The 57,671-nt window shown below is 47.2% G+C and carries 52 protein-coding genes (1 of these 52 running past the window's edge); 32 read left to right on the plus strand and 20 right to left on the minus strand.

From position 1 onward, the window contains the following. Positions 1-239: 239 nt before the first annotated feature. From rfaE2 to LG219_RS14095, 7 genes are all read left to right on the plus strand, one after another. Entirely contained in the window at positions 240-746 is a 507-nt protein-coding gene (rfaE2, locus tag LG219_RS14065) for a D-glycero-beta-D-manno-heptose 1-phosphate adenylyltransferase (protein WP_226765134.1), read from the plus strand. Beyond that, the gene (locus LG219_RS14070; RefSeq protein WP_226765086.1) at positions 743-2,047 is read left to right on the plus strand and encodes a mechanosensitive ion channel family protein; all 1,305 of its coding nucleotides are present in this window, start codon (positions 743-745) and stop codon (positions 2,045-2,047) included. The genes rfaE2 and LG219_RS14070 overlap by 4 nt, the downstream gene beginning before the upstream one ends. Positions 2,048-2,129: 82 nt before the next feature. Beyond that, positions 2,130-3,314: a DesA family fatty acid desaturase gene (locus tag LG219_RS14075; RefSeq protein ID WP_226765087.1), complete on the plus strand. Its 1,185-nt coding sequence runs from the start codon at positions 2,130-2,132 to the stop codon at positions 3,312-3,314. Between the two features lie 83 nt (positions 3,315-3,397). Continuing rightward, entirely contained in the window at positions 3,398-3,748 is a 351-nt protein-coding gene (locus tag LG219_RS14080; protein WP_226765088.1) for a RidA family protein, read from the plus strand. Between the two features lie 371 nt (positions 3,749-4,119). Next, on the plus strand, positions 4,120-4,611 hold the full coding sequence (locus LG219_RS14085; RefSeq protein ID WP_226765089.1) for a methylated-DNA--[protein]-cysteine S-methyltransferase: 492 nt from the start codon (positions 4,120-4,122) through the stop codon (positions 4,609-4,611). Further along, positions 4,601-5,530, plus strand: coding sequence for a site-specific tyrosine recombinase XerD (gene xerD, locus LG219_RS14090; RefSeq protein ID WP_226765090.1), 930 nt, complete (start codon positions 4,601-4,603; stop codon positions 5,528-5,530). The genes LG219_RS14085 and xerD overlap by 11 nt, the downstream gene beginning before the upstream one ends. Before the next feature lie 75 nt (positions 5,531-5,605). After that, a complete protein-coding gene (locus LG219_RS14095) occupies positions 5,606-6,436 on the plus strand; it encodes a mechanosensitive ion channel family protein (protein ID WP_226765091.1) in 831 nt (276 codons plus the stop codon). A gap of 70 nt (positions 6,437-6,506) precedes the next feature. On the opposite strand, the gene clpA is transcribed toward LG219_RS14095, so the two are convergent. After that, positions 6,507-8,771 (minus strand): ATP-dependent Clp protease ATP-binding subunit ClpA, encoded by a 2,265-nt coding sequence (clpA, locus tag LG219_RS14100; protein WP_226765092.1) that lies wholly within the window; start codon positions 8,769-8,771, stop codon positions 6,507-6,509. Further along, positions 8,768-9,079, minus strand: a complete 312-nt coding sequence (clpS, locus tag LG219_RS14105) for an ATP-dependent Clp protease adapter ClpS (protein ID WP_226765093.1) — start codon at positions 9,077-9,079, stop codon at positions 8,768-8,770. Before clpS ends, clpA begins: the two co-directional genes overlap by 4 nt. Before the next feature lie 239 nt (positions 9,080-9,318). On the opposite strand from clpS, the gene LG219_RS14110 reads away from it, so the two are divergent. Beyond that, positions 9,319-9,522 carry a cold-shock protein gene (locus LG219_RS14110; RefSeq protein WP_173533122.1) on the plus strand — a complete coding sequence of 68 codons (204 nt, stop codon included), beginning with the start codon at positions 9,319-9,321 and terminating at the stop codon, positions 9,520-9,522. A 129-nt stretch (positions 9,523-9,651) separates the two neighbouring features. Here the strand turns inward: LG219_RS14110 and icd are convergent, their stop codons facing one another. Further along, positions 9,652-10,875 (minus strand): NADP-dependent isocitrate dehydrogenase, encoded by a 1,224-nt coding sequence (icd, locus tag LG219_RS14115; protein ID WP_226765094.1) that lies wholly within the window; start codon positions 10,873-10,875, stop codon positions 9,652-9,654. Positions 10,876-11,006: 131 nt separating this feature from the next. On the opposite strand from icd, the gene LG219_RS14120 reads away from it, so the two are divergent. Together LG219_RS14120 and LG219_RS14125 are read left to right on the plus strand one after the other, a co-directional pair. After that, positions 11,007-11,630 (plus strand): pseudouridine synthase, encoded by a 624-nt coding sequence (locus tag LG219_RS14120; RefSeq protein ID WP_226765095.1) that lies wholly within the window; start codon positions 11,007-11,009, stop codon positions 11,628-11,630. A gap of 165 nt (positions 11,631-11,795) precedes the next feature. Beyond that, positions 11,796-12,716, plus strand: a complete 921-nt coding sequence (locus LG219_RS14125) for a pseudouridine synthase (RefSeq protein WP_226765096.1) — start codon at positions 11,796-11,798, stop codon at positions 12,714-12,716. A 34-nt stretch (positions 12,717-12,750) separates the two neighbouring features. Here LG219_RS14125 and LG219_RS14130 read toward each other — a convergent pair whose 3' ends face one another. Next, entirely contained in the window at positions 12,751-13,374 is a 624-nt protein-coding gene (locus LG219_RS14130) for a helix-turn-helix transcriptional regulator (protein ID WP_226765097.1), read from the minus strand. A 482-nt stretch (positions 13,375-13,856) separates the two neighbouring features. Here LG219_RS14130 and LG219_RS14135 point away from each other — a divergent pair, with 482 nt between their 5' ends. Both LG219_RS14135 and LG219_RS14140 read left to right on the plus strand, forming a co-directional pair. Then, positions 13,857-15,278, plus strand: coding sequence for a cation:dicarboxylate symporter family transporter (locus LG219_RS14135; RefSeq protein WP_226765098.1), 1,422 nt, complete (start codon positions 13,857-13,859; stop codon positions 15,276-15,278). A 150-nt stretch (positions 15,279-15,428) separates the two neighbouring features. Further along, positions 15,429-16,760: a CoA-disulfide reductase gene (locus LG219_RS14140; RefSeq protein WP_226765099.1), complete on the plus strand. Its 1,332-nt coding sequence runs from the start codon at positions 15,429-15,431 to the stop codon at positions 16,758-16,760. Between the two features lie 116 nt (positions 16,761-16,876). Here LG219_RS14140 and yaaA read toward each other — a convergent pair whose 3' ends face one another. The 6 genes from yaaA to LG219_RS14170 all read right to left on the minus strand — a co-directional run bounded on the left by yaaA (position 16,877) and on the right by LG219_RS14170 (position 23,980). Then, positions 16,877-17,641 carry a peroxide stress protein YaaA gene (gene yaaA / locus LG219_RS14145; RefSeq protein ID WP_226765100.1) on the minus strand — a complete coding sequence of 255 codons (765 nt, stop codon included), beginning with the start codon at positions 17,639-17,641 and terminating at the stop codon, positions 16,877-16,879. A gap of 64 nt (positions 17,642-17,705) precedes the next feature. Further along, the gene (locus LG219_RS14150; protein WP_173533130.1) at positions 17,706-18,335 is read right to left on the minus strand and encodes a response regulator transcription factor; all 630 of its coding nucleotides are present in this window, start codon (positions 18,333-18,335) and stop codon (positions 17,706-17,708) included. Positions 18,336-18,386: 51 nt separating this feature from the next. Beyond that, a complete protein-coding gene (locus LG219_RS15530; RefSeq protein WP_226765101.1) occupies positions 18,387-20,696 on the minus strand; it encodes a PAS domain-containing sensor histidine kinase in 2,310 nt (769 codons plus the stop codon). Beyond that, on the minus strand, positions 20,689-21,684 hold the full coding sequence (locus tag LG219_RS14160) for a 2-hydroxyacid dehydrogenase (protein WP_226765102.1): 996 nt from the start codon (positions 21,682-21,684) through the stop codon (positions 20,689-20,691). The genes LG219_RS15530 and LG219_RS14160 overlap by 8 nt, the downstream gene beginning before the upstream one ends. A gap of 4 nt (positions 21,685-21,688) precedes the next feature. Next, complete coding sequence (locus LG219_RS14165) at positions 21,689-21,946, minus strand: RNA-binding protein (protein ID WP_226765103.1); 258 nt, start codon at positions 21,944-21,946, stop codon at positions 21,689-21,691. A gap of 141 nt (positions 21,947-22,087) precedes the next feature. Further along, complete coding sequence (locus LG219_RS14170) at positions 22,088-23,980, minus strand: lytic transglycosylase domain-containing protein (RefSeq protein ID WP_226765104.1); 1,893 nt, start codon at positions 23,978-23,980, stop codon at positions 22,088-22,090. Between the two features lie 311 nt (positions 23,981-24,291). On the opposite strand from LG219_RS14170, the gene glyQ reads away from it, so the two are divergent. The 6 genes from glyQ (at position 24,292) to LG219_RS14200 (ending at position 30,296) form a co-directional block, all read left to right on the plus strand. Then, a complete protein-coding gene (gene glyQ, locus LG219_RS14175) occupies positions 24,292-25,185 on the plus strand; it encodes a glycine--tRNA ligase subunit alpha (RefSeq protein ID WP_182076293.1) in 894 nt (297 codons plus the stop codon). 16 nt (positions 25,186-25,201) lie between these two features. After that, entirely contained in the window at positions 25,202-25,693 is a 492-nt protein-coding gene (locus LG219_RS14180) for a surface-adhesin E family protein (RefSeq protein ID WP_226765105.1), read from the plus strand. A gap of 49 nt (positions 25,694-25,742) precedes the next feature. Beyond that, complete coding sequence (gene glyS / locus LG219_RS14185) at positions 25,743-27,812, plus strand: glycine--tRNA ligase subunit beta (RefSeq protein ID WP_226765106.1); 2,070 nt, start codon at positions 25,743-25,745, stop codon at positions 27,810-27,812. A gap of 120 nt (positions 27,813-27,932) precedes the next feature. Next, positions 27,933-28,475 carry a D-glycero-beta-D-manno-heptose 1,7-bisphosphate 7-phosphatase gene (gene gmhB, locus LG219_RS14190; RefSeq protein ID WP_226765107.1) on the plus strand — a complete coding sequence of 181 codons (543 nt, stop codon included), beginning with the start codon at positions 27,933-27,935 and terminating at the stop codon, positions 28,473-28,475. A 118-nt stretch (positions 28,476-28,593) separates the two neighbouring features. Further along, on the plus strand, positions 28,594-29,331 hold the full coding sequence (locus tag LG219_RS14195) for a lysophospholipid acyltransferase family protein (RefSeq protein WP_226765108.1): 738 nt from the start codon (positions 28,594-28,596) through the stop codon (positions 29,329-29,331). A 188-nt stretch (positions 29,332-29,519) separates the two neighbouring features. Next, on the plus strand, positions 29,520-30,296 hold the full coding sequence (locus LG219_RS14200) for a M48 family metallopeptidase (protein WP_226765109.1): 777 nt from the start codon (positions 29,520-29,522) through the stop codon (positions 30,294-30,296). Between the two features lie 160 nt (positions 30,297-30,456). Here LG219_RS14200 and LG219_RS14205 read toward each other — a convergent pair whose 3' ends face one another. Next, entirely contained in the window at positions 30,457-30,729 is a 273-nt protein-coding gene (locus LG219_RS14205; RefSeq protein ID WP_226765110.1) for a hypothetical protein, read from the minus strand. 269 nt (positions 30,730-30,998) lie between these two features. On the opposite strand from LG219_RS14205, the gene waaC reads away from it, so the two are divergent. Beyond that, entirely contained in the window at positions 30,999-31,955 is a 957-nt protein-coding gene (gene waaC / locus LG219_RS14210) for a lipopolysaccharide heptosyltransferase I (protein WP_226765111.1), read from the plus strand. 31 nt (positions 31,956-31,986) lie between these two features. On the opposite strand, the gene LG219_RS14215 is transcribed toward waaC, so the two are convergent. The 3 genes from LG219_RS14215 to LG219_RS15535 are packed head-to-tail and all read right to left on the minus strand — an operon-like array spanning position 31,987 to position 35,945. After that, a complete protein-coding gene (locus tag LG219_RS14215; RefSeq protein ID WP_226765112.1) occupies positions 31,987-33,309 on the minus strand; it encodes a deoxyguanosinetriphosphate triphosphohydrolase in 1,323 nt (440 codons plus the stop codon). Next, entirely contained in the window at positions 33,306-34,562 is a 1,257-nt protein-coding gene (locus LG219_RS14220; RefSeq protein ID WP_226765113.1) for a putative bifunctional diguanylate cyclase/phosphodiesterase, read from the minus strand. The genes LG219_RS14215 and LG219_RS14220 overlap by 4 nt, the downstream gene beginning before the upstream one ends. 12 nt (positions 34,563-34,574) lie before the next feature. Beyond that, positions 34,575-35,945, minus strand: coding sequence for a cyclic di-GMP phosphodiesterase (locus tag LG219_RS15535; protein WP_226765114.1), 1,371 nt, complete (start codon positions 35,943-35,945; stop codon positions 34,575-34,577). 221 nt (positions 35,946-36,166) lie between these two features. Between LG219_RS15535 and LG219_RS14230 the strand changes: the two genes are divergently transcribed. From LG219_RS14230 to LG219_RS14250, 5 genes are read left to right on the plus strand one after another with little or no spacing between them, the layout of a single operon-like run. Beyond that, a complete protein-coding gene (locus LG219_RS14230) occupies positions 36,167-37,255 on the plus strand; it encodes an ABC transporter ATP-binding protein (protein ID WP_226765115.1) in 1,089 nt (362 codons plus the stop codon). Between the two features lie 3 nt (positions 37,256-37,258). Further along, positions 37,259-38,188, plus strand: coding sequence for an ABC transporter permease (locus LG219_RS14235; RefSeq protein WP_226765116.1), 930 nt, complete (start codon positions 37,259-37,261; stop codon positions 38,186-38,188). Further along, positions 38,178-38,954, plus strand: a complete 777-nt coding sequence (locus tag LG219_RS14240) for an ABC transporter permease (RefSeq protein ID WP_226765117.1) — start codon at positions 38,178-38,180, stop codon at positions 38,952-38,954. The genes LG219_RS14235 and LG219_RS14240 overlap by 11 nt, the downstream gene beginning before the upstream one ends. 37 nt (positions 38,955-38,991) lie before the next feature. Then, positions 38,992-40,050, plus strand: a complete 1,059-nt coding sequence (locus tag LG219_RS14245; protein ID WP_226765118.1) for an ABC transporter substrate-binding protein — start codon at positions 38,992-38,994, stop codon at positions 40,048-40,050. Between the two features lie 49 nt (positions 40,051-40,099). After that, on the plus strand, positions 40,100-41,203 hold the full coding sequence (locus LG219_RS14250; RefSeq protein WP_226765119.1) for a VanZ family protein: 1,104 nt from the start codon (positions 40,100-40,102) through the stop codon (positions 41,201-41,203). Between the two features lie 6 nt (positions 41,204-41,209). Here the strand turns inward: LG219_RS14250 and LG219_RS14255 are convergent, their stop codons facing one another. Next, entirely contained in the window at positions 41,210-41,800 is a 591-nt protein-coding gene (locus LG219_RS14255) for a 6-pyruvoyl trahydropterin synthase family protein (protein WP_226765120.1), read from the minus strand. 646 nt (positions 41,801-42,446) lie between these two features. On the opposite strand from LG219_RS14255, the gene LG219_RS14270 reads away from it, so the two are divergent. Then, entirely contained in the window at positions 42,447-45,293 is a 2,847-nt protein-coding gene (locus tag LG219_RS14270) for a glycosyl hydrolase family 18 protein (RefSeq protein ID WP_284691699.1), read from the plus strand. Positions 45,294-45,386: 93 nt separating this feature from the next. Here LG219_RS14270 and LG219_RS14275 read toward each other — a convergent pair whose 3' ends face one another. The 5 genes from LG219_RS14275 to phoB all read right to left on the minus strand — a co-directional run bounded on the left by LG219_RS14275 (position 45,387) and on the right by phoB (position 50,908). Beyond that, positions 45,387-46,505: a methyl-accepting chemotaxis protein gene (locus LG219_RS14275; RefSeq protein WP_226765121.1), complete on the minus strand. Its 1,119-nt coding sequence runs from the start codon at positions 46,503-46,505 to the stop codon at positions 45,387-45,389. Positions 46,506-46,827: 322 nt separating this feature from the next. After that, complete coding sequence (locus tag LG219_RS14280) at positions 46,828-47,454, minus strand: nucleotide-binding protein (protein ID WP_226765122.1); 627 nt, start codon at positions 47,452-47,454, stop codon at positions 46,828-46,830. 187 nt (positions 47,455-47,641) lie between these two features. Continuing rightward, a complete protein-coding gene (gene tal / locus LG219_RS14285) occupies positions 47,642-48,721 on the minus strand; it encodes a transaldolase (protein WP_226765123.1) in 1,080 nt (359 codons plus the stop codon). A gap of 130 nt (positions 48,722-48,851) precedes the next feature. Next, positions 48,852-50,138, minus strand: a complete 1,287-nt coding sequence (gene phoR / locus LG219_RS14290; protein ID WP_226765124.1) for a phosphate regulon sensor histidine kinase PhoR — start codon at positions 50,136-50,138, stop codon at positions 48,852-48,854. Between the two features lie 83 nt (positions 50,139-50,221). Then, positions 50,222-50,908, minus strand: a complete 687-nt coding sequence (gene phoB, locus LG219_RS14295) for a phosphate regulon transcriptional regulator PhoB (RefSeq protein WP_226765125.1) — start codon at positions 50,906-50,908, stop codon at positions 50,222-50,224. Between the two features lie 321 nt (positions 50,909-51,229). Between phoB and LG219_RS14300 the strand changes: the two genes are divergently transcribed. The 7 genes from LG219_RS14300 to LG219_RS14330 all read left to right on the plus strand — a co-directional run. Beyond that, entirely contained in the window at positions 51,230-51,598 is a 369-nt protein-coding gene (locus LG219_RS14300) for a gamma-butyrobetaine hydroxylase family protein (protein WP_226765126.1), read from the plus strand. A gap of 109 nt (positions 51,599-51,707) precedes the next feature. Continuing rightward, complete coding sequence (gene ubiE, locus LG219_RS14305) at positions 51,708-52,451, plus strand: bifunctional demethylmenaquinone methyltransferase/2-methoxy-6-polyprenyl-1,4-benzoquinol methylase UbiE (RefSeq protein WP_173533158.1); 744 nt, start codon at positions 51,708-51,710, stop codon at positions 52,449-52,451. An 89-nt stretch (positions 52,452-52,540) separates the two neighbouring features. After that, positions 52,541-53,080 (plus strand): ubiquinone biosynthesis accessory factor UbiJ, encoded by a 540-nt coding sequence (locus tag LG219_RS14310; protein WP_226765127.1) that lies wholly within the window; start codon positions 52,541-52,543, stop codon positions 53,078-53,080. A gap of 57 nt (positions 53,081-53,137) precedes the next feature. Continuing rightward, positions 53,138-54,649: a ubiquinone biosynthesis regulatory protein kinase UbiB gene (ubiB, locus tag LG219_RS14315; RefSeq protein WP_226765128.1), complete on the plus strand. Its 1,512-nt coding sequence runs from the start codon at positions 53,138-53,140 to the stop codon at positions 54,647-54,649. A gap of 89 nt (positions 54,650-54,738) precedes the next feature. Next, positions 54,739-55,344, plus strand: a complete 606-nt coding sequence (locus LG219_RS14320) for a lipid-binding SYLF domain-containing protein (RefSeq protein ID WP_226765129.1) — start codon at positions 54,739-54,741, stop codon at positions 55,342-55,344. Positions 55,345-55,533: 189 nt separating this feature from the next. Beyond that, positions 55,534-56,844, plus strand: coding sequence for a TolC family outer membrane protein (locus LG219_RS14325; protein ID WP_226765130.1), 1,311 nt, complete (start codon positions 55,534-55,536; stop codon positions 56,842-56,844). Between the two features lie 164 nt (positions 56,845-57,008). Further along, on the plus strand, positions 57,009-57,671 hold the beginning of the coding sequence (locus LG219_RS14330) for a type I secretion system permease/ATPase (protein ID WP_226765131.1). It continues 1,512 nt past the right edge of the window; the window shows 663 of its 2,175 coding nt (coding positions 1-663); its start codon is at positions 57,009-57,011; the stop codon falls past the right edge of the window.

Below are 57,671 nucleotides of genomic sequence, written 5' to 3' on the forward strand. Positions count from 1 at the left end.
CGATGATAGTGCGGATTGCCCGTGTGAAAGTAGGTCATTGCCAGACTCCCCATACCAGAAAGCCCGATTCGAAAGAGTCGGGCTTTTTGCTGTTCGCTGCTTGTGTGGAAAATAAATTTGTATTTAATTCGAATTAAATTATGCATCATCAGGTCTTATTGCCTAGTGCGATAACTTTAACTTAGGTTAATATTCAAGCACTTAAGTATTGATCTCTATTTTTGATTAAAGGCACTTTAATGCAAAATTCCTTACCAATTTATCCTATGCCAGAATTTGAAAATAAATGCTGCCCGCCTGAATTATTGGCAGAAAGAATTCAGTTATTGACGCGCCCATTAGTTTTTACTAATGGCTGTTTTGATATTTTACATCGTGGACATGTGACCTATTTGGCTCAGGCTCGTGCTCTGGGATTAAGCTTGGTCGTTGCATTAAATACGGACGAGTCTGTTCGTCGCTTAGGAAAGGGGCAAGATCGTCCGATTAATTCATTAGCGCATCGCGCTGCGGTCATTGCAAGTCTGGGGGCTGTTGATTTGGTCACGTGGTTTGATGATGATACGCCGCTTAATTTAATTACCGTGATTCAACCCGAGGTGCTTGTTAAAGGTGGGGATTGGCAAGTAGATCAAATCGTGGGCAGCCGTGAAGTGTTACTACGGGGCGGGAGTGTCCATTCGATTCCTTTTTTATTTAATACATCAACAACCCAAACGCTAAAGAAAATCAGAGGTGATGAATGAGTTTAAATACAGAAAATGTGTTGTTTAACGTCGTTAAAGATATTAGGCATTTGGGGTTTTTTAGTACTGATTTTTTACTGCAAGTAGCTGTTTTATTGTCATGCTGGGGTTTAGCTTTTTTGGTCGTAAATCGAACTAAAAAGCGTGTTGCGGCGAAAAATTTTCGTTGGAAACTGGCTAATGATGGTATTCAGCGTTTATTATTTCCAATTTTAGCGCTTATTTTTGTTACTCTGGGCAATATTACATATCAAGTATTTGAAGGGCAAACGAGTTCATTATTACGCTTGGCTAATCTACTGATGGTTGGTTTGGTTAATATCCGTATTCTTGTTTATATTATTCGGCGAACGTTTGAAGGGGCGACATGGGTTCAGCGTTGGGAACGATATATTTCAGCGTTTATTTGGGTTGGCTATGTGCTGCATGTCGTTGGTATTTTGCCGCAAATATTAGAAGCTTTAGATGCCATTAGTTTTGATGCTGGGAAAGTTCATATTTCAATTCTCACCGTCATCCAAGGCTTATTGTCTGTTGGTGCGACTTTATTAATCGCAATGTGGGTTGGACGTTTAGTTGAACAACGTGTGATGGCCACCGATGTAATGGATATGAATGTTCGAGTGGTTCTTGTTAAAGTAATGCGATCATTGCTGGTTGTATTGGCCGTGCTTGCTTCTTTATCTATGGTTGGCATTGATTTAACAGTTCTATCTGTTTTTGGTGGTGCATTAGGTGTTGGTTTAGGCTTTGGTTTACAAAAAATTGCATCAAATTATGTTTCAGGTTTTATTATCTTGCTGGATCGTTCGATTAAATTGGGTGATTTAATTTCTGTGGATAATCGTCAAGGGATTATTAGTGGCTTAACTTCTCGTTATATTGTTTTAAAAGCACCGGATGGTACTGAAGCTTTAGTTCCAAATGACACCTTGATTTCACAAACGGTGGTGAACCAGTCATATAATGATCGCTCTGTATGGGTTGGTCTACCTATTCAAGTCGCATATAATTCAGATCTTGATCAAGTGATGAATATCATGACCGAGATTACAAAAGATGAGTCGCGGATTTTAAAATCGCCCGCGCCGGGGGCTTTTGTTACTGCATTTGCCGATAGTGGCATTAATTTAACATTAGGTTTTTGGTTAGCTGATCCAGAAAATGGCCAGATGGGTTTAAAATCTGATTTAAATATGAAAATTTGGCGAGCATTTAAAGCGAATAATATTGAGATTCCTTATCCTCGCCGTGATATTACGATTTTACCTGGGTCAATTTTACCAAATTCAAATATGTAATGCTGTTTTTTGATAGATGCTGAGTAAAATCTAGATTCTTTTTTAAAGTGAAATGGCATAAACATAGCACGAGGAATACAGTATGGAATGGCTTAATGGAATGATTGTTTTACCGTGGTGGGGCTATGTATTGGTTGTTCTCACGCTAACGCATATTACAATTGCATCAGTTACTATTTTTTTACATCGGCATCAAGCGCATCGTGCGCTGGATTTACATCCATTAATGAGTCATTTCTTCCGTTTCTGGCTGTGGTTAACGACGGCGCAAATTACAAAAGAATGGGCAGCGATTCATCGCAAACATCATGCAAAGTGTGAAACGATTGAGGATCCGCATAGCCCACAGATACTGGGAATTAAAAAAGTATTTTGGCAGGGCTGGGAGTTATATCGTGCAGAGGCTGCAAATTTAGAAACATTGCAAAAATATGGGCATGGTACGCCAGATGATTTTTTAGAGCGTAATTTGTATTCGCGCTATGCATCGTGGGGGCCTACTTTAATGGCCGTCATTGATGTATTACTGTTTGGGGTCAATGGCATTTGGATTTGGGCAATACAAATGTTATGGATTCCAGTAACGGCGGCTGGAATTATCAATGGCTTTGCACATTACTGGGGTTATCGTAATTTTGAAACTGAAGATGCCTCGACGAATTTAATGCCCTGGGGTATTTTGATCGGCGGTGAAGAATTACATAATAATCATCATACATTTGGTACGTCAGCTAAGTTATCCTACAAGTGGTTTGAGTTTGATATTGGTTGGCTATATATTCGGACGATGGCTATTTTGGGTTTAGCAAAAATTCGAAAAGTCGCACCTAAATTAAAAATGGCTGGCATTCGTCCTGAGCTCGATGAGCACGTAGTACAGGCGATTATTGCGAATCGATATGCAATTGCCGCGCATTATGCTCGAACTTTAAAACAAACGGTTGCTGCAGAAATTGAACATTTATCGGTAACGGCGGCATTACCCTCAATGAATTTTGATATTACAAAGCGGATGAAGCTTTGGTTAAAGCAAGATGCAAAAGATACTTCGGCGAGCGATAAAATTCATTTGGAATTAATTTTGGCGCAAAGTAAAGTGCTGGATCAGGTGTATCAAATGCGACAAGAATTAACGCGTATTTGGGAGCGATCAACATTGAATCGTCATGAATTAATTTTGCAGTTGCAAGATTGGTGTGTGCGTGCCGAAAATAGTGGCATTCAATCATTACGTGATTTTTCTTTGCGATTGCGTGCGGTTGCTTAAAGAAGTTTTTTTTAAAGAGTGTCATTATTGATTGAAGGCGAACCATGGGTTCGCCTTTTTATATTTATTTTGGAGAAAAAACAATGTCATCCATTCAACGTTACCATGTTGGCCCTCGTCTTTGTGAAACCGTGGTGCATAACAATACCGTTTATTTAGCAGGGCAGATTGCTGAAGATTTAGACAAAGATGCCTTAGGACAAACGGTTGAAGTTTTAGCGTGCATTGATCGCTTATTGGCTGAGGTGGGTTCAGATAAGACCAAAATTTTGCAGGTCACCATTTTTATCGCTGACATGGCTGATTTTGATGCGATGAATTTAGCTTGGAGTGAGTGGGTTCCCCAAGGACACACGCCTGCCAGAGCAACGGTACAAGCTCAGTTAGCCGATGCTCGCTATAAAGTGGAAATGACGGCGATTGCTGCGCTATAAATTGGGCGTTACGCGAAGCGTCTTTAATCATTAAGTCGTGTAGCGCGTGGATCTTGGATGGTCAGTGGCGTGCTGACGCTTCGAATTATGTTGGCATACTGAGTAGATTGACCTCCGTGCGAGATCAGTACTTTTTCTTAGTCATGGTATTGTGGCAGAAAAATGCTGTTGGGTTGCCCACTTTATGGCCGTAGTATATTGAGTGTAGCGACTTGAGCTGCCGGGCATAATCGACGGGTATGCATCCTGAGTACGCCTTGATTCGCCGCGAAAAACGCGCTAGCACGGCGAGAAATCCAACGTCAACAGACCCCAGGTATATCGCTGTAGGTATTAAATATTAAAGGCTTTAGCCATATACATAAGGAGTAATGATGATGTTTAGTCCGTCGTCGGATGCCGTGATTGCGACGCCTTTTGGGCGAATTGGTTTGAGCTTGATAGGGGACTCTTTAAGCGCCGTGGATTTTTTGGTTGCCGCAACCCCATTAAAAACGAGTCATCATCCTTTATTGCATGAGGCAAAGCGGCAGATTTCGGCTTATTTTAATGAACCTAAATTTGTTTTTGATTTGCCGTATCAACTCAATGGTACGCCGCATCAACTGAAAGTCTGGCAGGCCATCGCACAGATTCCGGCAGGTGAGGTGCTGACTTATTCCGAGATTGCTCGGCGTTGTGCATCAAGTCCGCGAGCCGTTGGTGGCGCTTGTGGCCGTAACCCCATGCCATTGCTGATTCCTTGTCATCGGGTGGTGGCAATGCATGGTCTTGGTGGTTTTAATGCCAACCGAAATGGCCTCGATTGGTTGCCAATCAAGCGCTGGTTATTACAGCATGAAGGTGTGATTGATGGCCAATAAAGCGCCTTTACCAATGATCGCCGACAGTGAGATGGCGTTGATCAACCAGTTTTTAGACGCCATTTGGCTCGGCGATGGTTTGGCGAGCAATACGATTGAGAGTTATCGTCGTGACTTGCTGATTTGGGCTGCTTGGTTAGCCAGTGAGCGTGCGCACAGTTTATTGAGTGCTGATCGCGATGCGATGCAGGCATTTTTAGCTCGGCAATCTCGCGATATGAAGGCCTCGACCTTGGCTAGGCGAATGGCCAGTTTGCGTAAATTTTATCGGCAAGCTTTGCTCAATGGGCAAATTACAGTAGACCCAACGGCTGAGTTAACCTCGCCGCGTCGAGTTCGACCGCTCCCTAAAGCGCTGCCAGAGGCGAGTATTGCTGCTTTATTGGCTGCTCCGGATATAAATTTGACTGCTGGCTTACGTGATCGAGCCATGCTTGAGCTAATGTATGCCACAGGATTACGCGTGACGGAGCTGGTTGAGCTGTCAGTGAATCAGCTTTTTCTACGTGAAAAATACATTCGGGTGATGAATGGTAAAGGAGGAAAGCAGCGGTTGGTGCCGATCGGCGAGTGGGCCGCACAATGGCTCGAGCGTTATCTGACTGAGGCGCGTTTATTACTATTAAAAAATGCTGCGCAAGCTACGTTGTTTTTAAATCAACGTGGTGAGCCACTTACTCGACAAGGTTGCTGGTTTATTATTAAGCAATATGCAGTACAGGCAAATATACCCGCAGAGTTGCTCAGTCCGCATGTTTTAAGACACGCATTTGCCACTCATTTACTGAATCATGGCGCTGATTTGCGGGTAGTACAAATGTTATTGGGTCATTCTGACATAACTACTACACAAATTTACACGCAGGTTGCATCAGCTAGGTTGAAAACACTGCATCAAACTAACCACCCGAGAGGGTAAATGATTTGATGTTTTATGCTAATCGGATAAGCTTTTAAGGTTGCCAATCGGTGGCACTTACATTGGAGCATTAAGATGGATACAAGCTTGATTAGCAAATACCAAGATATCCTCATGGGGTATGTTGCTGAGTTTGGTGTAAAAATTCTCGCCGGCATTGCTTTTTGGGTGATTGGGCGCTGGCTGATTGGCATGGTGGTGCGGTTTATTCAGGCCGGATTAGTTCGGCAGAAAGTGGATGCGACTGTTTTGCGCTATGTGGGTTCTGCAGTGACCGTGTTGTTGAATGTGTTGTTAGTGATTGGTATTTTGGGTTACTTCGGCATTCAAACCACGACTTTTGCGGCTTTGCTTGCTGCCGTAGGGCTTGCAGTGGGGATGGCGTGGTCAGGGTTGTTGGCTAATTTTGCCGGTGGTGCATTTTTAATTGTATTGCGACCTTTTAAAGTCGGCGACATGATCACTGCAGGTGGTGTAACGGGGGTAGTACATGAAGTGGGGTTATTTTCGTCAACGATTATGACGCCAGATAATGTACTGACTTTTGTCGGTAATAATAAAATCTTTACGGATAATATTCAGAATTACACCGCAACCAAATATCGTCGAGTGGATTTAAAAGCGCAGCTCTCAGGCGCTGCGGATGCTGAAAAAGCGATTGCCTTACTGAAAGCGGCGATCGCGAAGATTCCAAATGTGATGGTTGAGCCTGGTGTTGAGATTGAAGTGCTTGAATTTCAATTAGTCGGCCCCGTTCTTGCTGTGCGTCCGTATTGCCATAATGATCATTACTGGCAAGTTTATTTCCAAGCAAATAAAGCGATTTTAGATACCTTGGCCACGTTTCCAGCGCCAACGCCATCGCACTTGGTGGTGGTTCAGCAAAAAGAAAGCACGGCACAATAATGCAGTTTGCTACAACATAAAAAAACCCGCAGATTTTAGTTCTGCGGGTTTTTTATTGCATGAGGGGGTATTAGGCTGAAACCTTTTCTAGCTCTGGTAAATTGAGCAATACCTTGCCATCGCTATCAATATCAATGGTGACTTCTCCACCGCCAGCTAAACGTCCAAATAGCAATTCGTCTGCGAGCGCTTTGCGAATGGTGTCTTGAATCAACCTGGCCATTGGTCGCGCGCCCATTTGCGGGTCAAAACCATGTTTGGCAAGGTAGTCTTTGAGTGCATCAGTGAAATGCGCTTCGACTTTTTTCTCGTGCAATTGCGCTTCGAGCTGCATGAGGAATTTCTCGACAACTTGCAAAATGATGGTATGGGTTAATGAGGCAAAAGGAATGATGGCATCAATACGATTACGAAACTCTGGCGTAAACAGGCGCTTGATTTCCTGCATTTCATCGCCAGCTTCTTTTTTATTGGTAAAGCCAATCGCTGATTTACCCAGCATTTCGGCACCGGCATTGGTGGTCATGATGATGACAACATTACGGAAATCGGCTTTACGGCCATTGTTGTCAGTCAGTGTGCCGTGATCCATTACCTGTAATAAAACATTATAAATATCCGGATGCGCTTTTTCGATTTCATCCAGTAATAAGATCGAGTAAGGATGTTTATTCACAGCCTCGGTGAGTAAACCGCCTTGCTCATAACCCACGTATCCCGGCGGCGCACCGATTAAACGGCTGACGGCGTGCCGCTCCATATATTCCGACATATCAAAGCGAATGAGCTCGATGCCCATCGTATAAGCTAATTGACGGGCGACCTCGGTCTTACCAACGCCGGTTGGTCCAGAAAACAAGAATGAGCCGATGGGTTTGAGTGGATTACCTAAGCCAGCTCGGGCCATTTTGATTGATGTGGCGAGCACTTCAATGGCTTTTTCTTGGCCAAAAACGACATTACGCAAATCACGCTCGAGCGTTTTAAGTGTGTCTTTATCATTGCTCGATACCGATTTGGGCGGAATTCGAGCAATTTTAGCAATGATGTCTTCGATTTCACCTTTACCAATGGTTTTCTTTTGCTTTGAACGCGGTAATATTTTTTGCGCTGCACCGGCTTCGTCAATCACATCAATGGCTTTATCGGGTAAATGACGATCATTGATATATTTTGCAGATAATTCAGCGGCAGTGCTCAGCGCTGCTTGGGTGTATTTCACGCCATGGTGCTGTTCAAATTTATCTTTCAAACCTTTTAAAATTTCAATTGTTTGTTCAATACTTGGTTCAAGCACATCGATTTTTTGGAAACGACGTGAGAGCGCATTGTCTTTTTCAAAAATACCGCGATATTCATTATAAGTTGTGGCACCAATACATTTTAACGTGCCATTGGATAACGCCGGCTTGAGTAAATTTGAGGCGTCCAGAGTGCCACCAGATGCCGCACCAGCACCAACGAGGGTATGAATTTCATCAATAAATAGGATGGCATTGCGCTCGTCAGCTAATTGTTTAATCACGGCCTTGAGGCGTTGTTCAAAATCACCACGGTATTTTGTGCCGGCGAGAAGAGCGCCCATATCCAGTGTATAGACAGTGGCATCGGCCAAAATGTCAGGAACTTGCCCCTCGACGATGCAACGGGCTAAACCATCGGCAATCGCCGTTTTGCCAACACCGGCTTCGCCGACTAAGAGTGGGTTATTTTTGCGGCGACGGCATAAAGTTTGAATCACCCGTTCAAGCTCAGCGTCACGGCCAATAAGTGGGTCTATTTTCCCAGCTAAGGCCTGCTCATTCATATTTTGGGTGTAGCTTTCGAGTGCGCCGCCAGAGCTGGCCTCTGTTTCCCCGTCTTCATTGGGCTCAGTGCGAGGCGCTGCTGGTTGGCTCGTGGCTGATTTACTTATGCCATGGGCGATGTAATTAACCACATCAAGACGCGTGATGCCTTGTTGATGTAAAAAATACACCGCATGGCTGTCTTTTTCGCCAAAAATCGCCACCAGTACATTCGCACCAGTCACTTCTTTTTTGCCTGAAGATTGCACGTGCAAAATAGCGCGCTGAATGACGCGTTGAAAGCCAATTGTGGGCTGGGTTTCCACTTCACTGCTGCCAGATACCACAGGGGTATGCTCAGTGACAAAATCTCCAAGCTGACGACGCAGTTCTTCTAGGTTGGCGCCACAGGCTTTAATGACATCAATGGCTGAAGGATTGTCGAGCAGAGCGAGTAATAAATGCTCCACAGTAATGTATTCGTGGCGTTTTTGTCTGGCATCCATAAATGCCATGTGTAGGCTTACTTCAAGTTCTTGGGCGATCATTGACTCACCTCCATAATGCATTGCAACGGATGCTGATGCGCCCGAGCATACTGTGTAACTTCAGCTACTTTCGTTGCCGCAATATCTTGAGGATAAACCCCACAAATACCACGACCCTCTGTGTGGACTTTCAGCATAATTTGGTTGGCCTTTTCGCTGGGCATCGCAAAAAATTGCTGTAATACATCAATCACGAAGTCCATTGGCGTGTAATCGTCATTGAGTAGCACCACTTGCCACATCGGTGGTGGAGCAGTACGAACTGCTGCGTCTTTGAGTTCGGTCTCGTTCTGATGTTGGATCGCCATTGTTTTATCTTAGTCCCTTATCATTCTTTATTTTGGCGCTCACCACGATTTTTTCAAGCGTGAATGCAATACCACAGTGTGCCGCGTATCTATTATTTATGCTTGACCTTATGTGTCAAAGTGGCGTAAAAAGTTATACATGTTTGTTTTGGGATGCCCACGACAAACCGGTTTACCGATTTTGTACTTTAGTACGATCGGCAATTTATTTTATTTTTGTTATTCAGGATGTCCTCAACATGGCATTAGGTACTGTTAAGTGGTTCAATGATTCTAAAGGCTTTGGCTTTATTACTCCAGACGAAGGCGGCGAAGATCTTTTCGCTCATTTCTCTGCGATCAACATGCCAGGCTTCAAAACATTGAAAGAAGGCCAACGTGTCTCTTTCGATATCACTCAAGGTCAGAAAGGCAAGCAAGCTGGTAACATCCAAGCTGCTTAATTTTCGCTTTAAGTGAAAACAAAAGCCCGCCTCGGCGGGTTTTTTGTTGTGGTGATACTAAAATATGATGCATAAACGTAAAAAACCCCTGCCATTGACAGGGGTTTGAATGTCAAACACGCATTGGGTTTACATGCGAGCGATCATGGCTTTACCAAAGGCCGAGCAAGACACTTCTTGTGCATCATCCATCAAGCGCGCGAAGTCATAAGTCACCACTTTGTCTTGAATCGTTTTGCCCATGGCTTCGATGATTTTATCTGCAGCTTCAGTCCAACCCATGTGACGCAACATCATTTCTGCCGACAAGATGATTGAACCTGGGTTCACTTTATCTTGGCCAGAGTATTTTGGAGCAGTGCCATGAGTCGCTTCAAAGCAAGCGATATTGTCTGACAAGTTAGCACCCGGAGCGATACCGATACCGCCCACTTCTGCAGCCAAGGCGTCAGAAATGTAGTCGCCGTTCAGGTTCAACGTTGCGATTACATCGTAGTCAGCTGGACGCAACAAGATTTGTTGCAAGAATGCATCTGCGATCACGTCTTTGATGACGATGCCGTTTGGCAATTGCATCCATGGGCCGCCGTCGATCTCAACCGCGCCGAATTCATTTTTCGCGAGCTCATAGCCCCAAGTACGGAACATGCCTTCGGTAAACTTCATGATGTTACCTTTGTGAACCAAGGTAACACTGCGACGGTTGTTGTCGATGGCGTATTGAATTGCTTTGCGAACTAGGCGCTCAGTACCTTCTTTCGATACTGGTTTGATACCGATCGATGAAGTTTCTGGGAAACGGATTTTAGTTACGCCCATTTCTTTTTGTAAGAATTCGATGACTTTTTTCGCGCCTTCAGACTCAGCATCCCACTCGATACCGGCGTAGATGTCTTCGGTGTTTTCACGGAAGATGGTCATGTCAACGCGTTCTGGGTGCTTCACTGGCGATGGTACGCCTTGGAAGTAGCGCACTGGGCGTAAGCAAACGTAAAGATCCAAGTTTTGACGCAATGCCACGTTCAATGAACGGATGCCGCCGCCTACTGGCGTTGCCAATGGGCCTTTAATTGAAACCACGTATTCTTTTAATGCATCGAGGGTTTCTTGTGGCAGATATGAGCCATCAGCGTACAATTTAGAGGCTTTCTCGCCGCAATAGATTTCCATCCAGTGGATTTTACGGTCTTCGCCGTAGCACTTTTTCACAGCGGCATCGACAACATCGATCATCACTGGGGTGATATCCACGCCAATACCATCACCTTCGATAAATGGGATGATAGGATTGTTTGGCGTTGCTAGGTTAGGAACGATCTTTTCGCCCCCTTGTGGGACTTTGATTAGACTCATCGGGCACACCTGTGAATTCAGTGGTTGAAAACGTTCACCGCAAGCTTATTAAAATTTTTGTCGCGGTAAAAACCGAACTATTATCACAGGTTTACCGCCATTCTGCCAAGATTTACTAGACAATTGTTGCCATGCCTAAATTGATTTTATTTAACAAGCCTTACGGTGTTATTTGCCAGTTTTCACCGAGCCCTCCTCATCAATGTTTGGCTGATTACGTTTCCGTGAAAGCTGTCTATGCTGCTGGTCGTTTAGATACCGACTCTGAAGGACTGTTATTGCTTACGGGGGATGGTGCTTTACAGCACAAAATAACCGACCCGAAGCATAAACTGGTCAAAACCTATTGGGTGCAAGTTGAAGGCATCCCTGACGAAGCGGCGCTGGCGGCATTGCGCGCGGGAGGTTTAGATTTGGGGGATTTTAAAACGCTGCCTGCTGAGGCACGTGTGATTGCGCAGCCCGAATTGATCTGGCCGCGCGTGCCGCCGATTCGTGAGCGCGCCGCGATTCCGACGTCGTGGCTAGAAATTAAAATTGCCGAAGGCAAAAATCGTCAAGTACGGCGGATGACTGCAAAAGTAGGGTATCCAACGCTACGCCTTATTCGTTATGCGATAGGGCCATATACCCTTGATGATATTGAATTGGGGCAGTGGATTGAACTGAGTGTACCTGCGGTGCATATTCCGACACCTAAACCTGCTGGCAAACCGAAACAACGCGGCCGCCGTGGGCCAAATAAGGTACGTTAATGCTGCAGAAAAAAATCTTTCAACGCAGAGACGCAGCGGCGCAGAGGAAAAGTAAGGGTGGGGAGCACCTCTGCATCGTCTCGTTGATTCCTGATGAAATTAGTGTTCATTTTTTTCTCCGCGCCTCTGCGCCTCTGCGTCGGAGTTTCAATGCGAGGTCGATAAATGGCTAAACCCATCGCTCCGATTCCGCATAAAGACGGCATCGCGCCGAGTTTTGTTGGTCTGCCACAAGGCGACTGGCCGCTGGTGCTGGATTTTTTGATTGCGCGTTTTCCCCATGTTGCGGCGGAGGATATTCGTGGTCGTTTGCTGCGCGGCGAAGTCGTTGATGAAGCTGGCACGCCGTATGCTGTCGATTCACCGTATCGCGCCGGTACGGTGCTGTGGTATTACCGCCCGCAGCCCGAACCGCTCACGGTGCCGTTTGCCGAAACCATTTTGTATCAAGACGATATTTTGCTAGTGGTCGATAAACCGCACTTTTTGCCGGTGACGCCGGTTGGGCGTTATGCGCTGGAAAATCTGCAAACGCGCTTGCGGCAGCGTTTAGATAATCCTGAGATTACGACGTTGCATCGGTTGGATAAAGAAACCGCTGGCGTAATTTTATTTTGCCAACAGCCCGCGCATCGCCATGCTTATCACGCGCTATTTGAATCACGGCAAGTGCAAAAAACCTATGAAGCCATCGCTGGGTTTCGTCGCGATTTAGTTTTGCCTTATGTACATCACAGCCGCATCGAAAATCGCGACGACGCGTTTACCGTGCAGGAAGTGGCTGGCGCGCCCAATAGTGAAACCGCGATTGAGCTGATTGAGCAGCGTGGTGACTACGCGCATTATCGTCTTGCGCCGCATACCGGTCGCAAACATCAACTGCGCGTACATCTAGCTGGGTTGGGCATTCCGATTGTGAACGACGCATGGTATCCCGAGCTGATGCCCGATAAAGGCAACGATTTCTCGTCGCCGCTGCAATTGTTGGCCAGAACGATTGAATTTATCGATCCTGTTACGGGTGAGGCGCGGCAGTTTAGTAGTCAGCGCGCCTTGGTTTGGCCTGCGCCGTCGATGATGTCGTAAGGCGCAAGGATGAGCGCTCAATCGATGTTAAGACTTAACTATTTTTTAAATAGCGATACAACGTCGGCTCGGAAATTTCGAGGATTTGGGCGGTTTTGGCGACAAAACCGCGAATCGAGAATAGGCCTCGCTGCTCTAAATCTTTGACCACTTGCGATTTTTCTTCGGCAGACATCCGCGATGGCGTGATTGGATATTGCTCTAGTACGCTTTGCAAAATATCTTGACCCACATCATCGACCGACATCGAGAGCGATTCTTGATGGCTTTGCTCTGGCTCATTGGGCATCAGTTTACGCAGCGCTTCTTGCACATCGAGCAGTCTTTTATCATCGGTATTGATGCACAGCATCGCGGCGGGCTCGCCGTTCTCACCTTTAATAATCAGCGTTGAGGAGCGCAATAAAACGCCGCGATGGGTTTTGCTGCGGTAATTGAGTTTGTAGCTCTCGCCATCAGACTGCCGATATTCTTGCACCATGCGTAAAGCCAAATCCGTCGCGGGTGCGCCAATTTGACGCCCAGAAAGGTGACCATTACTTATCGCAACCAAGGAGGCATTGATATTGGCAAGATCGTGAACCACGACTTCAGAGTCTTCACCCAATACACCGGCAATGAAGTTTACGAGCAACTGGGCATCAATCTGTATTTTCATCGCTTTAGCATTAAATAAAATTTATCTTGTTAAGATTCTAACAATCTTTTTAATAAAAAACCAATCAAAACAATGGCTTTAAGTTAGTTGTTCTGTGTGGTTTTGAGGTTAAATCAACGTTATTGTTCGGTTTTTTGCTGAAAGATCAGTGATCTTTCTGATTCTTTTAATGAGATGATGTCGAGATAATCAAGTCGACGGCTGTTGTTGATAATAAATTATCATCATGAATGGTTTTTTGCAGAAACGGCGAAAGACTTGATTTGGGTCAAGTGAATGCAGTGCAAATCCCATTATCTTGATGCTAGGGAACGGATTGTAGGCATGTAAACCACAAGATTACATGGGGCTAAAGATGGTTTGCTTGGGTAATGAAAGCGTAATGGCCTCAATACTTTGCCACAGACCCATGCTCGATAATCCGTCATTCAATAATGGTGAATTAAAAAACGCTTTAATTTTTGTAAAAAGAGGCTCTAACAATGCATGACACCAGCCACGCCATATTTCACGGGGTATTTTTTGAGAATTTCTTATCAATTACTCACTATCAAACACTGATTGCCATTGCGCTGTTGTTGGCTTCGTTCTGGGTATTAAAGCAATTACAAAACAAAAAAATTGATTTCTCCAAGCGCATGTTGGTGAGTTTAGTTTTGGGTTCAGGTTTAGGTTTGCTGGTGCAAGCATCGGTTGGTTTTCCTGAGCAGGCCAATACGTGGATGCAAGAAACGGCAACGTGGTATGGCTTAGCAGGGCGCGCCTTTATTGCCTTTATCCGTATGCTGGTGATTCCGCTGATTTTTGTCTCGATTGTTAAAGTGATTTTGGATTTTTCTGGCAAAGAAGACCTACCTAAAATCGCTTTTCGGGGGATTTTCTGGTTGCTGTTTACGACCGCACTGGCCTGCGTACTGGGTATTGTATTGGCCAATGCATTTGGTCTAGGTTATGGCGTGAGTGCGGTGACCGGCACGGCAGAGATCAAGCAATATACCAATTTGGTCGATACGATTGTTCGCTTGATTCCAAGCAATATCGTCGTGGCAATGCACGGTGAAAACATTGTTGGCTTGGTGATTTTCTCTGCCTTGCTAGGGGTGGCTGCAACTCGGATGGAAAAGAAAAATCCCGAAGTGATTGGCGCGTTTAAAACTTTGATTTTCGGCCTGCATAAAATCGTGATGTCGGTGGCGATGACGGTGATTAAATTTATGCCGTACGCCGTGGTGGCTTTGTTGGCCCGCACGATTGTCAGCAATGGTATTCCAGCGATTTTAGAAGTCTCTAGCTTTGTTGCTGCCATTTATATTGCGATGGCTTTGATTATGCTGTTGCACATCATCATTGTTGCGCTGCATGGCGTGTCACCCACGATGTTTGTTAAAAAATCAATCGGCACTTGGTTGATGGCGTTCACTAGCCGCTCTTCAGTGGGCACTTTGCCGATGACGATTTCAACGCTGACTAATCGTATGGGGGTGAATAGTGGCACTTCTAACTTGGTGGGTTCACTCGGTAGTACCATTGGTATGAATGGCTGCGCCGGTTTCTTCCCGGCGATGATCGTGGTGATGGTGGCGCATATGGTGGGGATTGAAACCAATCTGCAGTTTTACATCATGATGTTGATTGTGGTGACGATTGGTTCAATTGGGATCGCCGGTATTCCAGGCACGGCCACCGTGGCGGCAACGATTGCCTTGTCGGGTATGGGCATGGGTGAACATTTTGCACTGATTGGTATGGTGTTGGCGATTGATCCGGTGATCGATATGGCGCGTACCTTGGCCAATGTATCCGGAACGATGTCTGCCGCGGTAGCGACAGATCGCGAAATGGGCTTAATGGATATGGATGTATTTAATGATCCCAATGCCGGTTTAGATGGCGAAGAAGCTTAAGTTAGACTGAGCGAAATGAGAGCGGCATGGGGGTATCGAGTCTCGATGCGACCTTGCCGCTCGAATTGTTTTTAAGGGCTCAATCGGTCAAGCCGGTCAGTGTATTGATTGAAATCAGAGCCGATGGCTCGCAATCCATGGAGTAACACAATGAATTATTTAATCTTGGGTGCGAATGCAGCAGGGATGTCGGCGGCAGTACGAATTTTAAAGTTTGATAAAACCGCCAATATCACGGTATTAGAAAAGAGCGATGTGGTGTCTTTTGGCGCCTGCGGGATTCCTTATTTTGTGGGCGGTGAATTTAAAGACATCGAACAAATGACGGCGCGCTCTTTGGCGGAATTCACCCAAATTGGCATTGATGTGCGCTGTTTGCATACGGTGACTGGGCTGGATGCGGCCAGTAAAACCGTGACCGCAGTCAATGCCGAGCAGCAAACGCAAACCTTTACCTACGATAAGCTGTTGATTGCCGTTGGCGCGTCGCCCGTGCAGCCACCGATTCAAGGCTTAAACACACAAAACGTCTTTACCATGCACTCTAAACGCGATGCTCAGTTGATCGTTGATCAGTTAGAGCAAGTGCAAAACGTGGTGGTGATTGGCAATGGTTTTATTGGTCTTGAGGCCAGTGAAGCATTGCGTGAGCAGGGCAAAAACGTCACTTTGATTGGTCTATCGGGCCGGGTGCTGGAAACCATTTTTGATGCTGAAATCAGTACGATTTTAGAAGACTCACTCCAGCGCCATGGCGTTAATCTACGCAATAGCGAAATGGTGACTGAACTGGTGAGCGAACAAGGCCGCGTGCATCAGGTGGTGAGCAATCTGGGGCAATATCCCGCCGATATGGTGATCGTCGCGGCGGGGTTTAAACCCAATACCGACTTTTTAGCGAGCAGTGGTTTAACCTTGTCGGCGCAAGGCGCCATTGTGATTGATGCTCAATGCCAAACCAATTTGCCGGATGTTTACGCCGCAGGCGATTGTGCGACAGTACCGCACCGCATCAGCGGTACGGCGTATATTCCATTGGCCACGACCGCCAATAAGCTAGGGCGGATTGTGGGTGAAGTGATGGCTGGGCAGCCAAGTCAATTTATTGGCACTTTGGGTTCTAGCGGCATTCGCGTGTTTGATATTGAAGCAGGCCGCACTGGGATTACTGAGCAAGAAGCGCAGCAGCAAAATATCGATTACCGCACCGTTTGGATTAAAGATAAAAACCACACCGATTACGTGGCAGCGCAAAGTGAAATGTGGGTCAAACTGATTTATGAGCGCAGCACGCGCCGTTTACTCGGTGGCCAAGTGTGCGGCGCTTATCTCGGTGGTGCGGTGCACCGCGTTGATGCTTTGGCGGTCGCAGTGTATAGCGGCATCACGGTTGAAGAGCTGGGCTTTATGGATTTCATTTACGCGCCGCCATTTGCGAGAACGTGGAATGTTCTGAATATCGCCGGTAACGTGGCCAAGTAAGTCACCGTCACCTGTCGCAATAAAAAAACCGCACCAGTCAACAGGTGCGGTTTTTTTATTGTATGGGTATTGCTCGCTAGCTAATGTTAAATAAGCTCCGCAGCGATATACCCTTACTATTCTGCCATGCGGCGGAAAACCCAGCGTTGTTGCTCGCTATTGCTAGCGTCAAAAGCATAGCCATCCAAATCAAAATGCTTTAGATCATTGGCGTGGGTAATGGCATTGAGCGCGGCGTAGCGCACCATTAGGCCACGCGCACGTTTGGCGTAGAAGCTGATGATTTTGTATTGACCGTTTTTAAAGTCTTCAAAAATCGGCGTAATCACCGGCGCGTTTAATTTTGCTGGGCGAATCGCTTTGAAATATTCTTCGCTGGCCAAATTAACAATTTCTTGCTGCTCAAGCTCATTCACCGCTTCGGTAAGGGTGTCGCCCCAGAAATCATATAAATTTTTGCCGCGCGGATTGCTCAGCTTGGTGCCCATTTCTAGGCGGTAGGCTTGCATCAAATCATGCGGGCGCAATAGCCCGTATAGACCCGACAAAATACGCAGATGTTGCGCCAGATACGCATGTTGCTCGATGGAGAGTTGCTCGGCAGCCAGACCGGTATAGACATCGCCCATAAAAGCCAATACCGCCGCTTTGGCGTTTTCGGGGTTAAAGTCGGCTTGCCATGAATGATAACGGCCAAAATTGAGCGTGGCTAAGGGATCGGACAGCTTCATCAGCTGGGCAATATCGGCGGGCGTTTTTTGTCGCAACACGTCGATTAATTGCTGCGATTGCGCTAAAAAATCGGGCGTCGTCTGCGGCAGACCCGCTGGCGTGGGGCGAGTGTAATCCAGCGTTTTCGCTGGTGAAATCAGCATTAGCACAACAAAATCCTTGAGGTATTGAGTTGTAGCCCATAATCAATATGGGCTACAGGGTCATACGGTATTAATGTGGTTCTACGCCGGCATCGCGTAAGCGTGCCGCGAGTTCCATTGCAGTTTTAACCTGCATTTTTTCTAAAATCCGCGCCCGATGCACTTCGACGGTTTTCATTGAAATCGACAAATCATCAGCGATTTGTTTATTCAAGCGACCCGTGAGTATCAATTTCATTACTTCGCGCTCGCGCGGCGTGAGGCAGGCCAAACGCTGATCAACTGCCGTTCGCGTTTGCCATTCTTCGCGGCTGAGCTGATCTTGCGATAAGCAGCTTTCGACTAAATCAACGATGTCATTGTCCGAAAATGGTTTTTCGATAAAGTCGGCGGCGCCTTGTTTGAGCGCCGCCACCGCCATTGGCACGTCGCCGTGGCCAGTAAGAAAAATAATCGGCGGGCAATAATTAAACGCTTGTAGCTTATTGAATAACTCTAAGCCGCCCATGCCCGGCATCCGTACATCGAGCACCAGGCTGCCGTAATCTTCTGGACGGTAGCTGGCTAATAGGTCTTCAGCGCTGGCAAAGGTATTGACTTGATGATTACGGGTAGAGAATAACCAAGATAGCGCGTCGCGAATCGCGTCGTCATCATCCACAATGGCGATTTTTCGGGTATTTGGGCGATCAAGGTTCATAAATTGAATGCTCCTGCAGTGAATAACGATGACAAAAGAAGTACGTCGCGATTAAGGTTCACACGCCAAACTCTCTTGCGGTAAAGGCAGGGTGAAGATAAAGCGGCTGCCGCCGCCTGGATTGGCTTCAACCCACAATCGACCTTGGTGGTGCTCGATAATTGAGCGACAAATATTTAAACCCATTCCCATCCCGGTATTTTTTGTTGTGTAAAAAGGTTTAAACAATTGTTCCATTTGTTCAGGATTAATACCAGTGCCGCGATCCGCAATAATGACCGATAAAAAGCCATTATTTGCATTAATGTTTAAATCCAGCGTTCGATTGGCAATCGGCGTGTCGTGCATCGCCTCAATCGCGTTTTTCATTAAGTTAAACATGACTTGTTCCAGCATCACCGCATCGGCATACACAATCGGTAAATCACTCACTTCGCCGATACTGAGTTTGACTTGCTGTTTGGCGACCTCGGCGGCGAGCAGCGTGCGCACTGTGTCGACTAAATCTGCGACCTCGCAGGGCTTGCGGTGTGGCGCGCGGCGTTGCACAAATTCGCGAATCCCAGAAATAATTTTGCCGGCGCGTTTGGCTTGGCCAGCCATTTTTTCGATGGCTTGATCCAGTTGGGCAATATTGGGTTCAGCTTGCGACAGCACATTGCGGCAACCGGTGGCATAGCTGGCAATGGCGGCTAAAGGTTGATTGAGCTCGTGCGCCAAGCTAGATGCCATTTCGCCCATGCTAATCAAGCGTGTGGTTTGCTGTAATTGCTCATTTTGCTGGCGTTCACGCTCTTGGGCATTTTTGAGCGCAGTGATGTCGGTGGCGATTTCGAGCCAAACCTCTGAGCCATCCACCCAGACGCTGCTGCGGCTTTTAATTTGATACCAGTGGCCACGATAGGCATCGAACCATTCGGTTTCGACTGGCGCGCCTTTACGGCGCGGCGTATACGGCAAGGCACAGTAGCGGCCATGCCAATCGGGGATATTAAACGCCCGATCAAATTGCCGGTTGGTGAGGAGCATCTCGCAGCTGGCCGCGTCGCTGACCGAAACCGCGGCTTCTAGGCCATTGAGCACATTCACAAAACGCTCATGGGACGCTTGCAGCGCATTTCGCTCGCGCTGTAATTCGGTAATGTCGTAAATCGAGCTAATCCAGCCGGTATGCTGGCCGTCGCCATCAATCAGTTTGGCGGCGTAAAGCCGCACGTCAAAGCGCTCGCCATTGGCGCGCATAAAGCGCATTTGATAACCCGAGGGTTCGGCGCGGCCGGACAAAATCGCCCGATACACTGCGGTGCAACGATCTAGATCTTCCGGTGGCCAGTACGGCATGGTTTGGCTTTGCCCCAATAAGTCTTCTGCGCTATAGCCGACCATTTCGCAAAAGGCCCGATTGATATAAATCAGGTGGCCATCCTTATCCATCGCCCGAATGCCGGTGACTAAGGAGTTTTCCATCGCTTCACGCATGGCGGTTTCTTGCCGCAATTGCGCTTCGATATTGTGGCGCTCTTTAATGTGTCGCCGCAGTGCCCACGTTGAGGCGAGCATCAAGATCGAGAGCGCAATCACCGTCAGCGTGAGTAAATATTGTTGCCAGCTGCGTTGCTGCTGATACACCGTCGCTTGCAGCTGAAATTGATTGGGCGGCAAATCAAAGCCAATGGCTTGGCTCAAGCCGGTGGGATCTAAATTGCGGTTAAATTTGCTGGCGATGGTTTCGCCGTTTTCAGTCAAAGAAATTTGATAGCGCTGGGCAATCCACCACGGCACTTGCTGCTGCAACAGGGTATTGAGATTGAGAATGGCCACCAAAGTGTGCCGACCATGAAAATTGAGGCGAACGGGAGTGACAAAAGCCAGTAAAGGCGTTTGATTTTGCCCTTGTAACACGGTACTAAATTGGGGTGCATTATTGACCAACACCACACTGCGCGCTGCAACCAGATTGCGATGGTTTTGCGGCGGTAACAGGTCGGGACGATTGAGCGGATGTTGCCAGCGCACTTGATTGGTTTCATCGATGTATTCCAAGCTCATCACTTCGGGTGAATCTTGTAAAATCGATAAATAGCGGCCACTAAATTCGGCTGAGCTTAAGCCATCGGAAACAATGATGTCGGCAAGGCCATCGAGCTGATGCTGCAGATTATCCAGCCGATTTTTGAGTGCTTGCTTTTGCCACAATAGATCTTGCTCTAAGGTGCTGGTGATCGCTTGGTCTTCTTTGTGCGCGGTTTGGATTAAAAACAGGGCAAAAACTAAGGCAAACAAGGCGGCGGCAAACGGGGTAATGGTGAGCAGCCAACGAGAAATCGTCGGCTCCTCGACACGGAACTGCTTTTTAGGCACTGGCTTTTACCTCGTTGCCAAGGGGACGATGCTGAATAAAGTCATCGATGCTTTGCAACACAGAGTGGGCAATATTGTCGAGTGCTTCGGTGGTTAAAAAGCCTTGATGCGAGGTAATCACCACATTCGGAAACGTGGTTAAGCGCGCCAAAATATCATCTTTGAGCATGCTGTCTGAGAGGTCCTCAAAGAAAACGCCTTCTTCATGCTCGTAGACATCAAGCCCCACCCCGCCAACATGCCCTGATTTGAGTGATTTAATCAGTGCCAAAGTATTAATCAAGCCGCCACGGCTGGTGTTGATTAAGACGACGCCTGGTTTCATTTGCGCCAGCGTGGTGGCGTTAATCATATGGTGCGTGGTGGGAAACAGCGGCGAATGTAAGGAAATAATATCGGCACGCTTAAATAGCGCTTCTTGCGTAACAAACTCACAATCCACATCGCATTGCGCTGGGGGATGTGGGTCATAGGCGAGAATCTTGCAGCCAAACCCGCGTGCAATGCGCGCGGTGGCCAGACCGATTTTCCCGGCGCCAACAATACCAAAGGTGCGGCCGTGCAAGTTAAAGCCTTCTAAGCCATCGAGGGTAAAGTTGCCATCACGAATGCGGTTAAAAGCACGGTGTGTTTTGCGAACCAAAGTCAGTAGCAGCGCAAACACATGCTCGGCCACGGCTTCTGGCGAATAAGCCGGGACTCGTGTGACCGTAATGCCATGGGCGGCGGCGGCGTTTAAATCCACGCCATTAAAGCCCGCGCAGCGCAGTGTAATGAGTTTGACCCCAAGCTGGGCGAGCTGAGCGATGGTGAACGCATCGAGCAGATCATTCACAAACGGACAAACCACGTCAAACCCTTGTGCTAAGGGTACGGTTTTGGCGTTGAGCCGATCATCAAAAAAAACGATGTCATGGTCGAATTGGATATTGGCCGCATTGATCGCGGTCTTGTCATATTGCTTGCTATCAAAGACGGCGATCCGCATCGGTTTAGTCCTTAAAGTTATGCGTCACGGTGGCGTTCAGGTGAAAGCCTTGGTAGTGATAGCCATTTAATTTCTGGGCCAGCACATCGCCCAGCGTATGTGGCGCTTCAGCTGGATATTGCACTAAGGCGATGACATTACGCCCAGCGCCTTCGCTGACGGTAATTTCAGTCGGAATCGGTGCGCCCAATTGCTCGACCAACAGCGCGATAATATCTTCGCTGCGCGTGGCGGGCGGAAAATTGCCAATAATAATTTGCATGATGAATCACCTCTATGTGAATGGTTGGTCAGTTGAACAGGAGTTATAGTAACAACGTTTTTCTTGGGTTTGCTACGGCATGATTGCAGTGGTTCATCGAGTGGATAAGCCAAGTCATATCGACTCGATGCGTGATATTTTTTATTGTGCAGCAGGCACCTTGGCTAAGCGATGACTGAGTTGCGTCGGACTGTCTTTAAAATAATGCGCGTAATGACTGGCATTGCTGAGCACTTTTTTAACGTAATCACGAGTTTCACCAAACGGAATGGTTTCGATGTAAATCGTGGGGTCTAACTCGCGATCGGTACGCCATTTTCTGGCGTTGCCTGGGCCAGCGTTATAGCCAGCGGTGGCTAAAATCGCGTTGCCGTTAAAGTTCTCTGCCCAATAGGCCAGATAGTAAGCACCCATATGCAAATTGCTGCTGACGTCGGTAATACCAGCGGGGCTAAAGTCGCTGATTTTCATTTTACCGGCGACCCATTTGGCGGTATTGGGCATCAATTGCATTAAGCCCGCTGCGCCAGCACTGGAGCGAATATCGCTGATAAAGCGACTTTCTTGGCGGATTAAGCCATAGACCCACGCCGGATCTAAGCCTTGCGCTTTAGCCGCTTGCTCGGTTTCTTCGCGATACGGTGTTGGGTAGCGCAAGGTAAAGTCATGTATTTTTTGCGTGCGCTCGGCGGTATAAATACTGCGGTCATACATTTTATTTTTACGCGCTAATTCCGCTGCGGCCAATAATTGCGTGTCGCTTAAGCCTTGCATGGCGAAATTCCATTCGCGATTGGCTTCAACTCGCCAGTTTTGTTGATTCAGGCTCAAAGCACGCACCACGCCGGGTAGGGCGGCAACGGCATTGATGTCTTCAGGTTGGCTGGTATAAGGCGCGCGTGATTCTTGCAGTATGTTGCCGAGTTTTTCTTGTGCCAATAAACCGTAATAATCAAAGCCGTCAGCTAATTTGAGATAAATGGCGTTAGCGGCATTGGTTTTGTTTTGTGCCTCATAGGCGCGTGCTAGCCAGTAGCGATAGGTGTTTTTTTCTTGCGTTTCGGCGGGGAGTGCTTTGATTCGGGCTTCTATCGTTGGCCAATCTTCGCTACGCAGCGCCGAGCGCACAAACCACGCTTGGTCTTCTTCTTCCAAATCATTTAAATCGGCTTTGCCCAGCCAAACCGAAGCGCTCGGATGGTGGCGGCGTGCGGCGGTGAGGCCTAATTGTTGCCACGCAAAACGTTGATCGGCGGCGGCCATTGTGGGGCTAAGCTGTTCGATCAATTGTGCTGCTTGTGCCGGGTTTTTTCGGCCAAGCAATTCCAGTGCATACAGTTGCAATTCAAGATTGGCGCGACCGGCGGCGTTAAGCTGCAGCAATTGTTTGTCAGGGGCGCTATTGATCGCGGCGATGGTTTTGGCGGAGAACTCACTTGAGCGATTAACGCGCATCGCCAATTGCCGAGCAAAGTCAGGACGATTGCCGGCCAAAGCTTGGCGAATTCGCCACCATGCATCGTCTTCATTGAGCGTGCCGTTGGCAAATAGGGCGTCAAACACCGGATTGCACGCTGCCGATTGCGGTTTGCCACTAAACCACAGTGCTTTATTGCTGCTCAATGTTGAGTTGTCGTTGCGAGCCAGTGCCGCTTGGGTTTTGAGGCATTGCAACTCCGTGTTTGGCGCGTCGATTTTCGCGTATTGCGCTTCAAACGCCGGCCAAGCTTGGCGGCGGGCTAATTCTTTAATCCAATCATCGCGAAAACGGCTGGCCAGTGGCGTGTTGGCGTAGCGATTTAAAAATTGATTGGCATCGTCTTCGCTGATTTGTTTAATTTGTAGTGTCAGCCAGTAGTAGTTTGGATACATTTCTAACGGCTTGCCCTGATTGCTATCGCTGATTTGGGCGATGCGAGGTAGATCGCGAGCACGAACCGCTTCGCGCAGTTCATCCAAATCAATATTGGCAAAAGCGCTGGCGCTAAGTAAGAGATGGCTGCTGATAAGCAGGGTAACTGAGAGTGCGCGCATAAAGTTAAGCCGTGAAAGTGGCGCGATTGAGCGCCTAAAAAGCTTAAGCATAACAAGAACGCCGATGCTCTGGCGTTGTTATCGGCAATATTTCTGAGTAAATGTGTAAGAGATCATCTTTTGCGGCGCGGCTTAGCCATTTGGGGGCTGTGATTGAGTAGCTTATGATTGCCAAGAAGCCACTTTTTGTAGGTCAAGGGCGCGGTGAATTTGTCACGCTGCGACGCTCATTGCGAGCGAGCTGCCACGATAGCGGCAAAAACAGGTAGAATTCATTGATTAAAAGAACTGTGCCGTGCGCCAAGAATCCTATGCTGACTTTTCAGGAAATCCTTCTCAAGCTCCAAACCTACTGGGCTGGGCACGGCTGTGCCTTGCTGCAGCCTTATGATATCGAAGTAGGGGCCGGAACCTTTCACACCGCCACCTTTTTGCGCTCAATCGGCCCAGAGCCTTGGAATGCCGCTTATGTGCAACCTTGCCGCCGTCCTAAAGATGGCCGCTATGGCGAAAACCCAAATCGTTGCCAGCATTATTATCAATACCAAGTCGTGCTCAAGCCATCGCCTGACAATATCCAAGAATTGTATCTTGGCTCATTGCAAGAGCTCGGTATCGACACTTCAGTGCATGATGTGCGCTTTGTTGAAGACGACTGGGAAAGCCCAACCTTGGGCGCTTGGGGTTTAGGCTGGGAAGTGTGGCTTAACGGTATGGAAGTCACGCAGTTTACTTACTTCCAGCAAGTGGGCGGTCTAGATTGCAAGCCGGTATTGGGCGAGATCACTTATGGCGTCGAGCGTCTAGCGATGTACCTGCAGGGGGTAGATAGTATCTACGACATCGTTTGGACGGTGTACCCGAATGGCCAAAAAGTCACTTATGGCGATATTTATCACCAAAACGAAGTCGAGCAATCGATTTATAACTTCGAGCAATCGAATGTGCCGTTTTTGTTTGATCAATTCAATCATTTTGAATCTGAAGCTAAACGCTTAATCGACGGCGGCTTGGCCTTACCTGGTTTTGAAATGGTGATGAAATGCTCGCATATGTTCAACTTACTCGATGCGCGTGGTGCGATTTCGGTGACTGAGCGTGCCGCTTATATTGGCCGAGTTCGCAATTTAGCGCGTCTGGTCGCGCAAGCGTATCACGACAGCCGCGAAGCTTTGGGCTTCCCAATGTGCCAATTGCCGGAATAATCCACAGGGGCTCGCCATGTTGCTTCGTTGCAGTTTACTCAGTGTGATGGTGTTATTGAGTGCTTGCGATAAAAAATTTAACGAAGGCGTGAAAGGCCCCGTTGCCGTGCCTTATGCCAAGGCAGACTGGCGTAGTTATGGCAAAACCGCGGATTTTGAAATGCTGGTGGATGCTAATTCAGTTCAGCATGATCCGCAGTATTCAGAGGCTAACTACACCTTTGTGTGGATGTTGCAGCGGTTTAATACCGATCAAAACGACGAAGTCGGCAAAGGCCAATATCGGCTGAAATATACGCGTTCAGCGATTCATTGCGATTCTGGCCGTATGGCAGGCGTGGCCGTGGCTTTGCACGATAGCGAAGACGAAGAACTCGCCCGTTATGATGTGCCGGGATTTCAGTGGGAATTCACTGATCCGGCCAAAGACAGCTATGGCGCTGATTTTATTCGGCAGGTCTGCAAAATCATGAGCGACAAAGACGCCGCGCAGCAAGACGATGCCTAGGTGGTAGTCAACAGCCCGCTGGGCGATGAACTTAAAAAAGAGAAACAGCATGAACCCAACACTGCTTATTGAATTATTAACCGAAGAATTGCCGCCCAAAGCCTTGCCTAAATTGGGTGCGGTCTTTGCTGAAAGTATTTTTGCTGAATTACAAAAAATGGGCTTTGTGCCTGCAGATACGGCCTATGTGACGTTTGCCAGCCCACGCCGTTTGGCCGTCAGCATTCCTAATGTCGCGGCAGTGCAGCCTGAGCAAGCCATTGAAAAACGTGGCCCTGCGGTTGCCGCTGGTTTTAAAGACGGCCAGCCAACGCCGGCTTTATTGGGTTTTGCTCGTTCTTGTGGCTTGACGGCCGACGCCGTCAACAACCTAGAAAAACTGCACGACGGCAAACAAGAAGTGTTTGTTTTCCGCATGAGTAAACCCGGTCAAACCTTAAACGAAGTGCTCGCTGGCATTGTGGCTGCGGCCTTAAAAAAACTGCCCGCGCCAAAATTAATGCGTTGGGGCGATCGTGATGGCCAATTTATTCGTCCGGTACATGGCTTGATGATGTTGCACGGCGATGATTTGATTGCTGGGCAAATTTTGCATCTGAATTCACGCCGCAGCACGCTGGGGCATCGCTTTTTATCTAGCGGTGAGCTGGTGCTGTCTAGCGCTGACGATTATGCGCGAATGCTCAAAGCGCAAGGTTATGTGATTGCCAGCTTTACTGAGCGCCGCGCTTTAATCGGTGAACAACTGCAAGCGGCCGCTGCGGCCCTCAATGCCACGATTGCTGCTGATGATGCGTTGTTTGACGAAGTGACCGCCTTGGTGGAATGGCCAGTGGTGTTAAAAGGCGGCTTTGAAGCAGAGTTTCTCGATGTGCCGCAAGAATGCTTGATTTTGACCATGCAGCAAAATCAAAAATACTTCCCGTTGCTCGATACCAATGGCAAATTGATGAATCAATTTTTGCTGGTATCCAATCTGCAAACGGCAGATCCTAGCCACATTATCAATGGCAATGAGCGCGTGTTGCGCGCACGCTTATCAGATGCACAATTCTTTTTTGAGCAAGATAAAAAAGCCAAACTCGATACCCGCGTCGGCAAATTAGCCAATGTGGTGTACCACAATAAAATTGGCTCGCAACTGGAGCGCGTGCAGCGTTTGGAAAGCATTGCCGGTGAAATCGCCAAATTACTCGGTGCGGATGTCGGTAAAGCCACGCGTGCGGCTTACTTGGCCAAGGCCGATTTGTCGACCGATATGGTTGGTGAGTTTCCTGAGTTGCAAGGGATTATGGGGCAATACTATGCCGTGCATGATGCTGAAGATACCGATGTAGCGTATGCGATTGCAGCCCATTACAAGCCTAAGTTTGCTGGCGATACCCTGCCAGAAGGGGCGACGGCACAAGCCGTTTCTTTGGCCGATAAATTAGAAACCTTAGTCGGTATTTACGGTATTGGCTTGATTCCGACTGGCGATAAAGATCCATTTGCATTACGCCGCGCAGCACTGGGCGTATTGCGGATCTTGCTCGAGCAGCCACTTGATTTGAAAGCGTTGCTCAATATTGCTGAAGCCAGCTTCCCAGCGGGCTTGATTAAAGCGGGTACGGTCGACGGTGTGTACGGCTTTATGCTTGAACGCCTGAAAAATCTATTGGCGGCGCAATATCCAGCGGCTGATATTGATGCGGTGTTGGCTAAATCATTAACGCGTTTTGACGATCTCACGGTGCGTTTGGCAGCGGTGGCTGAATTTAAAGCTTTACCAGAAAGCGCAGCGCTCGCAGCAGCGAATAAACGTATTCGCAATATCCTGAAAAAAGTCGAAGGCGATTTGCCAGCCTTAAATGCCGCTTTAATTGGCGCAGGCGCTGAACAAGCGCTGTTTGCGCAATTGCAAGCGTTGCAACCGGCGGTAGAAAGCGCTTTGGCGGTCAACGACTTTACCAGCGCACTGAAGCAATTGGCGGCATTTAAAGCGCCTGTTGATGCCTTCTTTGATTCTGTGATGGTGATGAGTGACGATTTGGCTGAGCGTGGCAATCGTTTAGCACTGTTGTCGCAACTGGCTGACTTGATGAATCGCGTTGCCGAATTGTCATTATTGGCCGACTAAATGGGCTGAGGGCGGATTGAACGTGCAGCACCCTGCGCGTTGGATCCGCTGATTTTATTGGTCTTATTCGTCGCGAATGACGAAAATCTCGCTCGATATGCAAGGTTAAGGATGCAAAAAATGAAACTCTTAATTTTGGATCGGGATGGCGTCATCAATGCAGACAGCCCAGATTATATTAAGTCGCCTGAGGAATGGCTGCCGATTGCGGGTAGCATCAATGCGATTGGTGAATTAACCCGTGCCGGCTGGACTTTGGTCGTCGCCACCAATCAAAGTGCCATTGGTCGGGGCATGATTGATGTGGCCATGCTCAATCAAATTCACAGCAAAATGCATAAAGCGGTTCATCACGCCGGTGGCCATTTGGACGCGGTGTTTTTCTGTCCGCATGCGCCAGATAGTGGCTGCGGCTGCCGTAAACCCGCGCCGGGCTTAATTTTAGATATTGCCAAGCGCTTTCGAGTTGACGCTAAAGATTGCTATATGGTGGGCGACTCATTGCGCGACTTACAAGCCATTGCGGCGGCGGGTGGGCGCGCTATTTTAGTCAGAACGGGTAATGGCATGAAAACCGAGTTGCGCGGCGATTTACCCGCAGGCACTTTGATTTTTGATGATTTGGCTGCGGCGGCCAATTGGCTTATGTATTCGGCAGATTAAGCGTCTGCCGCTGGCGTTACGCGCTGTGCCGTGTGGCGCAAGCTTCGCTTTCTTTTTACTCGTGCTGATGTTGCGAGTTTGATTTCCCATTCGGCCCTTTTTCGCGAGTTTACGTTACATGATCTGGTTGCGCTCTATTTTGTATTGGTTGCTACTCATTATCATTACGCCGTTGTTTACCTTGTTGGCCATCGTGATTTTGCCTTTGCCAGCAGTGACGCGAAATCAAATTATTCGCTGGTGGTCGGTGATTTTACTCAAGTGGTTACACCTGACTTGCGGGCTTAAATTTCGGGTTGAAGGCGCAGAAAACATTCCCGAAGGGCCAATGATGATTATGTGTAAACATCAATCGGCGTGGGAAACCATGGCGCTGCAATTGATTTTCCCGCCGCAAGTGTGGGTAATGAAACGCGAATTACTTAAAATGCCATTTTTTGGCTGGGCTTTGGCGACCACCTCACCGATTGCGATTGATCGTGGCCAGCGCGCTGCCGCGCAGCGGCAATTGATGGAGCAAGGTAAAGATCGTTTAGCCAAAGGCTTGTGGATTGTGATTTTTCCAGAAGGGACGCGGATTAAACCCGGTGAGCGTGGCCAATACAAACAAGGCGGCGCACGTTTAGCACTGGATTTAAATGTGCCGATTGTGCCCGTGGCGATGAATTCCGGTGAGTTTTGGCCGAAAAATTCCTTTTTAAAATGGCCGGGAGAAATCACCGTTCGCGTAGGGGCACCGATTGCTTCTGAAGGTAAAAAATCCTTAGAGCTGATTAAAGAAGTCGAAAACTGGATCGAAGGGCAGATGGACGAAATCAGCGGCCGTGGTCCGTGCTTTGAGCAGAAAAAAGCCTAGGGTCTGTTGACGTTTGGTTTTCGGTCGCGCTGGAGCGATTTTCGCGGCAGATCAAGGCATTTTATGCGACCAATAACCCGTTATTCGAGCATGAAATAACGCAGAGATGCCGCGAAAAGCGCCCAGCCCTTAGGGTTTGGCTGCTTTTGGCCTGACACTGCGTTGAAAAACGCTTGCATAGAATGACTATGCCACGCGTCTTTCGCCTTGTTTCAGGCCAAAATCAGCACAAACGCGATCCGCAAACCAAACCTCAACAGGCCCTAGGTATTTACTTGCAGTACATATTTAAAAATAGCTCTGGCGATATATCCTATCAAATTAAACGTAGCCCACGGCGACGTAGCATTGGTTTGAAAATTGATGCGCAGGGGTTAACGGTGATTTTGCCGCAAAGCGCGGCTGAACGTGAAGCCGAGCGCGTCATTGAACTCAAACTGGCATGGATTCGCGGCAAACTCGCGGTGCGGCACGATGCGCCAGCAGTCGCGCCGCCGAGCTTGTGCTGGGGGGCGAGTGCCTTGTATCTGGGCGAATCATTCATGTTGCAACCGGCATTACGCAGCCAATTTGGCGCAGGAGTGTTGTCGCTGTGCGCAGCCAACGACGCCAAAATTGCCCCGGCTTTAATCCGTTTTTATCAGCGCTCAGCGCAAATTTATTTGGCCGAACGCGTGGGCTTGTGGTCGGAACGCATGGCGCTGCAACCCAGAAAATGGTTATTGTCATCGGCCAAAACCCGCTGGGGCAGTTGCACTGCTGCCGGTGACATTCGTTTAAATTGGCGCTTAATGCAAGCGCCAGCCAGCGTGATTGATTATGTGGTGATTCATGAATTGGCGCATTTGGCCCAAATGAATCATTCGGCCCGCTTTTGGGCGATTGTCGCCCAAGCCTGCCCAAATTGGAAAACCGAGCGCGCTTGGCTCAAGCAGCATGCGCTGGCCTTGCTGGCTTGGGGCTAATGATTTTTTTAAATAAGACTTAAATCATCACTCAGCAGCGCAATTGAGTATCGGTTTCAGCGTTTTATTTCCTTATTATTTTTCATTTTAATATTTTAAATGTGTTTCGAAGGCGGCGCTGTTCGGCTCAATCGCAAAGCACTAACCGCCCATTGACTGACTATTGGTCTTTGAGTGGCATCACTTGAACGGTTGTTTGTGGCGGTGTTGAGACTTGGGTATTGCTCGCAGGCTTGGATGCACTCATTGCGTCGATTGCCATACCCCCAGCAGCCACCGTTCCGGTTGCGACCATTTTAGTCGCATCATAAGCCAGGCCAACGGCGCTGGTGGTCACGCCAACAGCAACTGAGCCAACTAAAGCAGCAGTCGTCACCACGGCACAACCATTGAGTAATAAGGCCAAGATTAGGACGACGGGTAATTTAAACACTCGATATTCCGACATCGTTAGAAAGGCATGGATTGTCGACGACTTGATGCGATTCGTCGAGATAAAAAAGCATTCAGTTAAATCATGGATGGGAGTAGATATTGCTGGGTAGATCTGGTTTAATCCATTGCGATTGATTTTAATGCTCGCAGCTTAAATCATTGGCAACGATGCCTTGCTAAACAATAATCATTTTTTATTTAGCGATTTAATCGAATTTATTCAAATTCCCCAGTTTTGTTTGCGTAGAATTAAGCGTTTAGGTAAGAATGAAAAAAATTCTGATTGCAAAACTCACCTCGCTGGGTGATATTTTATTTGTCATGCCAATGATTAGTGATATTCGATATCATTTTCCTGACGTACAGATTGATTGGATGGTGGATGCCCAATTTGCTGAATTACCGGCCATGCATCCGGCAATTCATCGCGTGATTACTGTGCCTTTACGCGGCTATAAGCGTAAATCAATCCGGCAAAATTGGCATGGCATTCAATCGGCAATTGGGCAATTGCGTCTTGAGCATTATGATGTCATTTTAGATTGTCATGGCATGATTAAATCGGCGTTATTGAGTCAAGCGGCTAAAGCCAAGCTAATTATTGGGCCGCCGGATTATCGTTTAGGCGAAAACGCCGCACGCTGGGCTTATCATCGGCAAGTGGTTCCCGATGCCAATTTAACCGCTGTGGCTTGGTATCGCAGCTACGCCGCTTTAGCGCTGAATTATTCAATTGAAACTGAAATTAATTTTGGTCTGCAAGCGGATGAATGCTTGCCGACATGGATGCCGGCCAATCGTCCGTATGTGATGTGTTTTCATGCCGCGTCCAAGGCTGAAAAAACCTGGCCAGTGGCGCAATGGCTGGCGGTATTGCAGGCCTTAGAGCAGCAGGGCGTGATGGCGATTTTGCCATGGGGCACCGAGGGCGAATATACGGTGGCTCAGCAATTGGCAGCGGGGCTAACGCTGGCGATGGTGCCGCCAAAACTCACCATTGCACAGATTGCCAGCTTGATTCGCCATGCCGACTGGTCGATTGGGGTGGATACCGGCATGACGCATTTGGCTGAAAACATGGGCCGTGCCACCATTGCGCTGTATACGCAAACCGATTCGGCCAGCTATCACCCGGTATGGAATAGCCAAGCGCATTCTTTGGGTGGGCAAGGGGTGGTACCACAAGCAAAACAAGTGTTGGCTATTATGGGTATTGCTGCCTAAGCTCGATACTTGCTAGCTTAGACGGTAATACTCATCTCCCCATGCCGCCGACTTGCTGTGCTAAATAAGTGGCGTAGTTGTCGGTCATGCCGCCAATAAAGTCCAGCACTCGCCGGTAGGCTTCGATTAAAGGCCATTCTTTTTTCGGCGCGTTGTAATCCATTAAATCGAGCACTCGGCGCATGCGAAACGGCATTTCGGCGCTGACGTGTTGCTCGTAGGCCGCGGTGCAAAAAGCACTGAGTAAGATTTCTAAGCAGGTAAATGAGCCGACTTCGATTTCAATTTTGCGTCGTTCGTTAAATATCCGGTCGCGCGCCAGTTGCTTGGCCTCGGCCAGCCCCAAACGCATGCTCGGCGGGCAATCATTGAGTAAATCGCCTTGGTAAGTGCCAGCCATAATCCGGTCATAGTGTGTCATAAAGGTGGCGGCCACATCGCGAATACAGCGATCAATGGCTTTGCCGCGCAGTAATGAAATTTTGCGCCGGGTGGATGGCGCAGCCGCGACTTCGAGTTGCAACAGACTGGTTTCGCCGCCGCAAATCTTCATCAATAGCGGCTCAACGGTTTCGAACGGTAGTGTGCCGATTTCAATGCCGTCTTCTAAATCCAAAATGGCATAGCAAATATCGTCGGCCGCTTCCATTAAATACGACAGCGGGTGGCGCGCCCATTTATTGGCTGCGATTAAAGGCAGGCCAAGCTCGGCGGCGATGTGTTCTAAGAGATTCAGCTCGGATTGATAGCAGCTAAATTTGCCTTTTTGTCCTGCATCTTCACTCGTCCATGGGTATTTGAGCGTGGTGCCCAGCGTGGCGTAGGTGAGGCGCAGACCACCATCAAAACGATGGTTTTCGAGCTGGGTAATGATGCGAAAACCTTGGGCATTGCCCTCATAAGTCATCAAATCACGGCGCTCGGCAGCGGTGAGCGTTTGCATTAAATACGCTTGCTCGGGGCGACGAAACCAGTCACGAATGGCGTATTCGCCCGCGTGACCAAAAGGGGGATTGCCGATGTCGTGCGCCAAGCACGCCGCTTGTACGATGCCGCCTAAATCATAAGGACTAATTTGACTGGGGAGTTGTCCTTGCAGTTGCTCACCGATGAGCACGCCCAAGCTGCGCCCGACGCAAGCGACTTCAATGCTATGGGTGAGGCGTGTATGGACGTGATCGTTTTCGGTCATCGGATGCACTTGGGTTTTGCGGCCCATGCGGCGAAAGGGCGAGCAAAACACAATACGGTCGTGATCTTTATGGTAATTGCTGCGCCCGGCTTCAAAGTCAGGTAGGCGACCGTCTTGGACTCCCAGACGGTTGGCCGAGAGGAGTTGTTGCCAGTTCATCATGCGGCTTGCTCCATAGATTGGATATAGGTTTTAAACGCCGAGAGCGTTAATGGGCGGCTGTAGTAAAACCCTTGTATCGTATCGCATTGATGGTGTTGTAAAAATGCGGCGGTTACAGCGTCTTCGACGCCTTCGGCGACGACGGTTAACTCAAGGCGATGCGCGAGTTCAATCATGCTTTGCACAATGGCGGCGTCTTTGTCGCAATGGGCCATCGATTGAATAAAGCTGCGATCAATTTTAAGTTCATCAATCGGCAGTCGTCTTAAATAGGCTAAAGACGAATAGCCCGTGCCAAAGTCATCTAAAGACAATTGGCAGCCCATGCTTTTTAGCTGTTCTAATTGTTTGAGTGCGGCGTCAATATCAGCGATTAACGCGGATTCGGTGATCTCTAACACAAGGGTATTGGCTGGTATGCCCCATATTTCAAGCGCGTTGGCGATATACATCGCTAAATTTTTGTCGGCTAAATTACTTGGACAAAGATTAAGACTCATACTACCGCGATACCCTTCGCTGCGCAGCACGGCAAATTGCCGCAAACCCGATTGAATCACCCAGCGAGTCAGCGTGTCCATTAAGCCCAGATGTTCAGCGACTTCAACGATTTGATCGGGTGGCACTTGTCCTAAGACGGCATCATCCCAGCGTAATAAAATTTCAGCCCCAACAATTTGCAGACTTTGGCCATTGATTTGCGCTTGAAATACTAAATGAAAGCGATTTTGTGCCAATGCTTCGCGTAACGGCGCTTCGAGCCGTGCCAGCTGTTGCCCGAGCCAATCGCGGCTTGGGTCATAAACGCCAATCTGATCTTGTGCAAAATCCCGCGCCGCGATTCGGGCAGAGTTGAGTAAATCCGGCATGTTTTCGCCATGCTCGGGATAAAGCGCAATGCCGATATGCGGATGCAAATGCTGCTGGGTGGCAGGCGCTTCGCTTAATAAATACTGCGCACGATTGGCGGCCAATAGGGCATGGCTGATCCCGGCGATATTGGGAATTAACAAACCCAGCGTTTGATGGTCAATATGAAATAATTGATCGTTGTCGCGCAGCATGGTGCGTAAAGCCGTGGCCATTTGTGCGACAACGGCGCTTTGTTTGGGGCGGTGAGGGCGATGGCGAACTTCGATATGCAAAATGCCGCAATAACGCCCGCTATCGGTGTGGGCGAGCGCGACGCTCAGTCGCTGGATGTGGCGAGTTTCGATCTCGTTAAGATCATCAATAAAAGCTGTTGTTGGCATCGGAATGGATTTTTAATCCAAAAAAAACTCACGAGGATCGATTTGATGCGCTCCACGCGGCAATTCTCGGCGAATATTGATCGGCAAACCACTGGGCAAGCTTGGATTGGTAATCAAGTCAAGGCTGTGCGGTTTGGCATAAGGGTGTTTGTCTGGCCCTAAAATAATTAGCAATTTGGGTTTGAGGCGCCGTACGCGATTTTGGCCAATCACAATGCCCACTTCGCCGGTCGATAGCTCGACCAAAGTGCCAACGTGGAAAATCCCCACGCATTGTGAGAACTGCTCAATCAGTGCCGGATGAAAATAGCGTTCGCTCCACTTGTACATCAATTGCAAAGCTTCGTGGGCTGATTTGGCGTTGGAATAGCTGCGATCGCTAGTGAGCGCGGTAAAACAATCCACAATGCCTGCCATACTGGCAAACATCCCAATGCGCTCGGCTTTGAGTCCCAGTGGATAACCGCTGCCATCATAGCGTTCGTGGTGGCGCGCCACCATATCAAACACATCAATTGGAATGCCTTCCATTTGCGACAAAATATCTAAGCTGTGATTCACATGCGTTTTCATCAGCATAAATTCGCCCGGGGTATAACGCCCCGTGCGGGTTAATAATTCAGGCGGCAAGCGCATCTTGCCCACGTCGAGCATTAAACCGGCCATGCCCAAGCTTTGTAATTCGGCGCGCGGATAGCCCAAATGACGACCAAAAGCGAGTAAATACACCGCCGAATCAATCGAATGGGCGTAAGTATATTGATCGCGATCTTTCAGTTGCGTTAGCCAAAGCAGGGCATTGGGATTGCGAATAATTGAGCCGACTAAATCGGAAACGACTTCATTAATTTCTTCAACGCGTGGCTGCAAGTCCTGGCGAACCGCCTCCATTAAACTAAACACCAAACGCTGTGCGGTTTGATGCGAGCTGCTGGCGGTTTTGATTTCTTGTTCAACTGCAGCAGTGTCATCGTAAATGACAATCTCAGTGCTGAGCGATGGATCTTTGCTGTGAGAGTCGGCGCTATTGGATGATTGCTGACGCCAGTTTGAAAATAGTCTACGCAGTTCTCGTAGAATATTTAATTTGTCCTTTCGCTGTTCTTCGCGAGACGCCGCTGAAATTAACGGACTATGCTGAGCGTGTCGGCTAGATTCGTGGATTGTTGACGGTGCGAGTAAAGACGTCCACTGCGCAATCCCGCCAACAGAGCGATTCAGATCTAGCGTAATGTGTTCACAGTAATCATGAAGTAATTCGATTTGCTGCAGACTTTCAATTAAAAAGCCTTGCATTAAAAACGGTGTATCCAGCCAAGGGCGATCCAGCTCGCTGACGAAATGCCCCAACTGTAGCTTGACAATAGGAATACGAATTTCCACTTACGAACCCATGCCGACAGAGATAATCGGGTTAATTATATGCGCTCTGCATTCATTGCTTGCTGGATTCCGGCAAAAACTGTGTTTTTGCTGAAATGATGCTGCCACAATGCGACATTTGTTGTCAGCATTGCTTTATTTCATCGATATCGATGCAGTATTGGTCGCCCCTCTGGGCGTTATCTTGTTAAAATATACGGCTAATTGTATAGAGGATGATCATGGCATTGCTGGAGATCCGTGATGTAGTAAAACAATTTGGTGATTTTACTGCAGTGAACCACGTGAGTTTGTCCGTTGAAGCGGGTGAGTTTTTTACGCTATTGGGGCCATCGGGCTGCGGAAAAACGACGCTATTGCGGATGTTGGCGGGTTTTGAACAGCCCGATTCCGGTGAAATTATTCTGGATGGCGTCAATGTGGCGGGGGTTCCTCCCGAGAAGCGCCCGGTGCATACCGTATTTCAAAATTACGCTTTATTCCCACATATGACCGTGGCGCAAAATATTGCTTTTCCACTCAAAATGGCCAATGTGCCCAGTGAAGAGCTAAAACAGCGCGTAGCGGAAGTCTTAGAAGACGTGCAATTAACGCCTTTTGCTCAGCGTTTTCCGCATGAAATGTCAGGTGGCCAGCGTCAACGCGTCGCCATTGCCCGCGCCTTGGTCAATCGCCCGCGCTTATTATTACTTGACGAGCCATTGTCGGCGCTGGATGCTAAATTACGCGAAGAAATGCAAATTGAATTAATTAATTTGCAAAAAGAAGTCGGCATTACTTTTGTGTATGTCACCCATGACCAAGGTGAAGCTTTGGCCTTATCGCATCGAATTGCGGTGATGAATAAAGGGCAGGTGGCGCAGCTGGATGTACCTGAAGTCATTTACAGCCATCCGAAAAGCCGCTTTGTCGCTGATTTTATCGGTCAATGCAATTTGCTCGACGGCACGATTGTTGCCATTGGCCATGATCGAATGCAAGTTGAAATTGCGGGCGTTGGCATTGCCGAAACATTATTACTGCCCGATGCCACAGTGGGTCAAAAAGGCACGCTCACTCTTCGTCCAGAAAAAATCAAACTTGCTGCGAGCTTGCCATTGGATGTGACCGATGAAGTGCATTTCAAAGGCAAAGTGCACGATTGCTTATATTTGGGCGATGTGACGATTTATGTCATTGAATTAGAAAATGGTATTTTAGTCGAAACCATGTTGCCGAATTCTGCGCCAGGGCGGGCAAAATTCTTTGATGATAATGATTTGGTTGAATTGGCATGGCGTTATGACGCTGGCCATTTTATTTTGAGTTAAGCGATGGCGAAGAATAAATCACTAGGCCGTTGGTTAATTTCAGGCCCACCTTTATTATATCTATTGATATTTTTTGCCATTCCGACGTTAATTATGGCGTTTGCCGCATTTCGTTTTCCGGGCGATTACGGTGGTTTGCTACCATTAATTGATATCAATCCAGAGACCGGTAAAAATGAATTACTGATCCATGCTGGAAATTGGCAGGAATATCTCACATTTGAAAATTTCTCACGTTTTTTTGAAGATACGATTTATGTTGAGTTGTTTATTAAATCGTTCTGGTATGCCGGTATCACAACGCTAGTTTGCCTTTGTATGTCTTATCCATTGGCATGGTTGATTGCACGCAGCCCAAAAAAATACCGTGATTTATTAATTTTGCTGGTTATTTTGCCATTTTGGAGTAATTTTTTAATTCGAGTTTACGCTTGGATGATTATTTTAGGGCCGCAAGGTTATTTTGCGATGACGATTAATCAAGGATTGGCGCTGCTCGGTATTGCTCCGATTCAATTGATGTACAGTCATTTTGCGGTGATCGTGGTGTTAGTTTATGTTCACTTACCATTTATGGTCTTGCCTTTGTATGCCAACCTTGAAAAACACGATGTTGCTTTGCTCGATGCTGCGCAAGATCTAGGGGCATCTGGCTGGCAGCGTTTCTGGAAGATCACTTGGCCGCTATCCCTGCCCGGGGTATGGGCAGGCTCTGCTTTAGTCTTTATTCCGGCACTGGGCATGTTTGCGGTCCCTGATTTACTCGGTGGTACTGATGGCATGATGGTTGGTAATTTAATTAAACAGCAATTTTTAGATAGCCGTGATTGGCCATTTGGTTCGGTGCTATCGATTATGCTGACTTTAGCGGTATTGATAATGGCGGGTCTTGGCATGTTGATTGGTCGAGGGAGGCAGCGTAATGCACTCTAAACAATCGAAATGGCTTTGGGCTGCGGCAATTTTTGTCTATGGCTTTTTATATGTGCCATTGATTATTGTTGTTGCTTATTCATTTAATGATTCAAAGCTGAACGCAGAATGGGTGGGTTTTACCTTTAAATGGTATGGCTTATTGCTTCACAATGAGCAAATGCTTATTGCTGCGCGTAATTCACTCATTATGGCCGTGGTGACCAGTTGCTGTGCCACCGTGCTGGGCACTTTAGCGGGCTTGGCAATGCATAAATACAAGCTACGCATTTTGCCGATTTTGGTGCTGACACCGATTGCAATTCCGGAAATTTTGATGGGTGTTGCTTTATTGATCTTCTTTGTGATGCTCAATATGACATTAGGGCTGGTCTCGGTTACTTTGGCACATATTGCTTTTTGTATCGGCTTTGTGGCGATTGTAGTTCGCTCGCGTTTGCAAGGCATGGATGAAGCATTGGTTGAGGCGGCGCGTGATTTAGGTGCCAGTCCGATCCAAGCATTTCGCTTGGTGACGATGCCTTTAATTATGCCGGGTATTATTGCGGGCGCTTTAATGGCATTTACTTTATCGATTGATGATTTTGTGATTACATTTTTTACTGCGGGTGCCGGTGCATCCACCTTGCCATTGCAGATTTATTCAATGATTCGGATTGCGGTAACGCCTGAAGTGAATGCTATTTCTACCTTGTTGATGCTGCTCACGCTGACGTTAATTTTGATCGCCAGTAAAGTAGCGCCTAGTGCATTACGTGCCAAATAATTATATTTAAATACAACTGAATTTGGAGTCTTCAAAAATGAAAAAGCTCTTTCTGGCGTTAATGATGGCCGCAGGTGTTGCACAGGCCGAAGATGTTTTGCATATTTATAATTGGAATAACTACCTTGCGCCAGAAACAGTCAAACGTTTTGAAGCCAGTTGCAAATGCCGTGTTGTTCAAGATTATTACGGCGCAATGGAAGAGATGTTGGCCAAATTATCGGCTGGGGCCAAGGGTTATGATATTGCGGTTCCGACTGGATTTGCAATTCCACCATTGATGAAACAAAATTTATTGCAGGGCCTAGATTTAGCCAAAGTACCTAATGTTAAAAACATTAACCCTGCATTTATGAATAGTCAATTTGATCCCGGTAATAAGTACTCATTACCTTATTCATTTACCACTACTTTGTTGGGCTACAATCAAAATAAATTGAAAGAACTTGGCATTAGCCCAGATTCATGGTCGCTTATTTTTGATCCAGTAATTTTGGCTAAAATTAAAGGCAAAGTAACCGTATTAGATGATAGTCGTGAAGTCTTTGCTGCCGCGTTGATGTATAACGGTTATTCAGCTAATTCAGTTAATCCGGACGAGCTGAAAAAAGCGCAAGAAACCATTATTAAAGCTAAGCCATATTGGGCGGCATTTAATGGACAAAGCTATATTAAAGAGCTAACTGTCGGTAATGTCTGGGTGGCTCATGGCTATTCTAGCGATATGTTTCAAGCAGTCGCTGATGCAAAAGCAGCTAAACGACCGTTTGTAGTGAATTACGGTTTGCAAAAAGAAGGCAATACCATGTCGGTGGATAGCATGGTGGTTCTTAAAAATGCACCGCGCCCTGATTTGGCGTATAAATTTATGAATTTCATTGCAGAAGGTAAAAATGCGGCAGATTTAACCAACTTGATTGGCGTTGGTAATCCTAATTTGGCCGCCGTACCGTTTGTGAAAGCGGATATTAAGTCAATTCCATCGGTATTTCCTGATGCGCAAGCGATGAAAAAACTGCAGCAGCTCAATGCCTTAGAGGGAAAGCAATTGCGAGAATTAAATAAATTGTGGACCAAAGTAAAAACGTCTAAATAAGTGCTATCAATATACCGGTTAGCCCAGTTAGCCGGTATATTGACTCTCTATGCCATCTATTTCTTCCATTCGCTTCTTAGCAAAAAAAAATAAACCGACTATGGTTTCTCCTTTTTTGTTTGCTGTTTCATTGCTTCTCATTTTGATTGTCAGTTTGTATCCATTGAGCGGTTGGCGCTTTACGGGTGAGCCGATCACGGCTTTTTATACCTATCCATTACCCTATTACTTTACTGTATTTGATAATGCAATTAATGTCTTAGCTTATATTCCATTGGGATTGAGTGCGATGTTTTTTTTGCGTCGTTATCGTTTGGCTTTTTTTTATGCAACGTGCATCGGCTTTTTAGTTTCAATGAGTATTGAATTTGCCCAGCAGTTTTTGCCGAGTCGTGTTGCATCCAATATGGATATAATGAGCAATACATTGGGTTGTTTTTTAGGTGCAATTGCGGGGGGGGTATTAAGTCATCGTTACTTTTTACGGCAATGGCTACAATTTCGCCATGATTATTTAGCACCGAGCGCCGTTGCTGAGTGGGGGCTTATTTGGTTGGCCTTATGGTTTGTGACTCAATTTGATCCGAATTTGCCATTTTTAGGTGTGGTTGTGATGCCGCAAGGTTTGCCACAACCGTTTGTTTCACCGATTAAAAACCCAGCTTTATTTTTAAGGTTATTAGAGGGCGGCGGAATGATGCTGCATTTATTGGCGGTTGCTTTATTTGTATCATTATTAGTGCGCTATCATCGTTATGCTCCCCGTGCAATTATGGGGGTATTGTTATGCGCTTTATTGCTTAAAATGGGCTTTGCGGGGATGTTATTGCAGCCCGAACAATTTTTTGCATGGATTAATTTAAATATTGCTTTGGGTGGTATTGCAGGGATTGTATTCTTAGCAATATTTTTACGTTTTAATCGACGCTTGCGTGCATTGGTGGGGTTTTTGGCGTTATGCTCGGTCAATATCATTGCTTATTTATGGCCTTTGTCTACCAATAGCAATAATAGTTTAGATGCGTACAAATGGAATTATGGTCATTTGCAGCATTTTAATGGTATGTCGAGTGCGATTGGCGATATTTGGCCTGTGGGCGCAATGCTATTTTTATTTTATTTTATGCTATTTGCGCCCGAAGATAATGATTAAAGTGCACTACACCTGTTGGGGGATCACTGGATTATTAAATTGAGCACCAGCTAATAATTTTTCATACATTTTTGGGTCGTGCCATTCGCGCTGGCATTGCTCAGAAAAAATCACATCACTGAGTTTGATTTCACCCATGCGTGGATTGTAGGCGTCATGTCGAAATGCTTGCGCATAACCGGTTTCGGTTTCGTGTGCAATGATTGAATGCAGCCGCACAGCACTTTCGCCATTGGCCATCATGGTTTGCTGCAAAAGCTGATCGATGATGACAAAAAACACCCGAGCAAATTGTTCGGCAGAGGGCGATACCGGCATTGAAATCCAGCGTGCTGAAAATGTTTGGCAAAGCTGGATGTATTGCGCGTCATCTTTATCCCAAAAACAAATCGCATGATCAAATGCATCAATCACATCCCGAATAGTGCCTTTCATTAAGCCAAAATCGTAGACCATTTGTCCATTGTCGAGCGCATCGGCTTCTAGCAAAACCTCCACTTTATAGCTGTGACCATGAATCGAAGTACGGCAACGCTCGGACGAGCAATTGCGAACAATATGAGCATTTTCAAATTTGAATAATTTACGAATCAACATATTAAGTGACCAATGAGTGAGCTTTATTTTGTTTCTAGATGATATCGCATTTGCGCCATGCGAGATCTAGCTTTTGATCATGATAATGCGCTACTTGATACCTATTTTATTCAACATGTAAGCATTTTGAATGACAGTTTTCTCTGTGTTTTTTGCAAGAATATTGAAAGCATATTAATTGTCGTGATGATGAAGGTTTTTTTAATCTGTAAAATCTGTCTGCAATTTGCCGCAGCTGTTATGAAGTTTTTTACGATTTTAATCGCCAAGATTGTTTGCTTTAGTTACATAAGGCACCCCTTATTTTGCGGTGTGTATAATTTTTTTGTTTTTTTATTCTTTATAAATCAATGGTTTGTTGCCTATTTGTTGCGTTGCGGGTTTTTTTCTTCTTTGTTGTTATGTAGTTTTATTGATGCGAGGTGACGTGAGAGTCCATCAGTGTGGTTTTGTTATTGTTTGTCATATTGACAATAGAATTAGCTTCAGTATTAATCAGTAATGTCGAAGTGGACCCAGTCATTGTCGGTTTACTGAGCAAGGGTAAATATCATGATTCTTACAAAATGATAACAGCCCCATGCGATAGATAGGACCATTTTTTCTATCGCATGAATGCCAATCAATAATATAGGAGGAGACATCAATGTCCCATATCAATCGTATTGCTCTTGCCGCGTTACCTGCTGCGATTGCAATGATCTCAGTCAGTGCAATGGCGGCTTCTGCTTGGAATAGTGCCAGCGTTTATGTCGCTGGTGATGTTGTGAGCTATGCAAATAAAGATTACAAAGCGAAATGGTGGACTCAGGGTAATGTGCCCGGTGCCGATCAATGGGGACCTTGGGAGTTGCAAGCCACGGCGCCAACACTAGCTCCGACGAGCACGCCGAGCACGGCACCAACGGTGACACCAAGCACGATCCCAACCGCGTCTCCGACGACGGTACCGACGGCTGCGCCGGGTAGTTGTACTTATGCCGCATGGAATAGTGCAACCGCTTACAATGGCGGCGCTTTAGTAAGTTCAAATGGCCGTAACTATAAAGCGCAGTGGTGGACGCAAGGTAATGAGCCTTCAGTGAATGTGGGTTCTGGCAAGCCGTGGTTAGATCTCGGCGCGTGCGCTAGCGCCACCGCGACGCCAAGTGCGACGCCAAGTGCGACGCCAAGTGCGACGCCAAGTGCGACGCCAAGTGCGACGCCAAGTGCGACGCCAAGTGCGACACCAAGTGCGACACCAAGTGCGACGCCAAGTGCGACGCCAAGTGCGACGCCAAGTGTGACGCCAAGTGTGACGCCAAGTGTGACACCAAGTGCGACGCCAAGTGTGACGCCAACTACACCGCCAGTGGGTACGCAAGATCAGTGCCGGCCTGCGGGCCTGGTATCTGAAGTGGCTAACGTTCCGTATTGCGATGCCTATGATACGAATGGTCGTGAAAAACTCGCCAATAATATGAAACGCCGTAGCATCGGCTACTTTACGAATTGGCGTACCGGCAAAAATGGTCAGCCATCTTACCTTGGCGCTGATGTGCCTTGGAATGACATCACCCATGTGAACTATGCGTTTGCTCATGTTAACGATCAGTGGAAAGTGTCAATTGGCAATGAAACTGATCCAAACAACTCGTCTGTAGGGATGGAATGGCCGGAAAAAGGCGCTAAATATGCGCTCAATCCAAATCTGCCATACAAAGGCCACTTCAATATGCTGAAGGCCAATAATAAGAATGGCGCAAAATTATTGCTCTCGGTGGGGGGCTGGGCTGAAACAGGCGGCTTCTTTAATGAGGCGGATGGTCGCACTGTCAGCGGTGGTTTTTACGCTTTGACAACAGATCCCCTAACAGGGGCTGTTCGCCAAGATCGTATTGATATTTTTGCTAAGTCAGCCGCTGCATTTGTTAAAAAATATGGCTTTGACGGGATTGATATCGATTACGAATATCCAACTTCAATGTCGGACGCGGGTAATCCAGAGGACTGGAAAATCGGCAATGCCAAACGCGGTGATTTGTTTAAAGGCTATATGGCTTTGACCAAAACATTGCGCGCTGAGTTGGATAAGCAGGCGGTTGCGGATAACAAATACTATATGTTGACGATCGCATCGCCTTCATCGGGTTACTTGCTACGCGGCATGGAAGACTTCGAAGCAGTTAAATACCTCGATTACGTCAACATCATGACGTATGACTTGCATGGGGCATGGAATCACTTCGTTGGTCACAATGCGGCTTTGTATGACACTGGTAAAGATAATGAAATTGCGGATGCGAAAATCTACTCGGGTGGTGATGCGCATTATTACAATTCACAAGGTTATTTGAATATCGACTGGTCGTATAAATACTTCCGTACTGCACTGGCGGGGGGGCGTATCAATATCGGTCTGCCGTACTATACGCGTGGCTCGCAAAACGTGACTGGTGGTACTGATGGTCTGTGGGGTATTTCTGCATTAGCGGATCAGAAAAAATGTTATCTCGGCACGGGTGGCAACTTAGGGCCAGATGCATTGAGTGCAAAAGCGGGGGCCCCATGCGGTTTTGGCGCACAAGGGATTGATAACTTGTGGTTCGATCGTGACGCTGCTGGCAATGAAATGTTTGCCGGTGTGAATCCATTGTGGCACGTGAACAATTTGCGTGATGGTTTGCCTGTTCCATATGTTGCTCAATATGGCCATGATGTGACTAAGCCTGCCAATCAAGTAACCGGCAGCTATGTTGAGCGTTTTGACGACGTGGCAAAATCGTCGTACTTGTGGAATGCGGCGAAGAAGGTCTTTTTATCGACTGAAAATGAAAAATCATTCGTCGCTAAAGTACAGTACGCCATTGATCAAGGTGCCGGCGGTATCATGTTCTGGGAAATGGCGGGTGACTACAGTACGCCAGCACAAAACGGTACTGCATCTTACGGTATGGGTAGCACCTTAACAGCAATGGCGGCAACGAAATTGCGCGCAGCAGCACCTTACGGTGTGAAAGCGGGTGATGAAAAATTCGTGCAGCCCGCTGAAGTGTTAGATGTGACGATTGATTTGGTTGGCTTCAAACCCAAAGGCGATGATAACTATCCGCTCGCGATTGGTGTGAAATTGAAAAACAACTCAAATGTTGATTTGACTGGCGCGAAAGTGTCATTCAACGTGGCGCCATCGACGCCATTGGTGCCATCTGAAGTTCAATACCTCAAACCAAGCGATCCACCAGCGGGTAACGGCGTAGAAAACCTGGTTGATATCTACAGCGGTGGTATTTGGACTGCAGTACCAGCATCAAGCACAGTAGGTAACGTCGGCGGATTGCCAAACGGCTTCCACCGTCTGTCATACGAGTTGAAAGCGTCAGGTTGGGGTGTATCAGACTTTAGTGCCGGTAAAACCATTACCATCGGTATGCGTGTATTTATGCCTTTGACGGTACCAAGCGGTGTTACGCTGACACTGCCAAACGGCAAAGTGTATGGTATTAAGCAATAAGTAGATGTGGCGCACTCAGTGGTTTTGAGTGCGATGAAAAACGCCGCGATGAATGTCGCGGCGTTTTTTTATTTTAGTGAATCAGTGGCGAATTTAATTGGAGAGATCATTCACTTTGCTAGAAATATCTTGCGATGCTGCTGCTTGTTCTTCAGCTGCGCTGGCGATTTGAGTGATGTAATCATTCATACGATGGACTTCATTGAGAATGCGCTCTAAGGCCTCCACAGCTTGTTTGCAATCATCAACTGAGGTGTGGACTGCGGTTTGTCCAAGATGAATGGCTTCTACGCTGCGCTTCACTTCATGTTGAATGTCTTTCACCATGCTGTAAATTTCACTGGTTGATTTGGTCGTGCGCTCCGCTAATTTGCGCACTTCATCAGCAACCACAGCGAATCCTCGACCTTGCTCACCTGCACGGGCCGCTTCGATGGCGGCGTTCAGTGCCAGTAAGTTTGTTTGATCTGCGACATCACGAATGACGGCCACAATCATCCCGATGGATTCTGAACGTTGACCTAATTCGAGCAAACTGGCGGCGGTTAAATCAATGGTACGCGCCACTTCTTCGATGCTGAGATTGGTGTCTTTGACGATTTCAACCCCACGCTTGCTTTCGTTCAGCATGACCTCTGAAGATTGTGACGCCGATGAGGATTGAACTGCGACGCTTTCGACACTGACCGCCATGGCTCCTAAATTGTCAGCGAGCTCGGCGATGCGCTCTTCTAAAAATAACTGTCGTTGCCGATTGCTCTCGACTAATTCTTGCCCCTTTCTTTCTGCAGAGACATTTTTAAATTGCGCCATAAAACAGATCAATTTGTGATTTTCATCCCAGATTGGGCTCACTTTGGTTTGGAATAAAATATCGCCAACAGGAATATCTGCGAGGTGTTCTTTGACTTGGCCTGTGCTTAGATTTTGCAATAAAGCTTTTACTCGCGACGGATCTCGGTGAAATTGATGGATGGAGTTATCCATCGCTGATCCGACGTCGGCACCTGCAACTAAGGATTGATTCATCACGCTGCGATTGTTATTCATGAACGTTCGCGCGGTGCGATTCATATAAAAAATTTTATTTTCTGGTGAGGTGTCGGCCAACATAATAACCGCATCAATTTCATCTAAAGCAGCGGTGTACATCGCAAGATTATTGAGTAATGGGGTTGGTTTTTGCTCGGTCTGAAAAGTAAAGCCAAACATTGGTTCTCTCCAAAATAAAATTAAACGACAGAATATCGCCGATGCTTCTCGTTCAGCTTTGCAAGCTGCTTTCAAGTAGCTTAGTAAAAACTCGATATTTGTCTGTCTTTTAATTCAGTTTGGCTTGTCTTTCCGATGAGATTTTATTGAGTCAATCATCGAAAAAAAAGAGGCACAGCGTTTGGTCTTGCTAAAGCGCTTTGTGATGGCGTATTGAGCTTGATGCTGTGTTACTAAGCATTGGCGCAGATGAACTACGCGCATGTCTTGCCTCAAGCCCACATCTGCGAAACGCGACTGGTAAACCCAATGACAATAGCCCCTAGCGGATATGCAGCCAATCGATGAGGGGCTGCCATTCTTTCCGGTCGCGCTCTGTACGGGAATTGGGTAGATCAAACAAAGTCATGCCGCGCTGTATGGTTTGATTGTAAAGCTGGGTATCTCGTAAGCAGCTGAGTAAAGGCAGGTCGTAACGACTCAAAAACTCAGGCAATTGTTGTGCTGATTGGGTGCGTGAGTTGACTCGCATTCCGACAATACCAATTTTAACTTCATCGTGGCGAACGGCTTTTAATTCGGCAAGATCAGCAAAAAAATCGGCGCAGGCCCACAAATCAAATGCCGATGGCAATACTGGCACGATAATGTGATCGACTAGATTGATGGCGTGTTTGAGCTTCTTGCCACTAAAACAAGCTGGGGTATCAAGGATGGCAACTTGGCAGCCTTTGGGGGGGCGAGCGATACGATCTGCGCCAATATCCCAGCGCTGTATTAGGGGCAAAGACTTAGGACGTAAATCCAGCCAATGGTGACTTGAATGTTGCTGATCTAAATCGCCCAACATCACGGCATCGTCTTGCCATGCAAACCAAGATGCTAAGTGCGTGGCCAGTGTTGATTTGCCACTGCCCCCTTTGGGATTGGCAATGAGGATTTTTCGCATCGGGTTTCCTTTGCTTGGTGAGACATAAGCAACGGCTTTTCTGTTGACTTAAGTTTATTTGCGTAAGGATAACACAAAGTATTCTATGCAATTTGTCAGCATCCATGAAATAGATGAGTCTGTTGCATTAAATTTATTCATAAAAAAGCCCAAGTTTTTAACTTGGGCTTTTCATTCAGGGTCGAACTTATTTTGTCAGTTCAAGCAGCTTAACAAAGGCTTCATCAAATTGCTTCAAGCCTTCTTGTTGTAACTGCTCACCCGCGAGGTTGTAGTTAATGCCCAATTGGCGAACTGCCACCAAGTTGGCAATCGCGGCATCAATATCGGTATCGAGCGTATTGGCGGCTTGACCATGATCGCGAAATAGCGCGAGAGTCGCATCAGGCACGGTGTTCACGGTTTCTGGTCCGATCAATTGCTCAACATACATCACATCGCTATAGGCTTTGTTTTTGGTGCCAGTTGAAGCCCAAAGCAGACGTTGTGGATGTGCCCCCAATGCTTTAAGTGCAGCAAAACGATTGCCATGAAACAGTTTTTTGTAGTGTTGATACGATACTTTAACAAAAGACAGTGCAACCTTACCGCGCAACGCGAGTGCTTCTGGTGTGCCAATGGCTTCTAGTTGTGGGTCAATCAAGCTATCTACACGCGACAAGAACACCGATGCAACAGCATGTACGTGATCAACCGGTAAGCCAGCAGCAGCACGTGCTTCAAGACCGCGAATATAGGCAGTCAAAATGTTGTCAACGTGAGTCAAGTTAAACATCAGCGTGACATTGACGTTAATCCCTGAAGTAATTAGTTCTTCAAATGCAATTACGCCAGCGGGGGTGGCAGGTACTTTGATCATGACGTTCGGGCGGTTAATTTCAGCCCAAAGACGTTTTGCATTATCAATGGTGCCTTGTGCGTCGTTGGCGAGTGTCGGTGACACTTCCAAGCTCACATAACCATCAACACCTTTGGTTTGGTCGTAGATCGAGCGAGTTAAATCACAAGTGGCTTGAATGTCCGGTACTACTAACGCTTCGTAACGTTGTTCGGCAGTTAAATCTTGTTTTTTCAATTCCGCTAAATCACCGGTGTAAAGTGGGTCAGAAGAGATTGATTTGTAAAAAATCGCCGGATTAGAAGTCACGCCAGCAATGGCGTCTTCTTTGAGGATTTTCGCCAATTCACCAGAGGCGATGAGACCACGCGAAAGATTGTCCAACCAGATACTTTGACCGAAAGGTTTAATTGCCGCAATTTTGCTCATAGTTACATACGCCTGTGTGAGTGGGTAATAATGATCTTGGGGCATTATCCGGTAACATCAAGAGCCTGGGTTTGTGTTTGCACAAACTGTCATGTTTTCTTGCGTGATTTTTAGCTTTCTTTGCGTAGGCTTACTCTAATATTCGTTGGGTTGGAAATTTAACCGCAAACTCACTGCCTTCGCCCAGACGAGACTCAACGGCCATGATGGCTTGGTGACGATGCAAGATATGCTTCACAATGGCTAAACCGAGACCTGTGCCACCGGTATTGCGTGAGCGGCCACGATCAACCCGGTAAAAGCGTTCAGTGAGTCGAGGGACATGTTCTGGTGCAATGCCAATCCCAGTGTCCTTGACGACAAAGCACGCCTCATCACCGCGCATTTGCCAAGACAGCATGATCTTGCCACCCGCAGGGGTATAGCGAACCGCGTTGGAGACCAGATTGCCTAAAGCGGAATGCAGTTCATCGTGATTACCAATTAAGCGCTGGCGTGCGATGGATTCGATACTGACCGTGTGGCGACCTTGCGATAGACCTTCAGCTTCAATGCGCAGTAACTGTAGCAATTGAGGAATATCGACTTCTTCTTCTTTCAGTTGCTGACCATTTTCAAGTTTGGATAGCGTGAGCAAATCATCGACTAAACGCTGCATTCTTTGCGTTTGTTCATACATCAATTGCATATGCTGTTCGCGCGTCGGCGTATCGATGTGGGGCATATCAATCATGGTTTCAATAAAACCGCCAACGACCGTGAGTGGCGTGCGTAATTCATGAGAAACATTGGCAACAAAATCTCTGTGCACAGTTTGTACGCGATCTAGCTGAGTAATGTCACGACTGAGTAAGAGTTTGCGCGTTGAATCAAAAGGAATCATTTGCACTGAGAGCACTTGCTCTTGAGGGCGCATGGTGCGCAAAGTGACCGGATGGCTAAAATCTTGTTCTTTTAAGTATTCACGTAATGCTGGGTGGCGCAGTAAATTGGTGATTTGCTGGCCGGAGTCGGTTTTACGATTTAGGCCTAAATGGATCTGACTGGCTGGATTGCACCATTCAATACGATCGTATTCATCCAAAATCACCACGCCATCGGGCAAGGCTTCGGCTGCAGACAAAAAACGATCGAGGGTATTGGCTAGCCGATCTTTGGATTTTTTTTGCGAGCGAACTTGTTCATACAGTTGGTCAAACACATCTTGCCACAGCATCATACTGCCCGGCACGGTATCGACGTCGGGGTGTTTGAGCCATTGGTTGAGACGATTAAGGTTAATCACATGATAACAAATCGTGGTGCTGAGCATCACGAGTGCAAACATAAAGCCCCACATCATATCGGTGATGGCGCTGATGGCAAAAGCGATGACAGCAATAAAAAAATACAAAATAATCGAGCGCAGCCAGAACATGAAACGGCCTTTGGTAGTGCAAAAAATGTTTGGCGACGTAAAAAATCATTAACCTGATGCCGTGTTAATGATTTTTTTCGGGTTTAGTTCACCGAGAGTCGATAGCCTGAGCCACGAATAGTTTGAATTAAATTATCGTGTCCCGTTCCCTCTAAAGAGGATCTTAAGCGGCGAATATGCACATCAACCGTGCGTTCTTCAACAAACACATGATCTCCCCACACTTGATCGAGCAAATGCGCGCGCGAATGAACTCGTTCAGGGTGTGTCATAAAAAAGTGCAATAAACGAAACTCAGTTGGACCTAAATCAAGCGGCTGGGTATTGCCAAAAACACGATGGGTAATCGGATCTAAACGCAAGCCTTTGATTTCAACGGGGTCATCGGTCACTTGAGGTGCTCGGCGGCGCAACACGGCTTTGATACGCGCTTGCAATTCGCGCGGGCTAAATGGCTTGGTAATGTAATCATCAGCCCCAGTTTCTAAGCCGATGATTTTATCTTGTTCGTCTGAGCGCGCAGTGAGCATGATCAAAGGAATTGATCTGGTGCGCTCATCAGCACGTAATTTTTTAGCAAAATCGATCCCTGACATCCCAGGCAGCATCCAATCTAACAAAATAAGATCGGGCAGTGCATTACGCACCACGCTACTGGCCGCTTCTGCGGAGTCTGCACGAATAATGTGATGACCGACTTGGGAAAGATTAAAAGCAATTAACTCTTGAATTGCTGGTTCGTCTTCAACCAGTAAAATTGTTGCGGCCATAGAGTGCTCCTCGCGGAAAAAGTTCAATTTGTTTGTTGCGAGAATAAGGCTTTTATATGAATAGAATATTACAAGTCGACGGCTTACCGATATATATTTTCAATCTATGTAAAGAAATACAAAGGATATTCATCCGTTTTTTACTTGAACCTGCGTTACAACGCGCTGACTTAGAGTGACGAAGTTGCGCGCTTCATGCCTTACATTGGGCTGAAATCCACACAAACGCGGCTGACAAACCCAAAGACAACCACCCCTTGGCTGCGAAGCAAGTGAAAAGCAGGGTATTATGGCGACTCCATTCGAGAGAAAGTGATTTTTATGGCTGGTTTATTGCCAACAACGCCGCAGCCCACTGAATTGGTCTTGCATCAAGTGTCCCGTGTGCTGGAAATTGCGTTTGCTGACGGTGCTCGATTTCATTTGCCGTGTGAGTTTTTGCGGGTGTCGAGTCCATCTGCTGAAGTGCGTGGCCATGGCATTGGCAACGAGACTTTGCAAGTCGGCAAAGCCAAGGTCAATATCACCGCGATTGAGCCTGTTGGCCATTATGCGATCAAGCTGGTGTTTGACGATGGCCATGATTCGGGCTTATTTTCGTGGGAATATTTGTACGAGTTGGGGCGTGATCAAGCAGTGCTGTGGGCGCAATATCTTGCGAAGTTAAACGCAGCTGGCGCGTCACGTTAAATTATTTAGTTGGGTATATAAAAGCAGGCTTTGATTGGCAAGCATTTGCTTGATATACCCTAGGGTTATTCATATTGAGCTGAGGCTCAAATCAAGAAATAGGTGCACGATGAGCGAACACGATCAAGCGACTCATTTTGGGTTTAAAACCGTCAATGAATCAGAAAAAGCGCAGAAAGTCGCCGAGGTGTTTCACTCGGTCGCACAAAAATATGATGTGATGAATGACTTGATGTCCGGTGGCCTGCATCGGGTTTGGAAGTTTTTTACCATTGAAACCAGCGGCGTAAAAGCGGGCGACAAAGTGCTCGATATTGCCGGTGGCACGGGTGATTTATCGAAAGCCTTTGCCAAAAAAGTCGGCAAAACCGGCCAAGTGTGGCTGACGGATATTAATAGCTCCATGCTGGGGGTTGGCCGCGATCGTTTGATGGATCAAGGTTTTGCGCTACCCGTAGCGCAGTGCGATGCTGAAAAACTGCCGTTTCCAGATAATTACTTTGATTTGGTGTCTGTGGCGTTTGGCCTACGCAATATGACGCATAAAGATGCGGCATTAAAAGAAATGCATCGGGTGTTAAAACCAGGTGGTCGTTTGCTGGTGCTGGAGTTTTCTAAAGTGTGGGCGCCTTTGAAGCCCGCTTATGATATTTACTCGTTTAAATTACTGCCATTTATGGGCAAATTGGTCGCCAATGATGCCGATTCTTATCAGTATTTGGCTGAATCCATTCGGATGCACCCAGATCAAGAAACGCTGAAACAAATGATGCTTGATGCCGGTTTTGGCCGTGCTGATTTTCATAATTTGACGGGTGGCGTCGTGGCTTTGCATAAAGGTATTAAATTTTAACTTGAGGTATTGCTTGGTAACCTTTGTTGATTATGGCCTAGAGAGCAATACCTAATGATGAGTGCTGCGTGATGCTGCTGGCTGGAATTTTGAATCACTTATTCGCTCAAGCGCCGATGTTATCTGCTGAGCTAGCCCCATTACAGGGGCGCACCTTTCGGGTGCAACTGCCTTTTGCTGCGGCAACGGTGGTGGTCACTGAAGCGGGGTTATTGGCCGATTCACAGGCGGATGCTGAGGCGGTTTTAACCTTGCCAGCGCGATTTTTTATGACGCGTTGGCGTGATCGGCCGGCGGCATCTCGTTTGGTACAAATCAGCGGCGACGCCGAGTTAGCGGGCAAAGTCGGCAATGTGCTGGCCGCACTGCAATGGGATGCGAGCGAGGATTTATCTTTATTGCTGGGTGATGTTTTGGCTGAACGCGTGCGCCGTATTGCGGTCAGCATGGTGCGCACGCCGCAAGCGATGGGCGAGCGGATGGCGCAAACGCTGGTTGAATATTGTCGTGATGAACAAAAAATCCTGCCGCAAGCGTATGCGGTGACTCAGTTTTGCGATCAAGTGGACCAGCTGCGCGATGATGTCGCTCGACTTGAATTACGCTTACGTCGTCTCGAACGTTCTTAATTAGTTTCAGCCAGTTGGGCGTAGTGCGCTGCGCAATTGGCCTCACGGAAATCTCGGATGTCTTTGTTTCGCTTTATCAAAATCGCTCGCGTCGTCGTTCAATTTGGCCTTGATGAGTTCTTACTCGGTCACGAGCGAATGCGTGGCTTGGGGCAAGTGTTTAATCGCGCTTTATTTTGGCGTCGCCTCGATCAGCCGCGTGCGGTGCGCTTACGATTGGCTTTGGAGTCATTGGGGCCGATTTTCGTTAAATTTGGTCAAGTGCTGTCGACGCGACGTGATTTAATGCCGCTGGACATCGCCAATGAATTAGCCCAATTGCAAGACAATGTACCGCCATTTGCCTCGTCACTGGCGATAGAGCAAATTGAGCGCAGTGCCGGACGATCGATTGCTGAGTTATTTCTGGAGTTTGACCCACAGCCTGTTGCGTCCGCTTCGGTGGCACAAGTTCATCGAGCACGCTTACATAGTGGTCAGGCTGTTGCCGTTAAAGTCTTGCGTCCCGGTATTTTGCCGGTGATCGAAAGCGATTTGGCCTTATTGAAAACAATCGCCGTTTTGGTTGAAAAACTCTTTGCCGACGGCAAGCGTTTAAGGCCGCGTGAAGTGGTCGCTGAATTTGATCGCTATCTGCACGATGAATTGGATTTGATGCATGAGGCGGCCAATGCCAGTCAATTGCGGCGTAATTTTCTCAATTCAGAACAATTAATTGTGCCTGAGGTGTTTTACGATTTTTGTTCGCGAGAAGTATTGGTTTTGGAGTGGATGGACGGGATTCCGATTGGCCGGATTGATGAATTAAAAGCCGCTGGTATGGACTTGAAAAAGCTGAGTCGATTTGGGGTAGAGATTTTCTTTAGCCAAGTTTTTCGCCATGGTTTTTTTCATGCAGATATGCATCCGGGTAATATTTTTGTCGCTGCTGATAATAGGTATATCGCGCTAGACTTTGGTATTGTTGGTACGCTGAGTGATACCGATAAGCAGTATCTGGCAATTAATTTCTTGGCCTTTTTTAACCGCGATTATCATCGCGTGGCTACGGCGCATATTGAATGCGGTTGGGTGCCAGCAGATACCCGAGTTGAAGCACTTGAATCGGCGATTCGCACGGTGTGTGAGCCGTTCTTTAATAAACCGTTAAGCCAAATTTCTTTTGGTTTTGTGTTGCTGCGTTTATTTGAAACCTCACGCCGGTTTAATGTCGAAATCCAGCCGCAGCTGGTGCTGTTACAAAAAACCTTGCTCAATATTGAAGGTCTTGGTCGTCAGCTCGACCCGGATTTGGATTTATGGCAAACCGCTAAGCCATTTTTAGAACGCTGGATGAATGAGCAAATGGGTTGGCGTGGACTGATTTTGACCTTAAAAAAAGAAGCGCCACAATGGGCGACTTTATTGCCAACTTTACCGCGTAAGCTCAATGAAGTACTCAATCAAAATCACACCGAATTATTGCTCACCGGCTATCGTGGGCTGATGTGGGAACAGAAAAAGCGCAATGCGATTTTGGCGGTGATTGCCGGGTTGTTGGCGGGTATTTTGCTCACAATATGGTGGTAAGGCCAAGCAGAAATCATCGTCGCTGACACGGTAATTTCTGCTATACCTAATGATTAGCCAGTGATGGCTTTACATTAGGAGTTCTGATTATGCGGATGAAACAGATCATTTTCGTCAGCGGATTGATGCTATCAAGCAGTATATTGCTGGCACAAACGATGGACGGTCCACAAGGCGAGCCTGCCGCAGGCCAAATTCAACTCACGCCAGCACAGCAGCGTGCAGCCATTCAAAAACACACCCAAGCGACACTCAGCGAAGTCTACAAATTATATCCTGATGCTCAAGCGCAAATAGCCAAAGCCGCTGGCTATGCCGTGTTCCAAACCGGCGGGGTACAGCTGGTCTTGCTCGGCGCTGGCGCCGGCGATGGGATGGCCGTTTCAGGTAAAAAAACAGTTTATATGAAAATGGTTTTGGCTAAAGCCGGTTTAGGCTTTGGTTTTAAAGAAACCCGACAAGTATTTGTTTTTTCGACCGCAAAAGCATTTCAGCAATTTATTAATAAAGGTTGGACTGGCTCTGCTGAGGCGACCGTAGCGGCCAAAGCCGATGAGACTGGTAAGGCCATCTCGGGTGCACGGCATTTGGGTAAAGGGGTGTATTTTTATCAATTCACCGAGACTGGCTTAACTGCTGAGGCCACCGTGGTTGGCTCTAAATACTACCAAGATGCGGCTTTGAATTCGAAATAAGCAGTAGATTAGAAGTAAGGTCTGTCGAAGTCGTTAATTTGGACTGACCTTACTTCGCCTATAAATTACCGACCATCCTAGAAATCTTGTTCTCGAAATGCGCTTGGTCTTAAGTTCTTACAAAAGAATAGACCTGAAAGAATCAACTCAGACGCTGATGACAGGGAGTTGTTAGTAAGGAGTTAAAGCATGAATAAGTCAAGCGTGTTTATGGCGGTAATAGCTAGTTTTTCATCATTAGTTTATGCCGCACCATTGCCACAAGTGGTTGAAAGCTTACTACAAACTAGTCCTGATATTTTGATTGATTCTGCCCATCGTAAAGCGAGTAATTACGCCGTTGAGCAAGCAAAATCAGCGTATTACCCTCAAATTGATTTTTCTGCAGGGGTGGGACGAGAATACGACAAAAACCTAGCGACTCGTGTGGCGTTTAATGGAAAAGGAACCAGTTTTAATCGGCGTGATGCAGAGGCTTTGCTGACGCAAATGCTATTTGATGCACAAGGCACCGCGAGCGAAGTGGCACGGCAGCGTGCACGTCAGTTTGGTGCCGCCAATCGCTTGGCGAGTACGTCGGAGGATATTGCCTTAAAGACCACCGAGTCTTATCTTGATGTCTTGCAGGCGCAAGCTTTGTTGGCCTTAACGCAGGCGAATCTAGCCACGCATGAAAGCACCTCCGAGCAAGTTAAATTACGCACCGCCGGTGGCTTTGGCCGAAAATCGGATGATGAGCAAATCAATGCGCGAGTTGCTTTAGCCAAAGCCAATGTAGCCGCAGCGCAATCGAGTCTTAACGAAGCCAAAATTGCCTATGTGCGATTTGTTGGGGATGCGCCGAAAGACTTAGTCCGTCCAGATTCTCCGCAAGACTTACCCAATCATCCCGACTTGGTGGGCGATTGGGCGGTGGCTGGTAATCGTTTATTACAGGCCGCCAAATCAGACGTCGATGGTGCTCAGGCTCAATTGGGAATTGCTAAATCGCAAATGTTTCCGCGCGTTAATTTAGAGGCTGGTGCGACGTATAGTAATTCATTAGATGGGCTTTCTTTTGAAGGTGCGAGCCGTGTTTATGGCATGGTGAGAATGCGGTATGCCTTTAAAAGCGGTGCAGATCAACAGCGCGTTGCTGAAACCACCGAGCTAACTTATGCCGCACAAGAACTTGCACGTCGAGTGGAACGCCAAGTTCGGCAAAATGCCAGTTTATCGTGGAATTCAATGCACATTGCCAAAGAGCGTATTCCTGAACTCAGTAAATACGCCGAATCGAGTAAGTTAGCGCGCGATGAATACAGTAAGCAATTCTCTTTAGGTCAACGCTCTTTGTTGGATTTACTCGATGGTGAAAATGAATATTTCACTGCCAGTCGGGATTTAGTGATTGGACAATTTGATGAATTACGAGCTCGGTTTAGATTGTTAGCCGATGGAAATCAACTACTTAAAAATTTGGGCGTGACACCACTAGATGGCACTTTATTGCCCGAGTAAGTGCAAGGGCTGTGTTTCTTTGGTCTACTAAAATCGAGAGTGTCATTTTTCTCCGAAGGCACTCAACATTTTACTGAATGCTCAATTATCTTTGTGCTAATACCGATCGAAGCACAGTCTAAGCACTTTATTTTCTGAATGGCTCAATTTTATGGACATGCGCCGTGGATACCCGTTCCGCAGAATTTACCACTCATGAGTCAGCGATTCCGCATGACGCTTTTATCCCGAATGATCCGCTCACCACCTGCTTAATCCAACTGACTCGTTATTATCACCGACCATTTTCAGCGCAAACGCTGACGAGCGGTTTGCCTTTGCAAGGTAATCGCTTAAGTGCAGTTTTGTTTGCTCGCGCAGCGGCGCGTGCGGGTTTAAATGCGCGTTTGCAACGTAGAACACTGAGTGATCTGCCTGAATTGGCGCTGCCCGTTGTTATTTTATTGAAAGAAGGCAGTGCATGTGTTGCGATTGAGCGTGAAGGAACACGCTGGAAAATTTTAGAAGCTGAGTCGTTTGGTGGTGAGCAATGGGTTGAGGCCGAGCGGCTTGACGCTTTGTATTGTGGTTTTGTTATTTTTGTAAAACCGAGTTTTCAATTTGATACGCGTACCCAAAAAAAGCATATCCCACGTGCCGAGCATTGGTTTTGGAGTAGTTTGCGGCTTTGTTATCCACTGTATAGCCATGTTTTACTGGCCGCGGGTTTGATCAATTTATTCGCTCTGATTTTGCCGCTGTTTACGATGAATGTGTATGACCGTGTCGTGCCAAATCAAATTTATGACACCCTATGGGTGTTGGCGATTGGTGTTACTTTGTTATTG

This window comes from Deefgea salmonis, assembly GCF_020531905.1.
GTDB classification, from domain to species: Bacteria; Pseudomonadota; Gammaproteobacteria; order Burkholderiales; family Chitinibacteraceae; genus Deefgea; species Deefgea salmonis.

What these genes read in the sequence shown, in the direction of transcription:
- rfaE2 (WP_226765134.1), top strand. Translation starts at nt 240, where the DNA reads ATGCAAAATTCCTTACCAATTTATCCTATGCCAGAATTTGAAAATAAA.
- LG219_RS14070 (WP_226765086.1), top strand. Translation starts at nt 743, where the DNA reads ATGAGTTTAAATACAGAAAATGTGTTGTTTAACGTCGTTAAAGATATT.
- LG219_RS14075 (WP_226765087.1), top strand. Translation starts at nt 2,130, where the DNA reads ATGGAATGGCTTAATGGAATGATTGTTTTACCGTGGTGGGGCTATGTA.
- LG219_RS14080 (WP_226765088.1), top strand. Translation starts at nt 3,398, where the DNA reads ATGTCATCCATTCAACGTTACCATGTTGGCCCTCGTCTTTGTGAAACC.
- LG219_RS14085 (WP_226765089.1), top strand. Translation starts at nt 4,120, where the DNA reads ATGATGATGTTTAGTCCGTCGTCGGATGCCGTGATTGCGACGCCTTTT.
- xerD (WP_226765090.1), top strand. Translation starts at nt 4,601, where the DNA reads ATGGCCAATAAAGCGCCTTTACCAATGATCGCCGACAGTGAGATGGCG.
- LG219_RS14095 (WP_226765091.1), top strand. Translation starts at nt 5,606, where the DNA reads ATGGATACAAGCTTGATTAGCAAATACCAAGATATCCTCATGGGGTAT.
- clpA (WP_226765092.1), bottom strand. Translation starts at nt 8,771, where the DNA reads ATGATCGCCCAAGAACTTGAAGTAAGCCTACACATGGCATTTATGGAT.
- clpS (WP_226765093.1), bottom strand. Translation starts at nt 9,079, where the DNA reads ATGGCGATCCAACATCAGAACGAGACCGAACTCAAAGACGCAGCAGTT.
- LG219_RS14110 (WP_173533122.1), top strand. Translation starts at nt 9,319, where the DNA reads ATGGCATTAGGTACTGTTAAGTGGTTCAATGATTCTAAAGGCTTTGGC.
- icd (WP_226765094.1), bottom strand. Translation starts at nt 10,875, where the DNA reads ATGAGTCTAATCAAAGTCCCACAAGGGGGCGAAAAGATCGTTCCTAAC.
- LG219_RS14120 (WP_226765095.1), top strand. Translation starts at nt 11,007, where the DNA reads ATGCCTAAATTGATTTTATTTAACAAGCCTTACGGTGTTATTTGCCAG.
- LG219_RS14125 (WP_226765096.1), top strand. Translation starts at nt 11,796, where the DNA reads ATGGCTAAACCCATCGCTCCGATTCCGCATAAAGACGGCATCGCGCCG.
- LG219_RS14130 (WP_226765097.1), bottom strand. Translation starts at nt 13,374, where the DNA reads ATGAAAATACAGATTGATGCCCAGTTGCTCGTAAACTTCATTGCCGGT.
- LG219_RS14135 (WP_226765098.1), top strand. Translation starts at nt 13,857, where the DNA reads ATGCATGACACCAGCCACGCCATATTTCACGGGGTATTTTTTGAGAAT.
- LG219_RS14140 (WP_226765099.1), top strand. Translation starts at nt 15,429, where the DNA reads ATGAATTATTTAATCTTGGGTGCGAATGCAGCAGGGATGTCGGCGGCA.
- LG219_RS14150 (WP_173533130.1), bottom strand. Translation starts at nt 18,335, where the DNA reads ATGAACCTTGATCGCCCAAATACCCGAAAAATCGCCATTGTGGATGAT.
- LG219_RS14160 (WP_226765102.1), bottom strand. Translation starts at nt 21,684, where the DNA reads ATGCGGATCGCCGTCTTTGATAGCAAGCAATATGACAAGACCGCGATC.
- LG219_RS14165 (WP_226765103.1), bottom strand. Translation starts at nt 21,946, where the DNA reads ATGCAAATTATTATTGGCAATTTTCCGCCCGCCACGCGCAGCGAAGAT.
- LG219_RS14170 (WP_226765104.1), bottom strand. Translation starts at nt 23,980, where the DNA reads ATGCGCGCACTCTCAGTTACCCTGCTTATCAGCAGCCATCTCTTACTT.
- glyQ (WP_182076293.1), top strand. Translation starts at nt 24,292, where the DNA reads ATGCTGACTTTTCAGGAAATCCTTCTCAAGCTCCAAACCTACTGGGCT.
- LG219_RS14180 (WP_226765105.1), top strand. Translation starts at nt 25,202, where the DNA reads ATGTTGCTTCGTTGCAGTTTACTCAGTGTGATGGTGTTATTGAGTGCT.
- glyS (WP_226765106.1), top strand. Translation starts at nt 25,743, where the DNA reads ATGAACCCAACACTGCTTATTGAATTATTAACCGAAGAATTGCCGCCC.
- gmhB (WP_226765107.1), top strand. Translation starts at nt 27,933, where the DNA reads ATGAAACTCTTAATTTTGGATCGGGATGGCGTCATCAATGCAGACAGC.
- LG219_RS14195 (WP_226765108.1), top strand. Translation starts at nt 28,594, where the DNA reads ATGATCTGGTTGCGCTCTATTTTGTATTGGTTGCTACTCATTATCATT.
- LG219_RS14200 (WP_226765109.1), top strand. Translation starts at nt 29,520, where the DNA reads ATGCCACGCGTCTTTCGCCTTGTTTCAGGCCAAAATCAGCACAAACGC.
- waaC (WP_226765111.1), top strand. Translation starts at nt 30,999, where the DNA reads ATGAAAAAAATTCTGATTGCAAAACTCACCTCGCTGGGTGATATTTTA.
- LG219_RS14215 (WP_226765112.1), bottom strand. Translation starts at nt 33,309, where the DNA reads ATGATGAACTGGCAACAACTCCTCTCGGCCAACCGTCTGGGAGTCCAA.
- LG219_RS14220 (WP_226765113.1), bottom strand. Translation starts at nt 34,562, where the DNA reads ATGCCAACAACAGCTTTTATTGATGATCTTAACGAGATCGAAACTCGC.
- LG219_RS14230 (WP_226765115.1), top strand. Translation starts at nt 36,167, where the DNA reads ATGGCATTGCTGGAGATCCGTGATGTAGTAAAACAATTTGGTGATTTT.
- LG219_RS14235 (WP_226765116.1), top strand. Translation starts at nt 37,259, where the DNA reads ATGGCGAAGAATAAATCACTAGGCCGTTGGTTAATTTCAGGCCCACCT.
- LG219_RS14240 (WP_226765117.1), top strand. Translation starts at nt 38,178, where the DNA reads ATGCACTCTAAACAATCGAAATGGCTTTGGGCTGCGGCAATTTTTGTC.
- LG219_RS14245 (WP_226765118.1), top strand. Translation starts at nt 38,992, where the DNA reads ATGAAAAAGCTCTTTCTGGCGTTAATGATGGCCGCAGGTGTTGCACAG.
- LG219_RS14250 (WP_226765119.1), top strand. Translation starts at nt 40,100, where the DNA reads ATGCCATCTATTTCTTCCATTCGCTTCTTAGCAAAAAAAAATAAACCG.
- LG219_RS14255 (WP_226765120.1), bottom strand. Translation starts at nt 41,800, where the DNA reads ATGTTGATTCGTAAATTATTCAAATTTGAAAATGCTCATATTGTTCGC.
- LG219_RS14270 (WP_284691699.1), top strand. Translation starts at nt 42,447, where the DNA reads ATGTCCCATATCAATCGTATTGCTCTTGCCGCGTTACCTGCTGCGATT.
- LG219_RS14275 (WP_226765121.1), bottom strand. Translation starts at nt 46,505, where the DNA reads ATGTTTGGCTTTACTTTTCAGACCGAGCAAAAACCAACCCCATTACTC.
- LG219_RS14280 (WP_226765122.1), bottom strand. Translation starts at nt 47,454, where the DNA reads ATGCGAAAAATCCTCATTGCCAATCCCAAAGGGGGCAGTGGCAAATCA.
- tal (WP_226765123.1), bottom strand. Translation starts at nt 48,721, where the DNA reads ATGAGCAAAATTGCGGCAATTAAACCTTTCGGTCAAAGTATCTGGTTG.
- phoR (WP_226765124.1), bottom strand. Translation starts at nt 50,138, where the DNA reads ATGTTCTGGCTGCGCTCGATTATTTTGTATTTTTTTATTGCTGTCATC.
- phoB (WP_226765125.1), bottom strand. Translation starts at nt 50,908, where the DNA reads ATGGCCGCAACAATTTTACTGGTTGAAGACGAACCAGCAATTCAAGAG.
- LG219_RS14300 (WP_226765126.1), top strand. Translation starts at nt 51,230, where the DNA reads ATGGCTGGTTTATTGCCAACAACGCCGCAGCCCACTGAATTGGTCTTG.
- ubiE (WP_173533158.1), top strand. Translation starts at nt 51,708, where the DNA reads ATGAGCGAACACGATCAAGCGACTCATTTTGGGTTTAAAACCGTCAAT.
- ubiB (WP_226765128.1), top strand. Translation starts at nt 53,138, where the DNA reads ATGTCTTTGTTTCGCTTTATCAAAATCGCTCGCGTCGTCGTTCAATTT.
- LG219_RS14320 (WP_226765129.1), top strand. Translation starts at nt 54,739, where the DNA reads ATGCGGATGAAACAGATCATTTTCGTCAGCGGATTGATGCTATCAAGC.
- LG219_RS14325 (WP_226765130.1), top strand. Translation starts at nt 55,534, where the DNA reads ATGAATAAGTCAAGCGTGTTTATGGCGGTAATAGCTAGTTTTTCATCA.